44 protein-coding genes, 1 tRNA gene and 2 pseudogenes (1 of these 47 running past the window's edge) are annotated in these 57,671 nt (G+C 66.3%); 30 read left to right on the top strand and 17 right to left on the bottom strand.

Features of this window, described 5'->3' with window-relative positions:
* Together H4O11_RS11230 and H4O11_RS11225 are read left to right on the top strand one after the other, a co-directional pair.
* A protein-coding gene (locus tag H4O11_RS11230; RefSeq protein ID WP_182339523.1) for a LysR family transcriptional regulator crosses the window boundary here: on the top strand, window positions 1-130 show its final stretch. The gene continues 767 nt to the left of window position 1, outside the view; only the last 130 of its 897 coding nucleotides appear in the window; its start codon lies off the left edge, out of view; its stop codon occupies window positions 128-130.
* A gap of 61 nt (window positions 131-191) precedes the next feature.
* Window positions 192-278: transfer RNA gene (locus H4O11_RS11225), tRNA-Leu, on the top strand.
* Window positions 279-429: 151 nt separating this feature from the next.
* On the opposite strand, the gene emrB is transcribed toward H4O11_RS11225, so the two are convergent.
* From emrB to H4O11_RS11205, 4 genes and pseudogenes are all read right to left on the bottom strand, one after another.
* Entirely contained in the window at window positions 430-2,013 is a 1,584-nt protein-coding gene (gene emrB / locus H4O11_RS11220; RefSeq protein WP_182339522.1) for a multidrug efflux MFS transporter permease subunit EmrB, read from the bottom strand.
* Window positions 2,014-2,103: 90 nt separating this feature from the next.
* Window positions 2,104-3,273: pseudogene (emrA, locus tag H4O11_RS11215) on the bottom strand (multidrug efflux MFS transporter periplasmic adaptor subunit EmrA); the annotation flags it as partial.
* A gap of 11 nt (window positions 3,274-3,284) precedes the next feature.
* Window positions 3,285-4,778: an efflux transporter outer membrane subunit gene (locus H4O11_RS11210; RefSeq protein ID WP_182339521.1), complete on the bottom strand. Its 1,494-nt coding sequence runs from the start codon at window positions 4,776-4,778 to the stop codon at window positions 3,285-3,287.
* The gene (locus H4O11_RS11205; RefSeq protein WP_182339520.1) at window positions 4,775-5,218 is read right to left on the bottom strand and encodes a MarR family winged helix-turn-helix transcriptional regulator; all 444 of its coding nucleotides are present in this window, start codon (window positions 5,216-5,218) and stop codon (window positions 4,775-4,777) included. Before H4O11_RS11205 ends, H4O11_RS11210 begins: the two co-directional genes overlap by 4 nt.
* A 143-nt stretch (window positions 5,219-5,361) precedes the next feature.
* On the opposite strand from H4O11_RS11205, the gene H4O11_RS11200 reads away from it, so the two are divergent.
* Window positions 5,362-6,291 carry a helix-turn-helix transcriptional regulator gene (locus H4O11_RS11200; RefSeq protein ID WP_182339519.1) on the top strand — a complete coding sequence of 310 codons (930 nt, stop codon included), beginning with the start codon at window positions 5,362-5,364 and terminating at the stop codon, window positions 6,289-6,291.
* Window positions 6,292-6,349: 58 nt separating this feature from the next.
* A complete protein-coding gene (gene parC / locus H4O11_RS11195; RefSeq protein ID WP_182339518.1) occupies window positions 6,350-8,593 on the top strand; it encodes a DNA topoisomerase IV subunit A in 2,244 nt (747 codons plus the stop codon).
* Window positions 8,594-8,708: 115 nt separating this feature from the next.
* Here the strand turns inward: parC and bfr are convergent, their stop codons facing one another.
* Complete coding sequence (gene bfr, locus H4O11_RS11190; protein ID WP_182339517.1) at window positions 8,709-9,197, bottom strand: bacterioferritin; 489 nt, start codon at window positions 9,195-9,197, stop codon at window positions 8,709-8,711.
* 151 nt (window positions 9,198-9,348) lie between these two features.
* On the opposite strand from bfr, the gene H4O11_RS11185 reads away from it, so the two are divergent.
* Entirely contained in the window at window positions 9,349-11,658 is a 2,310-nt protein-coding gene (locus H4O11_RS11185) for a penicillin acylase family protein (RefSeq protein WP_182339516.1), read from the top strand.
* Between the two features lie 94 nt (window positions 11,659-11,752).
* Here the strand turns inward: H4O11_RS11185 and asnB are convergent, their stop codons facing one another.
* The 6 genes from asnB to map form a co-directional block, all read right to left on the bottom strand.
* Window positions 11,753-13,444 carry an asparagine synthase B gene (gene asnB / locus H4O11_RS11180; RefSeq protein ID WP_182339515.1) on the bottom strand — a complete coding sequence of 564 codons (1,692 nt, stop codon included), beginning with the start codon at window positions 13,442-13,444 and terminating at the stop codon, window positions 11,753-11,755.
* 769 nt (window positions 13,445-14,213) lie between these two features.
* Window positions 14,214-15,341 carry a succinyl-diaminopimelate desuccinylase gene (dapE, locus tag H4O11_RS11175; RefSeq protein ID WP_182339514.1) on the bottom strand — a complete coding sequence of 376 codons (1,128 nt, stop codon included), beginning with the start codon at window positions 15,339-15,341 and terminating at the stop codon, window positions 14,214-14,216.
* Window positions 15,338-15,715, bottom strand: coding sequence for a Spx/MgsR family RNA polymerase-binding regulatory protein (locus H4O11_RS11170; RefSeq protein WP_182339513.1), 378 nt, complete (start codon window positions 15,713-15,715; stop codon window positions 15,338-15,340). The genes dapE and H4O11_RS11170 overlap by 4 nt, the downstream gene beginning before the upstream one ends.
* A 5-nt stretch (window positions 15,716-15,720) precedes the next feature.
* A complete protein-coding gene (dapD, locus tag H4O11_RS11165; protein ID WP_182339512.1) occupies window positions 15,721-16,779 on the bottom strand; it encodes a 2,3,4,5-tetrahydropyridine-2,6-dicarboxylate N-succinyltransferase in 1,059 nt (352 codons plus the stop codon).
* Window positions 16,779-19,415 (bottom strand): [protein-PII] uridylyltransferase, encoded by a 2,637-nt coding sequence (locus tag H4O11_RS11160; RefSeq protein ID WP_182339511.1) that lies wholly within the window; start codon window positions 19,413-19,415, stop codon window positions 16,779-16,781. The genes dapD and H4O11_RS11160 overlap by 1 nt, the downstream gene beginning before the upstream one ends.
* Before the next feature lie 2 nt (window positions 19,416-19,417).
* Complete coding sequence (gene map / locus H4O11_RS11155; protein ID WP_182339510.1) at window positions 19,418-20,194, bottom strand: type I methionyl aminopeptidase; 777 nt, start codon at window positions 20,192-20,194, stop codon at window positions 19,418-19,420.
* 400 nt (window positions 20,195-20,594) lie between these two features.
* Between map and rpsB the strand changes: the two genes are divergently transcribed.
* The 17 genes from rpsB to H4O11_RS11070 all read left to right on the top strand — a co-directional run bounded on the left by rpsB (window position 20,595) and on the right by H4O11_RS11070 (window position 42,298).
* Window positions 20,595-21,410 (top strand): 30S ribosomal protein S2, encoded by an 816-nt coding sequence (gene rpsB, locus H4O11_RS11150; RefSeq protein ID WP_182339509.1) that lies wholly within the window; start codon window positions 20,595-20,597, stop codon window positions 21,408-21,410.
* A 125-nt stretch (window positions 21,411-21,535) separates the two neighbouring features.
* Window positions 21,536-22,414, top strand: coding sequence for a translation elongation factor Ts (gene tsf / locus H4O11_RS11145; protein ID WP_182339508.1), 879 nt, complete (start codon window positions 21,536-21,538; stop codon window positions 22,412-22,414).
* A 194-nt stretch (window positions 22,415-22,608) separates the two neighbouring features.
* Entirely contained in the window at window positions 22,609-24,144 is a 1,536-nt protein-coding gene (locus H4O11_RS11140; RefSeq protein ID WP_182339507.1) for a sensor domain-containing diguanylate cyclase, read from the top strand.
* A 108-nt stretch (window positions 24,145-24,252) separates the two neighbouring features.
* Window positions 24,253-24,987: a UMP kinase gene (pyrH, locus tag H4O11_RS11135; RefSeq protein WP_182339506.1), complete on the top strand. Its 735-nt coding sequence runs from the start codon at window positions 24,253-24,255 to the stop codon at window positions 24,985-24,987.
* A 90-nt stretch (window positions 24,988-25,077) separates the two neighbouring features.
* Window positions 25,078-25,635, top strand: a complete 558-nt coding sequence (gene frr / locus H4O11_RS11130; RefSeq protein ID WP_182339505.1) for a ribosome recycling factor — start codon at window positions 25,078-25,080, stop codon at window positions 25,633-25,635.
* Window positions 25,636-25,640: 5 nt separating this feature from the next.
* Entirely contained in the window at window positions 25,641-26,408 is a 768-nt protein-coding gene (uppS, locus tag H4O11_RS11125) for a polyprenyl diphosphate synthase (RefSeq protein WP_182339504.1), read from the top strand.
* 49 nt (window positions 26,409-26,457) lie between these two features.
* The gene (locus H4O11_RS11120; protein WP_182339503.1) at window positions 26,458-27,300 is read left to right on the top strand and encodes a phosphatidate cytidylyltransferase; all 843 of its coding nucleotides are present in this window, start codon (window positions 26,458-26,460) and stop codon (window positions 27,298-27,300) included.
* Between the two features lie 2 nt (window positions 27,301-27,302).
* The gene (locus H4O11_RS11115) at window positions 27,303-28,493 is read left to right on the top strand and encodes a 1-deoxy-D-xylulose-5-phosphate reductoisomerase (protein ID WP_182339502.1); all 1,191 of its coding nucleotides are present in this window, start codon (window positions 27,303-27,305) and stop codon (window positions 28,491-28,493) included.
* A gap of 49 nt (window positions 28,494-28,542) precedes the next feature.
* A complete protein-coding gene (gene rseP / locus H4O11_RS11110) occupies window positions 28,543-29,901 on the top strand; it encodes an RIP metalloprotease RseP (protein WP_182339501.1) in 1,359 nt (452 codons plus the stop codon).
* An 88-nt stretch (window positions 29,902-29,989) separates the two neighbouring features.
* Window positions 29,990-32,356: an outer membrane protein assembly factor BamA gene (gene bamA, locus H4O11_RS11105; protein ID WP_182339500.1), complete on the top strand. Its 2,367-nt coding sequence runs from the start codon at window positions 29,990-29,992 to the stop codon at window positions 32,354-32,356.
* Window positions 32,357-32,785: 429 nt separating this feature from the next.
* Window positions 32,786-33,808: a UDP-3-O-(3-hydroxymyristoyl)glucosamine N-acyltransferase gene (gene lpxD, locus H4O11_RS11100; RefSeq protein ID WP_182339499.1), complete on the top strand. Its 1,023-nt coding sequence runs from the start codon at window positions 32,786-32,788 to the stop codon at window positions 33,806-33,808.
* Window positions 33,805-34,260 carry a 3-hydroxyacyl-ACP dehydratase FabZ gene (gene fabZ / locus H4O11_RS11095; RefSeq protein ID WP_182339498.1) on the top strand — a complete coding sequence of 152 codons (456 nt, stop codon included), beginning with the start codon at window positions 33,805-33,807 and terminating at the stop codon, window positions 34,258-34,260. Before lpxD ends, fabZ begins: the two co-directional genes overlap by 4 nt.
* A gap of 19 nt (window positions 34,261-34,279) precedes the next feature.
* Window positions 34,280-35,071 carry an acyl-ACP--UDP-N-acetylglucosamine O-acyltransferase gene (gene lpxA, locus H4O11_RS11090; RefSeq protein ID WP_182339497.1) on the top strand — a complete coding sequence of 264 codons (792 nt, stop codon included), beginning with the start codon at window positions 34,280-34,282 and terminating at the stop codon, window positions 35,069-35,071.
* Entirely contained in the window at window positions 35,068-36,315 is a 1,248-nt protein-coding gene (lpxB, locus tag H4O11_RS11085) for a lipid-A-disaccharide synthase (protein WP_182339496.1), read from the top strand. Before lpxA ends, lpxB begins: the two co-directional genes overlap by 4 nt.
* Complete coding sequence (locus tag H4O11_RS11080; RefSeq protein WP_182339495.1) at window positions 36,315-36,992, top strand: ribonuclease HII; 678 nt, start codon at window positions 36,315-36,317, stop codon at window positions 36,990-36,992. Before lpxB ends, H4O11_RS11080 begins: the two co-directional genes overlap by 1 nt.
* A gap of 647 nt (window positions 36,993-37,639) precedes the next feature.
* Entirely contained in the window at window positions 37,640-41,218 is a 3,579-nt protein-coding gene (dnaE, locus tag H4O11_RS11075) for a DNA polymerase III subunit alpha (RefSeq protein WP_182339494.1), read from the top strand.
* 120 nt (window positions 41,219-41,338) lie between these two features.
* Entirely contained in the window at window positions 41,339-42,298 is a 960-nt protein-coding gene (locus H4O11_RS11070; protein WP_182339493.1) for an acetyl-CoA carboxylase carboxyltransferase subunit alpha, read from the top strand.
* 306 nt (window positions 42,299-42,604) lie between these two features.
* Here H4O11_RS11070 and H4O11_RS11065 read toward each other — a convergent pair whose 3' ends face one another.
* On the bottom strand, window positions 42,605-43,060 hold the full coding sequence (locus H4O11_RS11065) for a CopD family protein (protein ID WP_182339491.1): 456 nt from the start codon (window positions 43,058-43,060) through the stop codon (window positions 42,605-42,607).
* Between the two features lie 63 nt (window positions 43,061-43,123).
* Here H4O11_RS11065 and H4O11_RS11060 point away from each other — a divergent pair, with 63 nt between their 5' ends.
* Together H4O11_RS11060 and H4O11_RS11055 are read left to right on the top strand one after the other, a co-directional pair.
* Window positions 43,124-43,714 carry a class I SAM-dependent DNA methyltransferase gene (locus H4O11_RS11060; protein ID WP_182339490.1) on the top strand — a complete coding sequence of 197 codons (591 nt, stop codon included), beginning with the start codon at window positions 43,124-43,126 and terminating at the stop codon, window positions 43,712-43,714.
* Between the two features lie 115 nt (window positions 43,715-43,829).
* A complete protein-coding gene (locus H4O11_RS11055) occupies window positions 43,830-45,134 on the top strand; it encodes a polyhydroxyalkanoate depolymerase (protein ID WP_182339488.1) in 1,305 nt (434 codons plus the stop codon).
* 204 nt (window positions 45,135-45,338) lie between these two features.
* Here the strand turns inward: H4O11_RS11055 and H4O11_RS19570 are convergent.
* A pseudogene (locus H4O11_RS19570) lies at window positions 45,339-45,974 on the bottom strand (sensor domain-containing protein); the annotation flags it as partial.
* A 377-nt stretch (window positions 45,975-46,351) separates the two neighbouring features.
* The gene (locus H4O11_RS11045; RefSeq protein WP_182339486.1) at window positions 46,352-46,717 is read right to left on the bottom strand and encodes a PadR family transcriptional regulator; all 366 of its coding nucleotides are present in this window, start codon (window positions 46,715-46,717) and stop codon (window positions 46,352-46,354) included.
* Window positions 46,718-46,852: 135 nt separating this feature from the next.
* On the opposite strand from H4O11_RS11045, the gene H4O11_RS11040 reads away from it, so the two are divergent.
* The gene (locus H4O11_RS11040) at window positions 46,853-47,749 is read left to right on the top strand and encodes a peptidylprolyl isomerase (RefSeq protein ID WP_182339484.1); all 897 of its coding nucleotides are present in this window, start codon (window positions 46,853-46,855) and stop codon (window positions 47,747-47,749) included.
* 45 nt (window positions 47,750-47,794) lie between these two features.
* Here H4O11_RS11040 and H4O11_RS11035 read toward each other — a convergent pair whose 3' ends face one another.
* Complete coding sequence (locus tag H4O11_RS11035) at window positions 47,795-48,667, bottom strand: DMT family transporter (RefSeq protein ID WP_182339483.1); 873 nt, start codon at window positions 48,665-48,667, stop codon at window positions 47,795-47,797.
* 138 nt (window positions 48,668-48,805) lie between these two features.
* On the opposite strand from H4O11_RS11035, the gene H4O11_RS11030 reads away from it, so the two are divergent.
* The 3 genes from H4O11_RS11030 to H4O11_RS11020 all read left to right on the top strand — a co-directional run bounded on the left by H4O11_RS11030 (window position 48,806) and on the right by H4O11_RS11020 (window position 52,082).
* Window positions 48,806-49,738 carry a LysR substrate-binding domain-containing protein gene (locus H4O11_RS11030; protein ID WP_182339482.1) on the top strand — a complete coding sequence of 311 codons (933 nt, stop codon included), beginning with the start codon at window positions 48,806-48,808 and terminating at the stop codon, window positions 49,736-49,738.
* Between the two features lie 81 nt (window positions 49,739-49,819).
* Entirely contained in the window at window positions 49,820-50,113 is a 294-nt protein-coding gene (locus H4O11_RS11025) for a hypothetical protein (protein WP_182339481.1), read from the top strand.
* A 154-nt stretch (window positions 50,114-50,267) separates the two neighbouring features.
* Window positions 50,268-52,082: a DUF885 domain-containing protein gene (locus H4O11_RS11020; protein WP_182339480.1), complete on the top strand. Its 1,815-nt coding sequence runs from the start codon at window positions 50,268-50,270 to the stop codon at window positions 52,080-52,082.
* Between the two features lie 99 nt (window positions 52,083-52,181).
* Here H4O11_RS11020 and smrA read toward each other — a convergent pair whose 3' ends face one another.
* On the bottom strand, window positions 52,182-54,014 hold the full coding sequence (gene smrA / locus H4O11_RS11015) for a multidrug efflux ABC transporter SmrA (RefSeq protein ID WP_182339478.1): 1,833 nt from the start codon (window positions 54,012-54,014) through the stop codon (window positions 52,182-52,184).
* A gap of 163 nt (window positions 54,015-54,177) precedes the next feature.
* The gene (locus tag H4O11_RS11010; RefSeq protein WP_182339477.1) at window positions 54,178-55,737 is read right to left on the bottom strand and encodes a serine hydrolase; all 1,560 of its coding nucleotides are present in this window, start codon (window positions 55,735-55,737) and stop codon (window positions 54,178-54,180) included.
* 110 nt (window positions 55,738-55,847) lie between these two features.
* Here H4O11_RS11010 and H4O11_RS11005 point away from each other — a divergent pair, with 110 nt between their 5' ends.
* Window positions 55,848-56,660, top strand: coding sequence for a DUF72 domain-containing protein (locus H4O11_RS11005; protein WP_246333433.1), 813 nt, complete (start codon window positions 55,848-55,850; stop codon window positions 56,658-56,660).
* Between the two features lie 39 nt (window positions 56,661-56,699).
* On the top strand, window positions 56,700-57,611 hold the full coding sequence (locus tag H4O11_RS11000; protein ID WP_182339476.1) for a DMT family transporter: 912 nt from the start codon (window positions 56,700-56,702) through the stop codon (window positions 57,609-57,611).
* Window positions 57,612-57,671 lie beyond the last annotated feature (60 nt).

Raw genomic sequence — 57,671 nt, 5'->3', positions numbered from 1 at the left:
CCATGCCATCGTGCTGGACGAGGACTGGGCGCGCCGCCGGCTGAGCCTGTGTTTTGCCCGCTGGCCCGATCTATCGCGCTCGATGCAGAGCCTGCTGCTGCATCTGGGCGGCCATGCGCCGGACGACTGACCCCACCGCGAAATAGTGTTGACACAATCCATCTCGTCCCGCACAATTCTCCTCCTGAGTCGCCCAGGTGGCGGAATTGGTAGACGCACTAGCTTCAGGTGCTAGCGGGGGCAACTTCGTGGAGGTTCGAGTCCTCTCCTGGGCACCACGATTCAGAACTGATCAAACCCGCGAAAGCGGGTTTTTTCATTTCCGGCAACTGCGCCGGTCTCGCCGAGCATGGCTCGGCGCTACATCGAAGGCTCCGCGCTACCCGCTCGCGTGGCCCGGCGCTACCCGGATGTCGGGGCGCGTCCTTACTAGTGTCCGCCAGCGGAAGCGGCGCTGCCCGCACCGGCACCGAACGGTGGCTTGGCCAGCCACAGGAAGGTGATGATGGCCAGGAAGATCCAGCCCAGCAGGAAGAAGATGTCGTTGAAGCCCATCTGCGATGCCTGGTGGTTGATCATCGTGTTCAACGACGCCGCGCCCTGCTGCAGGTTGCCCTGCCCCATCGCGGCCACCTGTTCCTGCATGCCCGGCTGGTAGACCGAGATATGTTCGGTCAGGTCGGCATGGTGCACCTGCGTGCGGCGTGCCCACAACCACGTGGTCAACGATGCAGCGAAGCTGCCGCCGAGCGTACGCAGGAAAGTCGCCAGGCCCGAGCCCGCCGCGATCTCACGCCCATCCAGGTCCGACAACAGGATCTGCAGCACCGGCATGAAGAACAACGCCACGCCGATGCCCATGATCAGCTGCACCCCGGCCACGTGCTGGAAGTCCACCTGCAGGTTGAACCCGGAACGCAGGAAGCTGGTGAAGGACAGGAACACGAACGCGATGGTAGCCAGCATGCGCATGTCGAAGCGCGCTGCGTACTTGCCCACGAAGGGGGTCAGGATCACCGGCAGCACGCCGATCGGTGCGGTCGCCAGGCCCGCCCATATCGCGGTGTAGCCCATGTCACGCTGCAGCCACTGCGGGATCAGCAGGGCCACGCTGAAGAACGCCGCGTAGGCCACCACCATCGCCAGCGTACCGGCACGGAAGTTGCGGTGCCGGAACAACCGCAGGTCCACGATCGGATCCTTGTCGGTCAGTTCCCATATCAGGAACACCGTCAGCGCCACCACGGAAACGCAGGCCAGCACCACGATCTTCATCGATGAGAACCAGTCCTCGTCGTTGCCCAGGTCCAGCACCAGCTGCAACGCGCCCACGCCGATCACCAGGGTGACCAGGCCGACGTAGTCCATCTTCGGTTTTTCAACGTGTTCCGGCCGGCCCTTCAACTGGTTGCCGACCACCAGGGCGGCGAAGATGCCCAACGGGACGTTGATCAGGAAGATCCATTCCCAACTGTAGTTGTCGGTGATCCAGCCACCCAGAATGGGACCGCAGATCGGCGCGACCACGGTGATCATCGCCAGCAGCGCCAACGCCTGCCCGCGTTTCTCGCGCGGGTAGATCGACACCAGCAGCGACTGGGTGATCGGATACATCGGGCCGGCGACGAATCCCTGCAGCGCACGCGACAGCACCAGCATGCCCATGCTCTGGGCCAGGCCGCACAACAGCGAGGTGATCACGAAGGCCAGGGTGGCCCAGACGAACAGCTTCCGTTCGCCGAAGCGGCGGCTGAGCCAGCCGGTCAATGGCAGGGCGATGGCGGTGCTGACCGCGAACGAGGTGATGACCCACGTCGCCTGCTGCGAACTGGCACCGAGATTGCCGGCGATGGTAGGCAGGGACACGTTGGCAATGGTGGTGTCGAGCACCTGCATGAACGACGCCATCGCCAGGCCAGCGGTGCACAGGGCCACGCTGGGTGGCAGGAAACCGGCGGCAGGTGCCGCCGGTGCGCCCGGGATACCGGGTGCGGCAGGGGCTTGGGAAGACATGGGGCTTCAGCCTGCGTTGGACGCGCGGGGCGGCGTGGTCGGCTGCTGGCGGGCCGCGGCAGTAGCCACCGGGCCCGTTGCAGCCGATGCCGCGGCGCTCTGCGGCAGGTTGCCCTGGATGATCGTGTGGATCATGTCGTCGGCGTCGTGCAGCTGCTTGGCATAGACGTCGGTATCGAACACGTTGCCCTTGGCGGCTTCGACCGGCAGCACCGTCCCCTCCTGGTCACGCAGGCTTACTTCAGCCTTCATCGACAGGCCTATGCGCAGCGGATGCTCGGCCAGCTGCTTTGCATCGATGGCGATGCGCACCGGAACGCGCTGCACGATCTTGATCCAGTTGCCGCTGGCATTCTGCGCCGGCAGCAGCGAGAACGCCGAACCGGTGCCCATGCCCAGGCTGGTGACGCGCCCCTTGTAGCCAACGTCGCCACCGTACAGGTCGGCGCGCAGCTCCACTTCCTGGCCCAGGCGCATGTGGCGCAGCTGTGTTTCCTTGAAGTTGGCTTCCACCCACATCTGTTCGCCCGGCACCACCGCCATCAAGGCGTTGCCCGGCTGCACGCGCTGGCCAACCTGCACCGAGCGGCGCGCCACGTAGCCGGAGACCGGCGACACGATGCCGGCCCGGGCGTTGTTGAGCCAGGCCTGGCGCAGTTGCGCGGCGGCGGCCTGCACGTCCGGCTGGGTGGCGATCACGGTGTCGTCCACCAGCGCGCGGCTGCGCTCGACGGTTTCGCGCGAACCGGCCACGGCCGCTTCGGCGGAGGCCAGCTCGTCACGGGCGTGCGCCAGCTCTTCGCTGGAGATCGCGCCGGTGTCGGCCAGGTCCTTGCGCCGGGCGTAATCGGCGCGCATGCGCTTCAAGGTCACCTGGCGCGCATTGAGGTCGGCCTGCGCACCTTCCACGCTGCGGTACAGGCCGCGTACCTGGCGCACGGTTCCGGCCAGGTTCGCTTCGGCCTGCTGCAGCGCCACTTCGGTATCGGCCGGATCCAGCTGCACCAGCAGTTGGCCGCGCTCCACGCGCATGCCGTCGTCGGCGGCGATGGCCACCACGGTGCCGGAGACCAGCGGGGTGATCTGCACCTGGTTGCCCTGCACGTAGGCATCGTCGGTTTCTTCGAACCAACGGCCGAACATGAAGTACCACAGGACCAGTGCCGCGAGCAGCAGCACGACGATGGCGAACAGTCCGCGCAGCAGCTTGCCGCGACGGCTGGGGGCGGCCGGGGCCGCAGTGTTGGGGGTCTGGCTCATGTGAGGGTTCTTCAGGAATGCGAGGAATCGGAAAGGGAGGCAGCGCGGGCACTTTCGTCGGCGGCGGGCTCGAAACCTCCGCCCAGTGCCTGGCTCAGATGCACCGAGGCCAGCACCTGTTGCGACTGCAGGCCAGCCAGCTGCTGCTGGGACTGCAGCAGGGTGGACTGTGCGGTCAGCACGTCCAGGTAACTGCCGATGCCGGCGCGGTAGCGCTGCTCGGCCAGGTCGAAGGCCGCCCGCGCGATATCCACCGCCAGCTGCTGCGACTGCGACTGCTGCTGCAACGAACGCACTGCATTGACCTGGTCGGCGACCTCGCGCAGGGCATCGAGTACCGCCTGGTTGTAGCTGGCCACGGCGAGGTCGTAGTCGGCGTCCTTGCTGTCCAGGCCAGCGCGCAGGCGGCCGCCATCGAAGATCGGCAGGCTCAGTGCCGGGCCGATGTAGGCAAAGGTAGAGCTTTTCTGCAGCAGGTCACCCACGTCCGGAGCGACCACGCCAGCCAGCGCGGTGAGGTTGAGGCTGGGATAGAACTTCGCCTTGGCCGCATCGATCTGCTTGCCGGCTGCCTCCACGCGCCAGCGCGCGGCGACGATGTCGGGGCGGCGGCCAAGCAGTGCGCTGGGCAACACGCCCGGCAGTTGCAGCTGCATCGGATCCAGCACGCGCGGACGTTCGATCTGCAGGCCACGGTCAGGGCCCTGGCCGACCAGTGCCGCCAGCGCCGTGCGGCCTTCGTCGATCTGCTGCTGTGCCGCCTGTTGCTGCTGCTGCGCGGCCGGTACACGGCCCTCGGCCTGGCGCACCTGCAGGTCACTGTCGATGCCTGCGGCACGCCGCTGGCGGGTCAGCTGCAGGGCTTTCTGCGAACGCGCAAGCTCTTCGTCTGCAACATCATGCAACTGCCATGCGTAAGCCAGCCCGGCGTAGGCCTGGACGATGCCGGCGGAGAGGTCCAGCCGCGCGGCCTGTGCATCGACGGCCGCCGCATGCGTGCTGTCCACCGCCGCTTCCCAGGCGGCACGCTTGCCACCCCACAGGTCGACGCCATAGCTGAAATTGAAGGCCAGCTGGCTGCTGCCCGCGTAATGGCCGCCGTTTTCATCGCCGAGCATCGACTCGGGCAGCCGCAGGCCGGTGTAACCGCCGGATACCGACAGGCTGGGCAGGCGATCAGCGCGCGCGCCCCCCACCTGCGAACGTGCCTGGCGCAGGCGTGCATCGGCCGCCGCCAGGCTGGGGTGGCCAGCCAGACCCTCGGCGATCAGCGCGTCCAGCTGCGCATCGCCCAGCGCCGTCCACCAGTCCCGTGCAGGAAAACCGGCCGCGCCGAGATCGGCCCCTGCCAGCGTGTGCTCGCTGTGCAGCGTGTCGGCGTCCAGCAGTTGGCCCTGCGGATGCAGGCCACGGCTGCTGGCACAGGCAGCCAGGGCCAACGCCAGTGCTGCCAGCAGCAAGGGCCGGCCGTGCCGCCAGGAAGAAGAAGAGATATTGGGAGTCATGGGGTCGTCAGGGAATCGCGGATTCGGGTCAACAGGGAAAGCAGTTGGGCGCGCTCGTCGGCGCTCAGGTCACGCGAGGCGAAATCGATCACGTCTTCGCCCCGCTTCTGCAGGCGCGCCCACAGGACACGGCCCTGGTCGGTCAGCACGATCTGCAGTGCACGGCGGTCCTGCGCATGCTGTTCGCGCCGTATGCAGCCCAGCGCTTCCAGCCGGTCCAGCAGGCGGGTCACCGCACTGGGGACCTGGTCAATGGCCTTGGCCAGTTCGTTGGCGGTGCACGGCGCCCGGTGCGAGAGCACTTTCAACCCGATGTAATGGGTGAAGTTGAGGCCGAGGCCCTCTTCAGCCATGGAAGCATCCAGTTGCCGGACCAGGCCATCGCGCACCTGGCGCAGCAGCAGCCCAAAACTGGGCGGGGCGGTAGAGGAACAGATCATGGGTGTACATTCTCTTCCAAAAAATATATTTCTCAATGGAAATATTTGATCTGGCATCGAATGCTGTGTTGCAACAGCGGGCTGGATCGAAGGAAACCCACCTTAATAGCGTTCACGAATGGCCGGGTAGTACAATCAAGCCAATGGATGACATTTTCAAGCCAAGCCCGATCCTGCGCCCTGCGCTGCTGCCCCCGGAAAGCGTCCGCCAGGGGGCGGACCCGGAGGCAGCGCGCCCATTGCTCAAACAGCGTGCGCTGGAATGGCTGGAACGCGAGGATGGCCTGCCGGCGATAGGCTTCCGCATCGACAGTCCCATCGGGCTGGCGCACGAAGTCGACTGGCACATGCATCGACGTGCCCAGCTGATCTGCGTGGAAAGCGGCCTGCTGACCACCCGCACACGGCACGGAAGGTGGTCGCTGGCACCAGGTTCGGCCGGCTGGATGCCGCCCGCCGAACCCCATACGGTGACCATCGATGGTCCGCTGCGCGGCTGGGGCATGGTGCTGGTGCCGTCCGCATGCGCCGGCCTGCCGACCGAGCCGTGCGTATTGGGCATCTCAACCCTGCTGCAGGCCGTGACGTTGCGCATCTGCGACTGGATGCCGACCGACACTGCCAGCGACCGCCAGCAGCACCTGGTAGAGGTACTGCTGGACGAGATCCGCGCCGCACCGCGCCAGCGCATGCACCTGCCGATGCCGCGCGACCGGCGGCTGCTGAAGATCGCCTCGCAGTTGCTGGCCGACCCGGCCGATGATCGCAGCCTGGCGCAGTGGGCGCAGTTCGCCGGCCTGTCCACCCGTTCACTGACCCGGCACTTCCGCGAGGAAACCACGCTCAGCTTCGCCCACTGGCGACAGCAGGCACGGCTGGCCGAAGCCCTGCGGCAACTCAGCGAGGGCCACGCCGTGGCCGACATTGCCCACGGGTTGGGGTTCAGCAGTTCCAGTGCCTTCGTCACGGTGTTCCGGCGCCACTTCGGGGTGCCACCGGGACGCTATCTTGCCCGGTCCGGGCAAGGCCTGGATCCACCACGCGGCTTGGCTTCTCCGCCCGCATCCGGATAATCAGCAGATTGCGAGGGCGACGGCCGTCGCCGCCTCCGAACACAGGTAACAACCCCGCATGACCGATCTTGCCCGCCCCGTCTTCCACGGCTTCGAACAATTGCCGCTGCGCGAGTATGCCGAGCGCGCCTACCTCGACTACTCGATGTACGTGGTCCTGGACCGTGCGCTGCCGTTCCTCGGCGACGGTCTCAAGCCGGTGCAGCGCCGCATCATCTATGCGATGAGCGAGCTGGGACTGAACGCGGCATCCAAGCCGAAGAAGTCTGCGCGCACCGTCGGCGACGTCATCGGCAAGTACCACCCGCACGGCGACAGCGCATGCTACGAAGCGCTGGTGCTGATGGCGCAGCCGTTCTCCTACCGCTACCCGCTGATCGAGGGCCAGGGCAACTTCGGCTCCAGCGACGACCCGAAGTCGTTCGCGGCGATGCGTTACACCGAATCCAAGCTGACCCCGATCGCTGAAGTGCTGCTGGGCGAGCTGGCCCAGGGCACCACCGACTGGACCCCGAACTTCGACGGCACCCTGCAGGAACCGACCTGGATGCCGGCGCGCCTGCCGCACCTGCTGTTGAACGGCACCACCGGCATCGCCGTGGGCATGGCCACCGACGTGCCACCGCACAACCTCAACGAGATCGTCGGCGCGTTGCTGCACCTGCTGGAAGATCCCGATGCCAGCGTGCGCGAGTTGTGCGAGCACGTGAAGGGACCGGATTATCCGTCCAACGCGGAAATCATCACCCCGGCCGCCGACCTGCTGCACATGTACGAAACGGGCCATGGCAGCGTGCGTGCGCGCGCCACGTTCCTGAAAGAGAACGGCAACGTGGTGGTCAACGCCCTGCCCTTCCAGGTATCGCCGTCGAAGGTGATCGAGCAGATCGCCGCGCAGATGCGCGCCAAGAAGCTGCCCTGGATCGAGGACGTGCGCGATGAATCCGACCATGCGAACCCGGTGCGGGTAGTGCTGGTGCCGCGTTCCAACCGTGTCGACGCCGACCAGTTGATGGGCCACCTGTTCGCCACCACCGACATGGAACGCAGCTACCGGGTGAACCTCAATGTGATCGGGCTGGATGGCCGGCCACAGGTGAAGAACCTCAAGACGCTGCTCAGCGAATGGCTGGCGTTCCGCAGCAGCACCGTGACGCGCCGCCTGCAGCATCGCCTGCAGAAGGTCGAACGCCGCCTGCACCTGTTGGAAGGCCTGTTGGTTGCCTTCCTCAACCTGGACGAGGTGATCCACATCATCCGTACCGAGGACGAACCGAAGGCGGCGCTGATCGCGCGCTTCGGCCTGTCCGACGACCAGGCCGAATACATCCTGGAAACCAAGCTGAAGCAGCTGGCCCGCCTGGAGGAAATGAAGATCCGCGGCGAGCAGGACGAGCTGGCCAAGGAACGCGACAAGATCCTCGGCATCCTCGACAGCAAGGCCAAGCTGAAAAAGCTGATCCGTGACGAGCTGCAGGCTGATGCGAAGAAGTTCGGCGATGCGCGCCGTTCGCCGCTGGTGCAGCGCCAGGCGGCGCAGGCCATCGACGAGACCGAACTGGTGCCGAGCGAGCCGATGACCGTGGTGCTGTCGGCGAAAGGCTGGATCCGCGCGGCCAAGGGCCATGACGTGGATGCTTCGACGCTGAGCTATCGCGATGGCGACAGCCTGCTGGCCTCGGTGCGCGCGCGCAGCACCCAGCAGGTCGCCTTCCTGGACACCGAAGGACGCGCCTATTCCACGCTGGTGCATACGCTGCCCTCCGCACGTGGCAATGGCGAGCCGTTGACCGGCCGCTTTTCCCCGGCGGCGGGTACCAGCTTCGTCACCCTGGCCAGTGCAGAGCCCAGCGGCCGCTTCGTGCTGGCATCCACGCATGGCTATGGCTTCGTCACCCGCTTCGAAAACCTGATCGGCCGCAACAAGGCCGGCAAGGCCATGCTCAACCTGTCAGCCGGTTCGTCGGTGCTGCAGCCCGCGGTGGTGGCCAACCTGGACACCGACCGCATCGTGGCGGTGACCAGCTCGGGCAACCTGCTGGCGATCGCAGCCAGCGACCTGCCGGAACTGGACAAGGGCAAGGGCAACAAGATCATCGAGATCCCGAAGGCCAAGCTTTCCACCGAACGCGTGGTGGCCGTGGTGGCGGTCGGCCCGGGCCAGACCCTGCAGGTGCGCAGTGGCCAGCGCACGATGGGGCTGAAGTTCAATGAACTCGATAGCTACCTGGGCGCGCGCGCGACCCGCGGCCATCTGTTGCCGCGGGGCTGGCAGAAGGTGGAAGGACTGTCGGTGGAATGATCGGGTTCCGCCGGGCGCGGCCCGGCGCTGCAACGGCAGATGGCACACAGGAAAAAGCCGGGGAAATCCCCGGCTTTTTCGTTGCTGGCTGGCGCGAGGCTGGCTGGCTACGCGGTCAGTGCGCCGGGGCGCCGCTGCCGTCGATCTTGCTCAGCTGGTACAACTCCAGGCCGATGCGCTGGATCATGCCCAACTGCTGCTCCAGCCACCAGGCGTGGTCTTCCTCGGTGTCCTTCAGCTGCACCAGCAGCATGTCGCGGCTGACATAGTCACCGTTGGCTTCGCACAGCTTCATGCCGGCGGCCAGGTTGTCGCGCACCGCATACTCGGTGTCCAGGTCCTTGCGCAGCATCTCTTCCACGGTCTTGCCCGGTTCGAACGCATGCGCGCGCATGTCCGGGTCGCCGCCCAGGAACAGGATGCGACGCAGCAGTGCATCGGCGTGCTGGGTTTCTTCTTCCATCTCGTGGTTCAGGCGTTCGTACAGCGCGAACAGGCCCTGGTCCTCGTAACGGCGGGAATGGATGAAGTACTGGTCGCGGGCAGCAAGCTCGCCGCGCAGCAGTTCCTTCAGGCAGGCGATGACGTCCGGGTTGCCTTTCATGGGGGACTCTCCTGTGAACGATGGCGCACATCGTGCCCTATCCGGAAACGTCGTGATCTAATCGGAATCAATCGCAGTCGCGTCATGCCTGCGATCTGCAACGTGCGCTGGCTACAATCGGCCCCACCCTGGACCTGCAAGGAACCGCCCGATGCGTCGATGGTTGATGCGCCTGTTCTGGCTGCTGTTGCTTTCAACGTTGCTGCTGGTGGTGGTGGCATGGTGGCTGCTGCGCGGCAGCCTGGCGCCGCTGGACGGCGAACAGGCGCTGGCCGGGCTGCAGGCGCCGGCGACCGTCAGCCGTGATGCACGGGGGGTGGTCACCATCGAAGGCGCCAGCCAGGCCGACGTGATGCGTGTACTGGGCCAGGTGCATGCGCAGGAACGCGGCTTCGAGATGGACCTGATGCGGCGCAGCGCGGCTGGCGAGCTGTCTGCCCTGTTCGGCCCCGCGGCGCTGGACGTGGACAAGCGCATGCGCGTGCACCGCCTGCGCCATCGTGCCGGGCTGGAACCGGTCAGCGCAGAGCTGCGCGCCTACGTTGAAGGCGTGAACGAAGGCATTTCCGGCCTGCGCGTGCGGCCATGGCCTTACCTGCTGCTGCGCCAGCGACCGCTCCCCTGGCAGGCCAGCGACAGCCTGCTGACCGGCTATGCGATGTATGCCGACCTGCAGGATCCATCGAACCAGAACGAACTGGCCTTCAGCCGCCTGCGGGAGGTGATGCCACCTGCCCTGTACGCACTGCTCAGCCATGGCGGCAGCAGCTGGGACGCGCCCTTGATCGGCGACGCGCGTGGCGATGCCGTGCTGCCGGACGCCAGTGAACTGGACCTGCGCGGCATGCCCCCTGCTCCCTTGGCCGGCAAGGAAGAAGCCGACGTCAAGGGCAGCAACAATTTCGCGGTGGACGGCGCGTTGACCGCCGACGGGCGCGCCATCCTGGCCGACGACATGCACCTGGGACTGCGCGCACCGAACATCTGGTTCCGCGTGCGCCTGCGCTATCCGGACCCGCAGGCCCCCGGCGGCAGGGTCGATGTAAGTGGCTTCTCGCTGCCGGGGCTGCCGGCGATCATCGTCGGCAGCAACGGGCACGTGGCCTGGGGATTCACCAACAGCTACATCGACACCGCCGATTTCCAGCCCGTTGCGGCAGGCGCCAACCTGGCCGAACATCATGAGCGCATCGAGGTGGCCGGTGCCGAACCGGTGGATTTCATCGTGCGCGAGAATGCATGGGGCCCGGTCCTGCACCAGCGGCCCGATGGCAGCGGCGACGCGCTGCGCTGGGTCGCACACCAGCCCGGTGCGATCAGCCTGGCACTGGCCGACCTGGCCCGCGCAGGCAACCTGGAACAGGCATTGCAGGTCGCCGACCGCACGCGCATTCCTGCGCAGAACCTGCTGCTGGCCGACAGCAGCGGACGCATCGCGTGGCGGCTGCTGGGGGCACGTCCTGATCGCGCCAGCGACTGCCCACCCGTGGACATGCACGTCACGGCGGGCAGGGACTGCGCTGCATGGACCATCCGCAGCGATGTGGCGCCTTCATTGATCGCCCCACCGACCCACCGCCTGTGGACCGCCAATGGCCGCGTGCTGGATGGCCAGGCCCTTGCCGTTGCCGGTGATGGCGGCTACGACCTTGGCGCGCGCGGAGCCCAGATCCGCGACGCGCTGCAGGCACGGGAGCGCTTCGACGAAAAAGACCTGCTGGCGATCCAGTTGGATGACCGTGCGTTGTTCCTGCAGCGTTGGTGGCAGTTGCTGCGCGAGGTGGTGAAGGACTCGACGGATCCAGCCTTGCAGCGACTGGAGGCGGTGACACGCACCTGGGATGGCCATGCATCGGTGGATTCGGTGAGCTACCGGGTGGTGCGCGGGTTCCGCGGCATGCTGTTGGACGAAGTGTCCGGCGCGATGCTGGCACCGGCGAAGCAGGTGTTGGGCGAAGACTGGCTGGAACCCCGCCTTGCGCAGTTCGAAGGTGTCTTATGGCCGCTGGTCAGCCAGCGCCCACCCCACCTCCTGCCTCCCGGCCATGACAGCTGGGAGGCGCTGCTGGCCGATACCGCCAGGCGCCTGGAAGCGGACCTTTCAGCGCAGGGTCCACTGTCCGGGCGGACGTGGGGCGAACGCAACACAGCGGCGATCTGCCATCCACTCAGCCGCGCGCTGCCTGCCGTCGCCAGGCGTTGGTTGTGCATGCCGGCCGATCCCCTGCCCGGCGACAACAACATGCCGCGGGTGCAGGGCCCGGCGTTCGGGGCATCGCAACGGATGGTGGTGTCGCCGGGGCATGAGGCCGACGGCATCATCCACATGCCGGGTGGGCAGAGCGGCCATCCGATGTCGCCATTCTGGGCAGCAGGGCACGAGGACTACGTACACGGCCAGCCGACACCGTTCCTGCCCGGGCCGGCGCAGCACACCCTGGTGCTGCGACCTGCCCGGTGACGCCGGTGTCCGCCGCCGTAGCGCCGGGCCATCCCCGGCGGCTGTTGCCTTCCTGCCGCTGCGCTCGCCGAGCGTGGCTCGGCGCTACCGTGTGTCACGCCAACGCGGCTTCGTGCACGCCGGCAATCGCGCGACCGGACGGATCGGCAGCGTTGGCGAAGCTGGCATCCCATGCGATCGCCGCAGGCGAGGAGCAGGCGATCGACTTGCCACCGGGCACCGTCTCCGCTGCAGCATGGCTGGGGAAGAACTGCTCGAATACGTGGCGATAGTAGTACGCCTCCTTGGTCTGCGGCGGGTTGTGCGGGAAGCGCTTGTCCGCCGCCGCCAGCACGCGGTCGCTGACCTGCGATTCAGCGTGGGCCTTCAACCCATCGATCCATCCGTAGCCCACGCCATCACTGAACTGCTCCTTCTGGCGCCACAGGATGCTGTCCGGCAGGTAACCCTCGAAGGCCGCCCGCAGCACGCCCTTCTCCACCCGCCTCCCGCCTGAGGCCGCGCTGCCGACCATCTTGTGCGCGGCGTCGAAGCGCATGGCCACGTCGAGGAACTCGCGATCCAGGAACGGCACGCGCGGCTCCACGCCCCACGCCATCATCGACTTGTTGGCGCGCAGGCAATCGTAGTTGTGCAACGCATCCAGCTTGCGTACCAGCTCGTCATGGAACTCGCGTGCATCCGGCGCCTTGTGGAAGTAAAGGTAGCCACCGAAGATCTCGTCGCTGCCCTCGCCGGACAGGACCATCTTCACCCCCATCGCCTTGATCCGCCGCGCCAGCAGGAACATCGGCGTGGAGGCACGGATGGTGGTGACGTCGTAGGTCTCGATGTGGCGGATGACCTCCGGCAGCACGTCCAGGCCTTCCTCGAAGGTGTACTCAAAGCCATGGTGCACCGTGCCCAGTGCCTCGGCTGCAACGGCTGCAGCCGCCAGGTCCGGCGAGCCCTGCAGGCCGATGGCGAATGAGTGCAGCCGCGGCCACCATGCCTCGCTCTCGCCACCGTCTTCGATGCGCCGACGTGCATAGCGCGCGGCAACGGCAGCAACCAACGAGGAATCCAGCCCACCGGACAGCAGTACGCCGTAGGGCACGTCGCTCATCAGCTGGCGTTCCACGGCACGCTCGAACGCGTGGCGCAGTTCGGCCAGGTCCACGTCCCTGCCCTGCACGGCGTCATAGTGGCGCCAGGACTGCTGGTAGTAGCGGACCAGCTCGCCGCTGGCGCTGTCGTAGTAGTGGCCAGGCGGGAACTGCGCGGCATCGGCACAGGTATCCACCAGCGCCTTCAGTTCCGACGCCACGCGCAGGCGCCCCTGTGCATCATGGCCCCAGTACAGAGGCACCACGCCGATCGGATCGCGCGCCAGCAGCACGCGCCCAACCGCCTTGTCCCACAGTGCGAAGGCGAAGATGCCATTGAGTCGTTCCAGCCACTGCGCCGGCGTGCCTTCGCGGTACAGCGCGTTGATCACCTCGCAATCCGAGCCGGTCTGGAAGGCATAGCCCTGCGTCAGTTCGCCCTTCAGCTGCTGATGGTTGTAGATCTCGCCGTTCACTGCCAATGCCAGCTGCGCGTCTTCGGACAACAGCGGCTGCGAGCCGCCAGCCGGATCCACGATGGCCAGCCGCTCATGCACCAGCAGCGCGCCGTCGTCGAGGTACACGCCGCTCCAGTCCGGGCCACGATGGCGCTGGCGCTGCGATGATTCCAGTGCATGGCGTCGCAGTGCGGGGAGGTCGTCACCGGCCTGCAAGCCGAAGATTCCGAAGATCGAACACATGGGGTGGAGCTCCTGTCGGTGGGGTATGCATAGGGGGATGTCCGACCGGCCAACCTGGCCCGGAGATGCTTTCCGGGCACAAAAAAACCCGCATCGGCCGATGCGGGTTTCTGGTGTCCGGGTGTCGTGTTGCTCTATCTACCCTGGGCGCAGTCCCGCATCGGCCGCGCACGATTGTTCGCGCGCAGGTTATTGCGGTTGGTGTTATTGACGGCGGGGGCCAGGTGGCGGTGCATGGGATTGAACGTACCGCGCCAGCACGGCGCGCGCAACTGTTGCGTTGGCAACGGATCGGCGGCGGGCGGCATGTCAAGACGAAATGGGTAGAGCGGGGCCATGCCCCCGTTCCGCCGGGCATGGCCCGGCGCTACCCGACGCCGCATGGACCTGTCGAAGGTGGGGCGGATGGGTATGCGCAAGAACGAATCGGTAGAGCGGGGCCATGCCCCGCTGCCGTTGGCGCGATGCCGGAAACAAGGGCAGCGGGTCATGGACCCGCTCTACCCACCCCCATCATCCCGTTCCACCGGGCATGGCCCGGCGCTACCTGATGCCGCATGGACCTGTCGAAGGTGGGGCGGATGGGTATGCGCAAGAACGAATCGGTAGAGCGGGGCCATGCCCCGCTGCCGTTGGCGCGATGCCGAAAACAAGGGCAGCGGGTCATGGACCCGCTCTACCCATCCCCATCACCCCATTCCGCCGGGCATGGCCCGGCGCTACGCCGCATGCACCTGTCGAAGGTGCAGGGCCCAGCCCTGCCAAGCCGCTACCCCAGCAGTCGTTCGATCAAGCGCTGGTACAGGCCGGGCAGCGCCTCCAGTTCGTCTACGCGCACGTTCTCGTCCACCTGGTGGATGGAAGCGTTGACCGGCCCGATCTCGATGCACTGCGCCCCCAGCGGGGCGATGAAACGTGCGTCGGAGGTACCGCCACCGGTACTTTCCTCCGGGGCACGGCCAATGTGTGCCGCCAGCACGTCGCGCGCCGCCGCGCGCAGCACGCCTTCCGGGGTATGGAACGGCTCGCCGCTGCGGTGCCACTTCAACGTGTACTGCAGGCCATGGCGGTCCAGCAACGCCGTGATCTCCGCCTCAAGGCGCTCCGCGTTCCAGTGCGGGTTGTAGCGCAGGTTGAAATCCACCTGCAGCTGGCCGGGAATCACGTTGTTGGCCCCGGTGCCTGCATGGATGTTGGACACCTGCAGGCTGGTCGGCGGGAAGCTCTCGAAACCATCATCCCAATGGCGCGCGGTCAGTTCGGCAAGCGCCGGCGCCGCCTGGTGGATCGGATTGCGCGCCTTGTCCGGATAGGCCACGTGGCCCTGCACGCCCTGTACGGCCAGCCGCGCGGACAGGCTGCCGCGCCGGCCCACGCGCAACAGGTCGCCCAGCGTGGAGGTGGAAGAAGGCTCACCGGTGATGCACCAGTCGATGCGCTGGCCACGCTCGGCGAACAACCGGGCGACATGCCGCACACCATCGATCGCATCGCCTTCCTCGTCGCTGGTCAGCAACACCGCCAGCGTACCGGCATGATCGGGATGTGCGGCAACGAACTGCTCGGCAGCCAGCACGAACGCGGCCACGCTGCCTTTCATGTCCGCCGCACCACGCCCATACAGCACGCCGTCGCGCACCTCGGGCACGAACGGATCGCTCTGCCATCCTTCGCGGGGCCCCGGCGGCACTACATCGGTATGTCCCAGCAGCACCAGCACCGGCTCCCCGCTGCCATGCGTGGCCCACAGGTTGTCGACCTCGCCAAGCCGCAGGTGCTCGCAGGCGAATCCGGCGGCCAGCAGCCGCGCCGCCAGCAGTGGCTGGCAGCCGGCGTCGTCGGGCGTTACCGAAGGACGCGCGATCAGCGCGCAGGCCAGGTCAAGCACACCACTCACTCGGCGCCCCCGGCCAGTACCGTCGCGAAACGCGCCTTGAAGCCGTTGTCGCTGAAACCCTGGCTGATCTTGCCGTCGTCCGTGACCACCAATGGCCGTCGGATCAACTGCGGGTGCTCGCGCAGCAGCAGTTTCCACTCGGCATCGGTACCGGCCGCCTTGCGGTTTTCCGGAAGCTGGCGCCAGGTGGTGGACGACTTGTTGACCATCGCCTCCAGGCCGCCCAGCTGCGCGGCCCATGCCAGCAGGGTTTCCGGACCCGGCGTGTTGTCGCGGTAATCGACGAAGGTGTACGGCACCCCGAAGCGGTCCAGCCAGCGGGTCGCCTTCCGGCAGGTATCGCAGTTCTTCAAGCCATGAAGGGTGGTGGCCATGGCGGTCAGTCGGCCAGGCCGCGCAACAGGTCGTTGACGCTGGTCTTGCTGCGGGTCCGGGCGTCCACCTGCTTGACGATGACCGCGCAGTACAGCGAGTGGGTGCCATCTGCCGACGGCAGCGAGCCGGACACCACCACGCTGTACGGCGGGATGTAGCCGTAGCTGATCTCGCCAGTGGCGCGGTTGTAGATGCGCGTGCTCTGGCTGAGGAACACGCCCATGCCGATCACGCTGTGATGGCCCACCACCACGCCTTCCACCACTTCCGAGCGCGCGCCGATGAAGCAATGGTCTTCGATGATGGTCGGGCTGGCCTGCAGCGGCTCCAGCACGCCGCCGATGCCGGCACCACCGGACAGGTGGCAATGCTGGCCGATCTGCGCGCATGAACCCACCGTGGCCCAGGTATCGACCATGGTGCCTTCGCCGACGTAGGCGCCGATGTTGGTGAAGCTCGGCATCAGCACCACGTCCTTGCCGAAGAACGTGCCACGCCGGGCGATGGCACCGGGCACCACGCGTACGCCACCACGACGGAACTTCGCCTCATCGTAGCCGCTGAAGCGCGATTCCACCTTGTCCCAGAACGGCGCCGGACGCGCATCGACCACGGCCATGTCGTTGACGCGGAAATACAGCAGCACGGCCTTCTTCAACCATTCGTTGACCTTCCAGCCACCGTGGCCGTCCGGCTCGGCTACGCGGAACTCGCCGCTTTCCAGCCCATCGATGACCCGGTTCACCAACGGCCGGGTGGAACCGTCCAGCTCATGCAGGGTCAGCGTGGCGCGACGCTCGAATGCACTCTCGATGCCGAACTTCAGCTCTTCCACGCCCGGCCCGGCCGGCCTGCGCAGCGACTTGCGCGCGATGTTTTCCGCGCGCGCCTTGTCGGCGGGAATCTTCTTCGCGACCGGCGCCTTCTTCGCCGCCGCGACCTTCTTTGCAGCAGGTGCCGCCTTCGCCGCAGGCGTTTTCTTCGCAGCGGGCCTGCGCGCGGTCGGCGCCTTGGTGGCCACGGTCTTGGCGGCGGTGGTCTTCTTGCTCGGCTTGGTGGCCATCAGGGGGTATCTCCGGCGTTTCGGTCTGGGTCCAGGCAGCACAGCATCGCTTCGCGAAGCTGCTGCCTGGCGGTTTCATCAAGGGGGAGGTCGTGTTCGTCGCTGATCACGAAGGTATCTTCCGCGCGCTCGCCAAAGGTAGCGATACGCGCATCGTGCACGCGCAGCCCCTGGTTGCGCAGCACCGAGGCCACGTCGGCCAGCAGGCCAGGGCGGTCCGGCGCGACCAGGCTGAATCGGGTACCGACGCCCTCGCCCGCTTCGTCGCGGAACTCGATGCGTGGAGCAAAGCGGAAATGGCGCAGTTGCCGGGGGATGGCGCGACGCGACGGACGCAGGCGCGCCAGGTCGCCGGACAGCGCCTCGCGCAGCGCTGCCTCCAACCGCAACGGGTCGCCATCGGCAAAGCTGTCGGCCGGGTTGACCTCGAACGTATCGAAGATCGTATCCGATGGCCCATCCAGCACGCGCGCGCGGTGGATGCCATACCCCTTGCGGTCGAGGGTCATCACGATGGCAGCGAACAGGCCATCGCGGTCCGGGGAATGCACGAACACCTCCAGCGCCGGGTCATCGGCGCTGATCGGCCGTACCTTCACCAGGGTATGCCCCTGCCTGACCGGCACCAGCGCCCCGGCCTGCCACGCCAACTGCTCCGGGCGCAGGCGGATGAAGCTTTCATCGGGCATCACCGCGAACTGGCGATCGATCGTGGCATCGTCATAGCCCATCTCGCGCACCAGCTGGCGCACGTTCTCGCGCGCCTCGGCCACCCGCTCGGCCGCTGGCAGCGGCGGCTCCAGGCCTTCGCGCAGCGCACGGCGGGTAGCAAAATACAGATCCGCCAGCAGGCGGTCCTTCCAGGCATTCCACAGCTTTGGGCTGGTACCGGCGATATCGGCGCAGGTGAGCAGGTACAGATAGTCCAGCCGGTCGCGGCTGCCGACCAGCGTGGCAAAGCGATGGATCACCGCAGGATCGGAGATGTCCTGCTTCTGTGCGGTCACCGACATGCGCAGGTGCTGCTCGACCAGCCAGGCCACCAGTTCGGTGTCGGCAGCGCTCAGTTCCAGCGCCAGGCAGAACTGCCGCGCATCCACGGCCCCCAGTTCGGAATGATCGCCACCACGGCCCTTGGCGATGTCATGGAACAACCCCGCCAGCAGCAGCAACTCGGGCTTGCGCAGGCGCGGCCAGACCTCATGGGCGATCGAAAAGCGCTCGGCGGCCCGGCTGCTGGAAAACTCACCGATGTTCCGCAACACCATCATCGTATGCTGGTCCACGGTATAGACGTGGAACAGGTCGAACTGCATGCGTCCGCTGACCTGGGCGAATGCCGGTATCCATTGCCCCAGCACGCCAAGCCGGGCCATCCGCGTCAACGTATCGACCGGACGCTGGCTGCGCAGCAACGCAAGGAACTGCTGCCGCGCGTGCGGCGATGCACGCTCGAAATCGGGCAGCTGCGGCAGCGCTTCGGCCAACGCACGCGCGGTCAGCGAATGCAGGCCACGCACCTGTGGGTTGTTGGCCCAGCTGGCGAACAGGGCGAATACTTCGCCGATGTCTTCGCCGGGCCAGCGGGTGTCATTGGCGGCCAGGTAGCCGCGACGCAGCGAGAAGCCCACGGTCAATGGTTGTGGCACGGCCTCGCCGTCGAACTGTTCTTCGAATCGCTGCAGCAGGCGGTCGCTGATCCGCCGCACCACCGAGGCCGCGCGGTAGAACCCCTGCATCATCTTCTCGACGCCGAGGCTTTCTGCATCGTCCTCGAACCCCAGCCGGGCCGCCAGGGTCTTCTGGTAATCGAAACGCAGGCGCTCTTCCGGGCGTCCCGCCACCAGGTGCAGCCCGTATCGCAGGCCGGCCAACACGGCACGCTCGCGCTGCAGGGCGACGGCTTCGTCCGCACCCAGGTGGCCCAGCCCGACCAGCGCCTCCAGGTCGCGTACGCCGAACGCGCGCAGCGCCATCCAACCCAGCGTATTGAGGTCGCGCAGGCCGCCAGGGCCGTCCTTCAGGTCAGGCTCCAGGTTGTCGGCGGTGTCGCCGAAACGCTCGTGGCGCGCACGCAGCTCCTCCAGCTTGGCCAGGAAGAACGCACGCGGCGGCCACAGCGCGCCATCGTCCATCGCCTGGCGGAGCCCGCGCCGGATGTCGTCGGCAGCCACCAGTGCGCGCGCCTCGATCAATGCCGTCAGCACCGTCTGGTCAGCGGCCGCCTGGCGGCACTGCTCCATTGAACGCACCGCATGGCTGACTGGCAGCCCGCAGTCCCACAGCAAGGCGAACAAACGCGCCAGCACACCTTCGCCGGCGTGCTGCGCTTCCGGCTCGCCCAGCACCAGCACGTCGATATCCGAACAGGGAAACAGCTCGCCACGCCCATAGCCACCGACTGCGAACAGCGACAAGCCACTGCCAGGCGGCACGCAACGCTGCCAGGCAAGGCGGATCAGGTGGTCGGCAGCACGCGCACGCAGCGCCAGCAGGCGCTCGATGTTGTCGCCCTGGTCGAATCGCCGGTGCAGCCGCGCATCGGCCTGCTGCAGCGCCTGGCGTGCCGAGGCCGCCCATTCGACATCGGTGGCCGACGACGCCGGCGTGTCCAGCAACGAACCCGCCGGCAACATGCTCAGGCGACCTGCGATTCGCCCGGCGACAGCGTCAGCACGTCCACGCCGGTCTCGGTGACCGCGATCATGTGCTCCCACTGTGCCGACAGCTTGCGGTCCTTGGTGACCACGGTCCAGCCATCAGGCAGCACCTTGTTGTAACGGGTACCCTCGTTGATCATCGGTTCGATGGTGAAGGTCATGCCCGGCTGCAGCACCAGTCCCTGGCCAGGACGCCCGTAATGCACCACCTGCGGCTCGTCGTGGTAGACCTTGCCGATGCCGTGACCACAGTACTCACGCACCACGCTGAAGCGCTCGCTCTCGGCGAAGCTCTGGATGGCATGGCCGATGTCGCCCAGCGTCGCGCCCGGCTTCACCGCACGGATGCCGCGCCACATCGCCTCATAGGTCGCTTCGACCAGGCGCTTGGCCATCACCGACGGCGTGCCGACGTAATACATGCGGCTGGTATCGCCGTGCCAGCCATCCTTGATCACGGTGACATCGATGTTGACGATGTCGCCGTCCTTGAGGACCTTGGCTTCGCTGGGAATGCCATGGCAGATGACGTTGTTGACCGAGGTGCACACGCTCTTGGGGAAGCCGCGGTAACCCACGTTGGCCGGCACCGTCTTCTGCACGTTGACGATATGGTCATGGCAGATGCGGTCCAGCTCTTCGGTGGTCACACCGGGCTTGACGAAGGGGGTGACGATGTCCAGCACTTCGCTGGCCAGTCGCCCGGCCTCACGCATCATCTCGATTTCCTGGGGGGTTTTCAGATTCACGCTCATGCCACCTATTATCGCCGATCCGGCGGCATAGCTGAACGGGTCCAGTGCCCGGCCGACAGCCCCGGTTCGGCCGGGGGGCCCGCCCCGGCCCGGCCGAGGACGGGGCCCGGCATGCCCGGGATCCGGGGCGAATTGCAGCCGGGGCGCCCTGCGGTCTATAATCGCCGGATTCCCCGCCGCAACCCTGCGCAGGGAACCGCCCACACCGGGCGTCACCGGTGAATCCACACCCATCGTCCCGATCCGTGCCGGGGTGCCCCGCAAGGGGTTCGGCCACGGAGACGATGGGGAAGCCCAACCCCGGAACCATTGAAGCGCGCCCCGCGCAGTCCCGCACACTTTCCCGCGGGCGTCCCTGACGGACAACGGTGCACGCCGGTTCCACCACAGGAGTAGTGCAATGCCCCAGATCACCATGCGCCAGATGCTGGAAGCCGGCGTCCATTTCGGACACCAGACCCGCTATTGGAACCCCAAGATGGCTCCGTACATCTTCGGCGCCCGCGGCAAGATCCACATCATCAACCTGGAAAAGACCGTCCCGCTGTTCAACGATGCGATGAACTTCATCTCTTCGGTTGCCCAGAAGCGCGGCACCATCCTGTTCCTCGGCACCAAGCGCAGCGCCCGCGAGTCGATCCGCGAAGAAGCCGAGCGTTGCGGCATGCCGTTCATGAACCAGCGCTGGCTGGGCGGCACCCTGACCAACTTCCGTACCGTGAAGCAGTCGGTTGCCCGCCTGAAGGAACTGGAAGCCGGCGAAACCGACGGCACCTTCGAGAAGCTGGTGAAGCACGAAGTGCTGGGCCTGCGTCGTGAGCGCGACAAGCTGGAAGCCTCGCTGGGCGGCATCAAGGACATGAACCGCCTGCCGGACGCCATCTTCGTCATCGACATCGGCCACGAAGACATCGCCATCAAGGAAGCCAAGAAGCTCGGCATCCCGGTGATCGCCGTGGTCGACACCAACTACAACCCGGAGCTGGTGGATTACGCCATCCCGGGCAACGACGACGCCATCCGTGCCGTGCAGCTGTATGCCCGCGCCGCCGCCGACTCCGTGCTGGAAGGCAAGGCTGCCGCTCCGCACGCCGCCACCGTGCGTGAAGAAGAGTTTGCCGACGCCGTGGCTGAAGGCGAAGAGGCCAAGCCGGCCCGTCGCGCTCCGGCCAAGAAGGCCGCTGCGCCGAAGAAGTCCGACGAAGCCCAGGCCTGATCCAGGCCCCCAGGTGGGTGCACTGCACCCACCTGCCCTGCAGCCGCCACCGGCAGCTGACAGTGCCCTGTCATACGGGCCGGCCACCATGCCGGCCCAACCCCTTTCTTTTGTGAGGTAATCCCATGGAAATCACTGCTTCCCTGGTCAAGGAACTGCGCGAGCGCACCGGCGCCGGCATGATGGAATGCAAGAAGGCGCTCGTTGAAAACAACGGCGACATCGACGCATCCATCGAAGCCCTGCGCAAGTCCGGCCTGGCCAAGGCCGACAAGAAGGCCGACCGTGTTGCCGCCGAAGGCGTCATCGTGGCCGCCCAGGAAGCCGGCAAGGCCGTGCTGGTCGAAATCAACTCCGAAACCGACTTCGTCGCCAAGGATGAGAATTTCACCAACTTCGCTTCGTCCGTCGCCGCCGTTGCGCTGTCGTCCGGCGCCGCCGACATCGACGCCCTGAAGGCCGCCAAGCTGGCTTCGGGCGATACCGTCGAAGAAACCCGTGCCGCCGTCATCGCCAAGGTCGGCGAGAAGGTCGACGTGCGCCGCATCGCGCGCCTGGACACCACCAACAACGTGGCCGCCTACGTCCACGGCGGCCGCATCGGCGTGCTGGTGGAGCTGGCTGGCGGTAACGCCGAGCTGGCCCGTGGCCTTGCCATGCACGTGGCGGCGATGAACCCGCCGCACAACAAGGCCGCCGATGTGCCGGCCGAGTTCGTTGCCAAGGAAAAGGAAATCGAGCTGGCCAAGATGACCGACAAGGACAAGTCCAAGCCGGCCGACATCCTGGAAAAGATCATCAGCGGCAAGATCGCCAAGATCGTCAACGAAGTCACGCTGTACGGCCAGCCTTACGTGCTGGACACCAACCAGACGGTCGAGCAGGTACTGAAGGCCGCTGGTGCCGACGTGGTCGGCTTCAAGCGCCTGGCCGTTGGCGAAGGCATCGAGAAGGTGGTGGAAGACTACGCTGCCGAAGTGATGAAGCAGGCCGGCCTGGCCTGATCGCCACGCCATCCTGGTCCACGAAGAAAGCCGCGCCCTGCGCGGCTTTTTTCGTTGTCGGCGGCTCACTTTGCGTTATCCCGTGTTCAAGGCAATACTTGCCCGCCTGCGGAGAGGGATCTTCATGCAAGTGCCTGTGCCCAGATCTGTGACGCGTCCCGGTCTTCCCGTCCAAAACCAATGAACGACCCGATATGCCTCCTGAGCTGACTGCTGCCCTGGCACTCTGCCGCCACCTTCCCTCGCCCCCCGGCATCGCCCTGCGCATCATCGAGCTGGCCCAGGACCCCGAGGCGGAACTCAGCACCGTCGCGGACATCATCGGGATCGACATGGCGCTCAGCGCGCGCATGCTGCGGATCGCCAATTCGCCGCTGTACGCCAGTCGCCGGCGGATCGAAAACCTCGGCCAGGCACTGACCATGCTCGGCCTCAACGCCACCCTCTGCCTGGCCCTGGGCTTCACCGTCACCCAGGGCCTGGTGGCGTGCGGCGAAAGCGGCCACGACCTGCGCGAACGCGCCTGGCGACGCAGCATCCTCAGCGCACTCGCCGCCAGCCAGCTCGGCCAGGCACGCGGGCTGCGCCGGCTGGAAGAACTGATGCTGGCCGGCCTGATGCAGGACATCGGCATCCTGGCCCTGGCCCAGTCGCATCCCGATGCCTACCTGCCGCTGCTGCGCGAAGCAGCCGACAACCCGATGCTGCTGGCACGCGAACGTGAACACCTGCAGTGCAGCCACGCCGATGTCGGCGCCCTGGTCGCCAGCGGTTGGGACCTGCCGCGCTACCTGGTCGATGCCATCGCACGCAGCGAAGACGACACGCTGTCCGACGACGATTTCCAGGCCTGCGTGCAGCTGTCCGGCAGCGTGGCCGACATCTGGCTGGACGCTGATTCCGACGCTGCGCGCGGACGCGCCCTGGAACAGGTCCACGACCGCCTGCACCTGGACAGTGCGCAGTTCGACCGGATGCTGGCGAGGATCGGCAAGGCACTGCCCACCATCGCCAGCCTGTTCGATGCCCCGCTTGCCACGCCGGCCCGCGTACAGCTGCTGATCGACCATGCACAGGAGTTGGCGACGCTGCGCAGCCTGAGGCAGGCACAGGACGTCGAACAGGCGCACCGCCGTGCCGACGAGTTCGAAGCGCGTGCCAGGCGGCTCGCCGAGCAGGCACACCGGGACGCCCTGACCGGCGTCCTCAACCGGCGCCAGCTGGACACCGTGCTGGAACAGGAGTTCCTGCGCGCCACCCGCCATGGCCGGCCGTTGTCGGTGGTCTTCATCGACCTGGACGACTTCAAGAAGATCAACGATGCCCACGGCCACCTGACCGGCGACGAGGTGCTGCGCGCGTTTGCCAGCATGCTGCAGGAGCAGTTGCGGGCCAGCGACACCGTGGCCCGCTACGGTGGCGAAGAGTTCGTCGCCCTGCTGCCCAACACCAGCGAGACGGCCGCACTGGAGGTGATCCGCCGGATACTGGCAAACGTCGTGTCCACGCCGATGGTGATGCTGCAGGAAGGGCCGCTGTTCGTCACCTTCTCGGCAGGAGTGGCCACCCAGGGGGGCAATGAGCGCTTTGCCGATGTGCAGGACCTGCTGCGCGCCGCCGACGATGTGCTGTACCGCTCCAAGAACCTCGGCCGTAACCGGGTCATTGCCCGCGCACGCACCGATACCGCTGCCACGGCACCTCCCCTGGTGACCGGCAGCGCAGCCTGAACGTGCACGTCGGGCGGGAAACGTTTCGCCGCAACGCACAAAAAGACTACAGCCGCGCCCCGCTTTGGCAGTAGAATCCCCGGGGATTCCACGCACCCAGAGGTCCACATGTCCAAGCTCGCCTATCGCCGCATCCTGCTGAAACTGTCCGGGGAGGCGCTGATGGGAGACGAGGACTATGGCATCGACCCCAAGATCATCAACCGCCTTGCCCGTGAAGTCGTCGAAGCGCAGCAAGCCGGCGCCGAAGTCGCCCTGGTGATCGGGGGCGGCAATATCTTCCGCGGCGCAGGCCTTGCCGCAGGCGGCATGGACCGCGTCACCGGCGACCAGATGGGCATGCTGGCCACGGTGATCAACGCACTGGCCATGCAGGACGCGCTGGAAAAAGTCGGCGCCAAGGCGCGGGTGATGAGCGCGATCAAGATCAATGACGTGTGCGAGGACTACATCCGCCGCCGTGCGATCCGCCACCTTGAAAAAGGCCGCCTGGTCATCTTCGCCGCCGGTGTCGGCAGCCCGTTCTTCACCACCGATTCGGGCGCCGCGCTGCGTGCGATCGAGATCGGCGCGGACCTGCTGCTGAAGGCCACCAAGGTCGATGGCGTGTACGACAAGGATCCGAACAAGCACAGCGATGCGGTACGTTTCGACAGCCTGACCTATGACGACGTCATCACCCGCGGGCTGGAAGTGATGGATACCGCGGCATTTGCGCTGGCGCGCGACAGCGACCTGCCACTGCGCGTGTTCGACATGGGCCAGCCGGGCGAACTGCTGAAGATCCTGCATGGCGAGAACATCGGCACCCTGGTGCGTGGCCGCAACACCCCTGCCTCCTGAGCGCCGGATGCACGACCGGGGCCCTGCGGTCCCGGCAGAGGCCCTATTCGCCTATAATCGCCCGATTCCAGTACTACCCAGGATCGGGCGATGCTCAACGAAATCAAAGATAACGCGCAGACGCGCATGAACAAGAGCATCGACGCTCTGCGCCAGTCGCTGACCGCCATCCGCACCGGCCGCGCCTCGCCGGCCCTGCTGGATCGCATCACGGTCAAGGCCTACGGCGCCGACACTCCCTTGAACCAGGTGGCCTCGGTCAGCGTTTCCGAAGGTCATTCGCTGGTGATCAACCTGTTCGACAAGGGCATGATCAAGGACGTGGAAAAGGCCATCTATGCCTCCGACCTCGGCCTGACGCCGAATGTCGCCGGCACCGTCATCCGCCTGAACCTGCCGCCGCCGACCGAAGAACGTCGCAAGGAACTGGCCAAGCAGGTCCAGAAGGAAGGCGAAGGCGCCAAGATCGCCATCCGCAACATCCGCCAGGATGCCAACAAGGCCATCGCTGCCCTGCTCAAGGACAAGTCGATCAGCGAAGACGACAAAAAGCGTGGCGAAGACGACATCCAGAAGCAGACCGACAAGTCGATCAAGGACGTCGACAGTGTCGTGGCCGAGAAAGAAAAGGAACTGATGGCACTCTGAAGCCGATGCCTTCAGCTCCTCCACCATTGCCCAGCACACTGCCGCGCCACGTTGCCATCATCATGGATGGCAACGGGCGTTGGGCGCAGCAGCGCCGCCGCCCACGCATGATCGGCCACCGTGCCGGTGCACGTGCGGTCAACCGCACTGTCGACCGCTGCCTTGAACTGGGCATCCAGGCGCTGACCCTGTTCGCGTTCTCCAGCGAGAACTGGGGCCGGCCGGAAGACGAAGTGCAGGCCTTGATGAAGCTGTTCCTGCACGCGCTGGACCGCGAAGTCGACGAACTGCATCGCCGCGGCGTGCGCATACGCTTCATCGGCGAACGCGAGCGCTTCGGCGCATCGCTGGTCGGGCGCATGCAGCAGGCCGAACACCGCACTGCCGACAATACCGCGATGACCCTGTCCATCGCCGCCAGTTATGGTGGCCGCCAGGACATCGTGCGCGCCGCACGCACGCTGGCCCAGGAAGTAGCCGCCGGCAGGCTGCTGCCCGAACAGATCGACGAAAGCCTGCTCGGCAGCTACATGGCGCTGGCCGACATGCCGCCACCGGACCTGTTCATCCGTACTGGCGGCGATACGCGCGTGAGCAATTTCCTGCTCTGGCAGCTGGCCTACACCGAGCTGTGGTTCACCGACGTGCTGTGGCCGGATTTCGATGCCGACCAGATGCAGCGCGCGCTGGACACCTATGCGGGGCGCGAACGCCGCTTCGGCCTGACCAGCGCCCAGATCGCCACCCTGGCCAACGAGACGTCCGGCCCATGACCATGACCATGATCCGGGTTTTCGCAGCCGGGACGCCCAGGACCTTCCAATGACCAGAATCCGAGTCCTCGCCGCCCTGATCATGGCGCCGGCGGCCATTGCCGCCATCCTGCTGCTGCCCAGCCAATGGCTGGCCGCCGCCGCCGCCGCCGTGCTGCTGATAGGCCTGTGGGAATGGCTGAAGCTGGCCGGGGTGGAAGACACCCTCGCCCGCACCACCCTGCTGCTGCTCAACCTGGTCCTGATGGTGCTGGTGGTGTGGGACCGCGATGCCTCGCTATTCCTGTTCCGCGTGGCTGCGCTGGTCGGCGTCGGCTGGTGGCTGCTGGCATTGCTATGGCTGCGCTGGTTCGATTTCGGCGCACGACCGGACAGCCCGGCACGTACCTTCAAACTGCTGGCAGGCACGCTGGCGGTGCTGCCGGCATGGGCCTCGCTGGTTCTCATCCATGCCTCCAGCGAGCAGGGCCACCTGTGGCTGCTGACCGCGCTGGCCGTGGTGTGGGCCGCCGATTCGGGCGCCTATTTCGCCGGCCGTGCCTTCGGCCGCCACAAGCTGGCGCCGCGGGTCAGCCCCAACAAGACCTGGGAAGGCCTGTTCGGTGGCCTTGTCGCCGGGGTGCTGGTGGCCATTGCCTTCGGGCTGGGTTTTGGCGTGCCGGAGTGGCAACTGGTCAGCACCGCCCAATTGCCCTGGCTGCTGCTGGTCACCGTGGTAGCGGTGTTTGCTTCGGTACTGGGCGATCTGTTCGAAAGCCTGCTCAAGCGCCACGCCGGCGCCAAGGACTCCGGGCACATCATTCCGGGTCACGGCGGCGTGCTGGACCGCGTCGATGGCGTCCTTGCCGCGCTGCCGGTGTTTGCCATCGGCAAGGAAATCTTCGGGCTCTGACCATGAAAGCCGTCCCCGCCCTTCGCCGGGTCGCCGTTCTCGGCGCCACCGGCTCCATCGGCGCATCGGCGCTGGATGTCATCGCCCGCCACCCGCAGCGCTTCCAGCCCACGGTGCTGGCCGCGGGTTCACAGGTCGATGCGCTGTTGGCACTGTGCCGCGTGCACCAGCCGCTGCACGCGGTGATCGCCGACGCGTCGCTCTATACGCGCCTGCGCGATGGCCTGCGCGATGCCGGCCTGGCCACCACCGCCCACGCCGGCGATATCGCGCTGGACGCCCTCGCCGCTGGCGAGGCCTGCGATACGGTGGTCGCCGCCATCGTCGGTGCCGCCGGACTCTCCTCGACCCTGGCCGCGGCCTCCGCCGGCAAGCGCATCCTGCTGGCCAACAAGGAATCGCTGGTGCTGGCCGGCGAACTGCTGACCCGTACCGCCACCCTGGCCGGTGCGGAGATCATTCCGATCGACAGCGAGCACAGCGCCATCTTCCAGTGCCTGCGTTCGCGCGATGCCAGCCGGGAAGGGGCCGGTGTGCGCCGGATCCTGTTGACCGCCTCCGGCGGCCCGTTCCGCGGCCGTTCGCGCGCCGAGCTGGAACAGGTGACGCCCGCCCAAGCCGTCGCCCACCCGAAATGGTCGATGGGACCGAAGATTTCGGTCGATTCGGCCACGCTGATGAACAAGGGCCTTGAAGTCATCGAAGCCCACCACCTGTTTGGCCTGCCACCAGCCCACATCGAGGTGCTGGTGCACCCGCAGAGCCTGGTGCATTCATTGGTCGAATTCATGGACGGTTCCACGCTGGCGCAGATGGGGCTGCCGGACATGCGCACCACCCTGGCGGTCGGGCTGGGCTGGCCCGAGCGCATCGAATCGGGGGTCGAAGGGCTGGACCTGCTCCGCCAGGGACGGCTGGATTTCGAAGCCCCCGATACCGATGCCTTCCCCTGCCTGGCGCTGGCCTGGCAGGCAATGCGCGCCGGCGGCACCGCCCCGGCGATCCTCAATGCGGCCAACGAAGAAGCCGTTTCAGCGTTTCTTCAGGGGAAGATAGGCTTTCTGGCCATTCCCGCACTGGTGGATAACGCTCTGTCAACACTGCCATCCGGGCCTGCCGATACACTGGACGGCCTGCTGGCGGCCGACAAGCACGCCCGCCAGCTGACCCGGACCGCCATCGAGACCGCCTGAGACTTGCCTGCCTGCATGCCTTTCCCCTCCCCTGCCACCGTGAGTTGCCATGACTGAGTTCCTCGGATCGGTGTGGTGGATGATCGTCAGCCTGGGCCTGCTCGTGACCATCCACGAGTACGGGCACTACTGGGTGGCGCGCCGCTGCGGGGTGAAGGTGCTGCGCTTCTCGGTCGGCTTCGGCAAACCGCTGTGGTCACGCCGCGACCGCCATGGCACCGAGTTCGCCATCGCCGCGATCCCCCTTGGCGGTTACGTGAAGATGCTCGACGAACGTGAGGTCGAGGTCCACCCGCACGAGCGCGGCCAGGCCTTCAACCACAAGACCGTCTGGCAGCGCATTGCCGTAGTGGCCGCCGGCCCGTTGGCCAACCTGCTGCTGTGCATGCTGCTGCTGTGGGCGATGTTCGTGATCGGCAAACAGGACTATTCGGCCACCATCGGGCGCACCAGTGGCATGGCCCAGGCCGCCGGGCTGCAGGGCGGCGAACGTATCCTGGCAGTGGATGGACGCACCGTAGCCACCGTGGGCGAGGCCAGCATGGCGCTGACCGCCGCCGCCATGGACCGTCACGACGTGACCCTGCAGGTGCTGGACGTACAGGACCAGAAGCGCGAACGCAGGCTGCCGCTGTCGCAGTTGCCGGCCGGCTTCGACGAACGCCGCGTGCCGCTGCTGGCCGGGCTCAACTGGCAGTTCTGGCTGCAGCCGGCACTGGTGGACCGGCTGGTGGACGATTCAGCCGTACGCGGCGTGCTGCAGCCGGGCGACCTGATCGTGGCGGTTGACGGTGAACGCATCGACAGCGCCGAGCAGGTCTATCCGGCCATACAGACGCTGGGCAAGCGCGGCGGTGGTGGCATGGTCGACGTGCTGCGCGGCGGCGAGCGCCTGGCCCTGGAAGTCACGCCGCGCCAGGGCACTGACGGAACCGGCCAGCCGATATGGCAGCTGGGCATCGCCTTTTCCGAGTCCCACAGCCCTGCCTACGATACCGTGCTCAAGTATGGTCCACTGGCGGCGGTGCCGGTGGCGATCAGCGAAACCGGTCGCATGGCGACCGATTCGCTGGGCATGATGCGTCGGATCGTGACCGGAAACGCCTCGCTGCAGAATGTCTCCGGGCCTGTCACCATTGCCCGGGTCGCCAATATTTCCGCGCAGCGGGGGCTGGACTGGTTCCTGCAGTTCCTGGCCCTGCTGTCGCTGAGCCTGTGCATCATCAACCTGTTACCCATTCCTGTCTTGGACGGCGGGCACCTGCTGTATTACCTTATAGAGTTGGTCAAGGGCAGTCCGCTGAGCGAGCGTGCCATGGCTGCCGGCCAGTTCATCGGTCTGGCGCTGTTGGCCGGGCTGATGGGGCTGGCGTTCTATAACGACATCCTCGGCCTGGTCCCGCGGTGAACCTCGACCCATGATGAACTTTTTCCTGCTGTCGCCGTCTACAACGTCGGCATTCCGCAACAAGCAATCGACCTCAACCGGACGTGACATGACGCGACTCCCGAACCGCCGCCTGCTGGCCCTCGCCCTCGCTGTTGGCATCGGCGCCCCCGCACTGGCGCAGGCTGCCGCCCCCTTCACGGTCAGCGACATCCGCGTGGACGGCCTGCAGCGCATCAGCTCCGGCACCGTGTTCACCTACCTCCCGGTGGAACGCGGCCAGGCATTGACCGACGCAAAGGCCAGCGAAACCATCCGCGCCCTGTACAAGACCGGCTTCTTCGAGGACGTGCAGCTGGATCGCCAGGGCGACATCCTGGTGGTCACGGTCAAGGAGCGCCCGGCGATCAACAAGCTGACCGTCACCGGCAACAAGGACATCAAGTCCGACCAGCTGCTAAAGGGCCTGAGCGACATCGGCCTGAGCGAAGGCGGCACGTTTGATCGCCTCAGCCTGGACCGCGTGACCCAGGAACTGCGCCGCCAGTACAACGACCGCGGCAAGTACACCGTGGAGATCACCCCGACGGTGAGTCCGCTGGACCGCAACCGCGTTGACATCGCGATCACCATCAAGGAAGGCAAGGCAGCCAAGATCCGCCATGTCAACCTGATCGGCACCGAGAAGTTCCCGGCCGAGGACATCCTGGATACCTGGGAATCCAAGGAGCACAACTGGGCCTCGTGGTATCGCCGCGATGACCAGTACTCCAAGGAGAAAATGTCCGGTGACCTGGAGAAGCTCAACTCCTGGTACCTGGATCGCGGCTACGTGGACTTCAGCATCGACTCCACCCAGGTGTCGATCAGCCCCGACAAGCGCGACATGTTCATCAGCGCCGGCGTGACCGAAGGCGAGCAGTACACCATCTCCGATATCAGCGTCAGCGGCGATACCGTGCTGCCGCAGGAAGATGTCGAGCGCATGGTCATCCAGAAGTCGGGGGATACCTTCTCGCGCGCGTTGCTGGAGTTCAGTTCCAACTCCATCACCAACTCGTTGTCCAACATCGGCTATGCGTTCGCCAAGGTGAACCCGATCCCGACCACCAACCGTGCCGACCGCACGGTGGCGATCAACATGCAGGTCGTCCCCGGCCCGCGCGTATCGGTGCGCCAGATCGTGTTCCGCGGCAATACCCGTACTTCCGATGAAGTCATGCGCCGTGAAATGCGCCAGTTCGAGAACAGCTGGTACTCGCAGGCAGCGATCGACCGTTCCAAGATCCGCCTGCAGCGCCTGGGTTACTTCGAGGCGGTGGAAGTGGAGACCCCGGCGGTCACCGGCAGCAACGACCAGGTGGACGTTGTCTACAACGTCAAGGAAACCACTTCGGGCAGCTTCGTGTTCGGCCTGGGCTACTCGCAGTCCTACGGCATGACCACCTCGGTGCAGCTGTCGCAGAACAACTTCCTCGGCGGCGGCAACCGCGTGTCGGTGGAGGCCTCGCGCAGCAGCTACCTGCAGCGCTATGGCTTCTCCTACACCAACCCGTACTTCACCGACGACGGCGTATCGCTGGGCTACAACCTGTCCTGGCGCGAACTGGATTACTCCGACTTCAACACCGCGCAGTACAACAGCACCAACGGTGCCGCGCAGATGGTGTTCGGCGTGCCGATCACCGAGACCGACACCGTCTCGCTGATGCTGGGCATCGACAGCAACCAGATCACCACCTACCAGGGGTCGACGCCGGAAGCGATCATCGACTACATCCATGCCGTCGGTCGCCGCACCTTCCACGCGTGGCGCACTGAACTGGGCTGGGCACGCGACTCGCGCAACGATTACTTCATGCCTACCCGCGGTACCTACCAGCGTGTCGGCCTGGAAACCACGTTGCCGGGCTCGACCATCGAGTACTACAAGCTGAACTACCAGATCAGCAAGTACTGGCCAATCATCCCGTCGCTGGTGATCAACACCCGTGCCGAAGTCGGCTACGGCGACAGCTACGGCAGCGACACGAGCCGCGTGCTGACCGATGCAGAAGGCAACACCCGCGTGGTGACTGCCTCCGGCCTGCCGTTCTTCGAGAATTTCTACGCCGGCGGCACCAACTCGGTACGCGGCTTCGAAGACAACACCCTGGGTCCACGTTCGGAAGCCACCGCTTACTACAACCGCGGCCAGCCGCTGGGCGGTTCGCTGAAGACCGTCGGTTCGGTCGAAGCCTATTTCCCCCGCCTTTTCGACAGCCCGTCGGCACGCGTTTCGGCGTTCCTCGATTTCGGCAACGTCTACAACGGCGTCGACAACTTCAAGGCCAACGAACTGCGCGTGTCCACCGGCGTGGCCCTGTTGTGGCGTGCCCCGGTCGGTCCGATCTCGATCAGCTATGCGTTCCCGCTGAAGAAGGAAGACGGCGACGAAGTGGAACGGCTGCAATTTACCTTCGGCGGTCAGTTCTGACCGGCGAAGGTAAATACCCAAAGTCTGCTTCGCAGACTTTGGGTCCCAACACTGCCGCCTATCCCCGCGCCTGTCGGCGCGCCCCCTTAACAAAAGGGGGCTGTTCCACCAGACGTGTTACGAGACGCCAGGCATTGCCTGGCGTTTTGCTTTTGCGTTCCTGTAGCCACCGATGCCTGTCGGGGCGGGTCGGGGTGGGCTGGAGGGGGCGTGAGCCGCATGGATGCGGCGACCGAGCTTACATGGACGTACTTGCAGCGTCCCCCGGAACGCCCATCCCGACCCGCCAAGCCTCGGAACGCGTGAACGCCGGCTGTTCGCACGAATCCAACAGCAGCCGGGCAACGCCCGGCGTCACGGAAACCGGGGAAATTGCATTGACCTGGGGGGCAACATGACCGAAGTCACGGCACACGGTAAACTCCCCGCGTGAATACTCCTACCTATACCGCCCAGCAACTCGCCGACCAGTTCGGCCTGCAGGTCCACGGCGATGCCAGCACCTCCATCGGTGGCGTGGCAACGCTGGCCCATGCAGGGCCCGGCCAGCTCACCTTCCTGGCAAACCCACGCTACCGCACGCAACTGGCCGACAGCCAGGCCGGCATCGTGGTGCTGCGCGGGGACGATGCCGACGCCGCCCCCGGCACCGCGCTGGTGGCCAAGGATCCCTACAATACCTTTGCGCGCATCGCGGCCCTGTTCGACATCGCGCCGCTGCGCGCGCCCGGCATCCACCCCAGCGCGGTCATCCACCCCAGCGCACAGGTAGCCGCCAGCGCCCACGTCGGGCCGTTCGTCAGCATCGGCGAGCGCAGCGTCATCGGCGAGAACTGCATCATCGGCACCGGCAGCGTGATCGGCGAAGACTGCAGTCTGGATACCGGCTGCGAACTGATCGCCCGCGTCACCCTGGTTACCCGGGTGAAGCTGGGCAAGCGCGTGCGCATCCATCCCGGCGCCGTACTCGGCGCCGATGGCTTCGGCCTGGCAATGGACGCCGGCAAGTGGATCAAGGTCCCGCAGTTGGGGGGGGTACGCATTGGCGACGACTGCGAGATCGGCGCCAACACCTGCGTCGACCGCGGCGCGCTGGAAGATACCGTGCTGGCCGAAGACGTCCGCCTGGACAACCTGGTGCAGATCGCGCACAACGTGCAGATCGGCGCACACTCGGCCATCGCCGGTTGCACCGGTATCGCCGGCAGCGCGAAGATCGGCCGATACTGCCTGCTGGGCGGCGCCGTCGGCGTGGTCGGCCACCTGGAAATCTGCGACAAGGTGGTGATTACCGGCAAATCGGTGGTCCGCAACTCCATTACCGAGCCGGGCGAGTATTCGTCGGGTACCCCGTTGACCGACAACCGCACGTGGCGCAAGAATGCCGCGCGCTTCAAACAGCTCGATGCGCTGGCCCGTCGCATCCTGTCTGTGAGCAAGGAGAAGGAATGAGCCACGAACAGACCCTGCCGGACATCGCCCAGATCCGGGCGTTGATTCCGCACCGCTACCCTTTCCTGCTTGTGGACAAGGTGGTTTCGATCGACTTCGAATGCCGCAAGATCGTGGCGAACAAGAACGTCAGCATCAACGAGCCATTCTTCCAGGGCCATTTCCCCGGCCAGCCGATCATGCCCGGCGTGCTGATCATCGAAGCCATGGCGCAGGCCGGCGGCGTGCTGACCCAGCTGACCCTCGGCCGCGATGCCCAGTCCAAGCTGTTCTACATGGTGAAGGTGGACAACGTCCGCTTCAGCGACAAGGTCGTGCCCGGCGACGTGCTGGAGATGCACGTGGAGATCAGGCGCGTGATCCGCAACATGGCGGTGTACGACTGCAAGGCCTTCGTCGACGGCAAGCAGGTTGCCTGCGCCGAAGTCATGTGCGCCGGCACCCGCGAATAACCCAGAAGAAGGACCACCGATGAGCGCACACGCTCCGTTGATCCACCCCACTGCAGTGATCGATCCGTCGGCCATCCTGGCCGACGACGTCCGCGTGGGCGCGTTCACCCTGATCGGCGCCGATGTACAGATCGGCCCAGGCACCGAGATCGGGCCGCATTGCAGCATCCACGGTCCGACCCGGATCGGCCGCGACAACCGCTTCATCGGCCACGTGGCCGTCGGTGGCGAGCCCCAGGACAAGAAATACGCGGGCGAACGCACCGAACTGGTGATCGGCGACCGCAATGTCATCCGCGAGTTCGTCACCATCAACCGCGGCACCCAAGGCGGCGGCGGCGTCACCACCGTCGGCGACGACAACTGGATGCTGGCCTATACCCACGTGGCGCATGACTGCCATGTCGGCAGCCATTGCGTGTTCTCCAACAACACCACCCTCGCTGGCCACGTGACCGTGGGCGACCACGTGATCATCAGCGGCTTCGCCGGTGCGCACCAGTTCTGCCGCATCGGCGCCCATGCCTTCCTCGGCATGGGCGCGCTGACCAACGGCGACGTACCGCCGTTCACCATGGTCGGCAGTGATTCGCTGGGACGTCCGCGCGGCATCAACAGCGAAGGGCTCAAGCGCCGTGGCTTCGACGCCGAACGCATCGCCAGCATCAAGCGCGCCTACCGCACGCTGTACGTTGCCGGCCTGCCGTTGGCCGAGGCCAAGGTGCAGTTGGCCGAACAGGCGCGCGCCAGCACCGATGTCAAGGAACTGCTGGAGTTCATCGAACAGGCCGAGCGGCCGCTGCTGCGATGAACCAGACCCAGCGACCGCCGGTTGCCACTGTCATCCCACTGCCCGGCGCGCTGGGTGCCGGCGTCCCGGCCAGGGTGGATGGCCGCCCGGTGCGCATCGCGCTGGTGGCAGGCGAGGCCTCCGGCGATCAGTTGGGGGCAGGCCTGGTGTCCCAGCTCAAGGCGCGCTTCCCGAACGCCGAGTTCGCCGGCATCGGCGGCGATGGCATGCGCAATGCAGGCTGCCAGACCTGGTTCGATGCCAGCGAACTGGCGGTCATGGGGCTGACCGAAGTACTCCGCCACCTGCCGCGCCTGCTCAAGCTGCGCGCGGCCTTCCGTAAACGCGTGCTGGAATGGCAACCGGACGTGTTCATCGGAATCGATGCCCCCGATTTCAACCTGGGCGTGGAGCGCTGGCTGAAGCAGCGTGGCATCCGTACTGTCCACTACGTCAGTCCTTCGGTCTGGGCGTGGCGCGAGAAGCGCGCCGAGAAAATCGGTGCCAGCGCGGACCTGGTGTTGTGCCTGTTCCCGATGGAACCGCCGATCTACGCGCGCCATGGTATCGAGGCGCAGTTCGTCGGGCACCCGATGGCCGACGACATCCCCCTGCGCGTGGACCGTGCGCAGGCACGTGCGGCATTGGGCCTGCCGGCAAACGCCAAGGTGCTGGCCGTCCTGCCGGGCAGCCGGCTGGGCGAGATCAGCCGGCTGGGCGAGCCCTTCTTCGAGGCCGCATGGCAGGTCTCCGAGCGCATCCCCGGGCTGCATGTGGTGGTGCCGGCGGCCAATGCCGCGTGCCGCCAGTTGATCGACGCCCAGCTTTCACGCTCGGCCCTGCCGGTTGCGCATTCGCACGTGCTGGACGGACAGGCACGCACCGCGATGATCGCCGCCGACGTGGTGGTGCTCGCCTCGGGCACCGCGACGCTGGAGGCGATGCTGGTGAAGCGGCCGATGGTGGTCGCCTACCGCGTGGCCGAACTGACCTATCGCCTGGTCAAGGCACTGGGCCTGCTGAAGGTGGACCGTTACGCGCTGCCGAACATCCTTGCCGGCAAGGACCTCGCACCGGAGCTGATGCAGCATGACTGCACGCCGGAAAAGCTGGCCGCCGCGATCCAGCAATGGTTCGACCACCCGCAGAAGGTCATCGACCTGCAGGCCAGCTACGACCAGTTGCATGGCATCCTGCGCCGCGATGCCTCGGCGCGCGCGGCCGACGCCGTGGCCGCCTTGATCGTGCGCGAGGCGGTGGCCTGATGGGCCGCCGCTCCGCTGCGGCAGCGACCCTGGCACTGTTCGGGGCCACCGCTCCGGCGGCAGCCAGGACGCAGCGCATCGCCGGCGTGGATGAAGCCGGGCGGGGGCCGCTGGCCGGTCCGGTGGCAGTGGCTGCCGTGGTGTTCGATCCGGCGCGACCGCGCATCAATGGCCTGGATGATTCCAAGCAACTCACCGCCGCGCGGCGCGAGCAACTGCATGACCGTATCGTCGAACGCGCGCTGGCCTGGCATGTCGTGCTGGTGGATGCCCCCACCGTGGACCGGTTGAACATCTACCAGGCCACGCTGCAAGGCATGCGCGAGGTCGTGGCGGCGGTGGCGCATGCCGCCGACCTGGCACGCATCGACGGCAACGTGGTGCCCAAGGGCCTGGTGCTGCCGGGCGAAGCGCTGATCGGCGGCGATGCCATCGACCGCGCGATCATGGCCGCTTCCATCCTGGCCAAGGTCAGCCGCGACCGGTACATGCAGCAGGTGCATGAACAGTTCCCGCACTTCGGTTTCGACCAGCACAAGGGATATGGCACGCCGGCGCACCTGGCGGCGTTGCGCGCGCACGGCCCGTGCGTGGAGCATCGGCGCAGTTTCGCCCCGGTGCGGGAGTGTCTGACGGTGCCGGTTTCTGCTCCGGTGGAGATGGCGCTGGCGCTGTAAGGCAGGCGAACGGGTGAAACCCCCTCGCGGCTGGCTGCTTACAGCAGGTTACGGGTTTGGCGCCGGGCGGTGGGGCTGGGCGGGGGACGGCAAAAGCCGCATCCTGCGGGCCTCGTTTCGCGCCATCCATGGCGCTCAACGCCCCCGTCCAGCCCCACCGCCCGGCACCCTGACGGTTTCCCGTCCGCCAGCCGCGTTGAAAAAAGAAAGAAGAGCTGAAAAGCGGTAGAGCGTGACGACCAACGGTCGTCACCCACCAGATCACCTACCAGATCAACCCCAGACCATCCTCTATTTCCCTCAGTTCCCATTACCCCAATGCCCTGTCCATGGCCGCCGTGGACCTGTCGAAGGTGGGGCGGGGTGGGTTGGCGGGGGCGTCGAGCGCCATGGATGGCGCGAGACGAGGCACGCAGGATGCAGTCCTTGCCGTCCCCCGCAAACCCACCCCGCCCCGCCAACCCACAGCAATGCAGTTGTAGACGTTGACGTTGCTTCGGCTTCGAAGCCCACGCGCAGCGTGACAGTCAAGCCTTGTCCGCACCGCCCCCCGCCGCTACCCTGAGCGGGCATTCCTGCGCACCCGTGACCCCGGCGGCCGTTCCTACGTCCGCGCCCGGGGCCGACGCGCTCCAACCTGGTCCGGCATGTCCAACTCCCGCTTCGTCCATCTCCACGTCCACACCGAATTCTCGCTGGCGGATTCCACCATCCGTGTGCCGGCGAAGCCGGACCAGGCCGACCCGAAAAAAGCCAAACAGGCCAACCTGCTCTCGCGTTCGGTGGAACTGGGCCTGCCCGCGCTGGCCGTGACCGACCTCAACAACCTGTTCGCGCTGGTCAAGTTCTACAAGGCCGCCGAAGGCGTGGGGATCAAGCCGATCGCCGGCGCTGACGTGATGATCGCCGAGGAAGGCCAGGATCCCTGGCGGATGACCCTGTTGTGCCGCGACCGCGAAGGCTACCTCAGCCTGTCGCGACTGCTGACCCGGGCGTGGATGGAAGGCCATCGGCCCGAAGGCGGCGTGGCCGTGCATCCGGAATGGCTGAAGGCCAGTTGCCACAACCTGTTCGCACTGAGTGGGCGGGAAAGCCTGGCCGGACGGCTGGCCGCCGCAGGCAAGCACGACCTGGCCGAACAGCAATTGGCGGACTGGCAACGCGTGTTTGGCGATGGCCTGCACCTGGAGCTCACCCGTACCGGGCGCGACGGCGAGGAAGCCTTCAACCAGTTCGCCCTGATGGCTGCAGGCCAGCGCGGCCTGCCGGTGATCGCCAGCAACGACGTGCGGTTCCTGTCGCCGACCGATTTCAGCGCGCACGAGGCGCGCGTCTGCATTGCCTCCGGCCGCGTGCTGGACGACCCAAAGCGTCCGCGCGATTACAGCGACCAGCAATACCTGAAATCGGCCGAGGAGATGTGCGCGTTGTTCGCCGACATCCCCGACGCCATCGACAACACGCGGGCGCTGGCCGAACGCTGCAACATCGAGATGCGGCTGGGCACCTATTTCCTGCCCAACTATCCAGTACCCGACGACGAGACGCTGGACAGCTGGATCCGCAGCGAATCGCGCAAGGGCCTGGCTGCCCGCCTGGAAAAGAACCCGCTGGCCGCGGGCATGACCGCGCAGGACTACAGCGATCGGCTGGAATTCGAACTGGACACCATCATCAAGATGGGCTTCCCCGGTTACTTCCTGATCGTGGCCGACTTCATCCAGTGGGGCAAGAACCAGGGCATCCCGATCGGCCCCGGCCGCGGTTCCGGTGCCGGTTCGCTGGTGGCCTGGGCGTTGCAGATCACCGACCTCGATCCCCTGCCGTACAACCTGCTGTTCGAGCGCTTCCTCAACCCGGAACGCGTGTCGATGCCCGACTTCGACATCGACTTCTGCATGGACCGTCGCGACGAAGTCATCGACTACGTGGCGCGCAAGTACGGCCGCGAGCGGGTCAGCCAGATCATCACCTACGGCACCATGGCGGCCAAGGCAGTGGTGCGCGACTGTGGCCGCGTGCTCGGCTTCCCGTACGGACTGGTCGATGGCGTGGCCAAGCTGATCCCGAACATCCTCGGCATTTCGCTGAAGGACGCGATGGGCGAAGGCAAGGACAGCGAGATGGCCTCGCCCGAGCTGATCCAGCGCTACCAGAGCGAGGACGATGTCCGCGACCTGATCGACCTGGCGCGGCAGCTGGAAGACCTGACCCGCAACGCCGGCAAGCACGCCGGTGGCGTGGTCATCGCCCCCGAGCCTTTGGCGGAGTTCTGCCCGCTGTTCGCCGAACACGATGAAAACGGCATCGGCCGCAACCCGGTCACCCAGTTCGACAAGAACGACGTGGAAGAAGTCGGCCTGGTGAAGTTCGACTTCCTCGGCCTGCGCACGCTGACCATCATCGACTGGGCGGTGAAGGCGATCAACCAGCGCCACGAGCGTGCCGGCATCCCACCGGTGGATATCGCGGCGCTGCCGCTGGATGATGCGCCAACCTACAAGGACATCTTCGCTTCGGGCAACACCGGCGCGGTGTTCCAGTTCGAATCCTCCGGCATGCGCCGGTTGCTGAAGGACGCCAAGCCCGATCGCTTCGAAGACCTCATCGCGCTGGTATCGCTGTACCGTCCCGGCCCGATGGACCTGATCCCCTCCTTCGTCGACCGCAAGCACGGGCGCGAGGACGTGGAGTATCCCGATCCGCGTACCGAACGCATCCTGCGCGACACCTACGGCATCATGGTGTACCAGGAGCAGGTCATGCAGATGGCGCAGATCGTCGGCGGTTACTCGCTGGGCGGCGCCGACCTGCTGCGCCGTGCGATGGGCAAGAAAGTGCCGGCCGAAATGGCCAAGCATCGTGAAATATTCCGCGAAGGCGCCGCCAAGGACGGCGTCGGGGAAGCGAAGGCCGATGCGATCTTCGACCTGATGGAGAAGTTCGCCGGCTACGGCTTCAACAAATCGCACGCCGCCGCCTACGCGCTGGTCAGTTACCAGACCGCCTGGCTCAAGCGCCATTATCCGGCCGAGTTCATGGCGGCCACGCTGTCCTCGGACATGGACAACACCGAAAAGGTGGTCGGCTTCCTCGACGAAGTACGCAACCTTGGCCTGACCGTGCTGCCGCCGAAGGTGAACCAGTCGGCGTACATGTTCGAAGCCGCCAGCCCGGACACCATCCAGTATGGCCTTGGCGCGATCAAGGGCGTTGGCCAAGGCGCATGCGAAGCGGTGGTCGACGAGCGCCTGCAGAAGGGGCATTACACCGACCTGCTGGATTTCTGCACCCGCATCGGCTCGGCCAAGCTCAACCGGCGCACGCTGGAGGCGATGATCAACTGCGGCGCACTGGATGAACTGGGACGCAACCGTGCTTCGCTGATGCTGCAACTGCCGGAAGTGGTCAAGGCCACCGAGCAGATGGCGCGCGAACGGGCATCCGGACAGAACTCGCTGTTCGGCGGCCCGGACCCGGACGCACCGGCCATCCACCTGGAACTGCAGGAAACCGATGAGTGGCCATTGCTGCAACGGCTCACCGGCGAGCGTGACACGCTGGGCTTCTACCTCAGCGGGCATCCCTTCGATCCGCATCGCGAAGACGTGCATGACCTGGTCGGCAACGACCTGGGCGCGGTGGAGCGCATCTGGGCGGCCAACAGCAACGGCGGCGGCGGCGAGAAGCGTTGGCGTCCCGAGGTACAGGCCGTGCTGGCCGGGCAGGTGGTCGGCGTGCGCCGCAAGGGCGAGAGCCAGATCTTCATCCAGCTGGAAGACGGGCGTGGACGCGTCGAGTGCAGTGCGTTCTCCGACACCATGGCCGAGTTCGGCCACCTGATGACCAAGGACCGCATCCTCGTGGTCAAGGGCGGGCTGCGCGAAGACGAGTTCAACGGCGGCTTCGCGCTGCGCATCCGCCAATGCTGGGACTTCGACGAAGTCTGCGCGAACTACGCTACGCGGCTGTCGCTGCGCCTGGACCTGCGGCGTGACCGTCCGGTGTGGGAGCGCGTCAATGCCCTGCTCGATCGCCACCGACCCGGCCGCACGCCGCTGCGCCTGGACCTGTTGCTGAAGGGCGAGGACGGTGCCGTGGCCGGCATGCTCGACGTCGCTGGCGAGAGCGCGGTGCGCATCGATTCCAAGCTGATTGAAGCCCTGCGCGCCGACCCCGCCATCCGCACCTTGAAGGTGCGCTACAGCCCCCCCTGGGCCAGCTGAGCCGAAAAGCGTTGGCAGCCCACGGGCCCGGCGCTACCGTAACCAGTACCAGACCCGGGCGTACGGGGCATCCATGCGCCTTGGGATAAACTTCCCCTCTTCTTTACACGACGGTTTCCGATGAATCCGAACTACCTCGACTTCGAGCAACCCATCGCCGACCTGGAAGCCAAGATCCAGGAATTGCGCAGCGCCAGTGCCGGACCGGCGGTCAACGTCGAAGCCGAAGTTCACGCCCTGCAGGACAAGCTGCGCCTGCGCACCGCGCAGATCTTCCGCAACCTGACGTCGTGGCAGGTGCTGCAGCTGGCGCGCCACCCCTCGCGTCCCTACACCCAGGATTACCTGCGGCTGATCTGCGACGAATTCCAGGAACTGGCCGGCGACCGCGCGTTCGCCGACGACAAGGCGATCATCGGCGGCCTGGCCCGTATCGACGGTCGCCCGATGATGGTGATCGGCCATCAGAAGGGCCGGGATACCAAGGAAAAGATCAAGCGCAACTTCGGCATGCCCAAGCCCGAGGGCTACCGCAAGGCGCTGCGCCTGATGAAGATGGCCGAGCGCTTCGGCCTGCCCGTGCTGACCCTGATCGATACCGCCGGCGCATGGCCGGGCATCGATGCCGAATCACGCGGCCAGTCCGAGGCCATCGCACGCAACCTGATGGAGATGGCCGAGCTGAAGGTGCCGGTGATCTGCACGGTGATCGGCGAAGGCGGCTCCGGCGGCGCGCTGGCGCTGGGCGTGGGTGATCGCACCATCATGCTGGAATACAGCGTGTATTCGACCATCAGCCCGGAAGGCTGCGCCTCCATCCTGTGGAAGGATGCCGGCAAGGCAAAGGATGCCGCCGAGCAGTTGGGCCTCACCGCCCCACGCCTGAAGGGCCTGGGACTGGTGGACAAGGTGGTGCGCGAGCCGACCGGTGGCGCGCACCGCAATCCCACGCAGATGGCCAAGCGCCTGAAGGCGGTGCTGCTGAATGAACTGGATGCGCTGCAGGCGCTGCCCAGCAACGAACTGCTGGACCGGCGTTACGCGCGCCTACGCAGCTACGGCACCTACGAGGCCGCGTAACGCGCGGCCCCGGTAGCGCCGAAGGGTGCTGGTCATGACGACCGGCATAGCCATGCTCGGCGGCTGTTCCATCAGGCACCGCGATGCGCCTTGGTAGCGCCGAGCCATGTTCGGCGGCACTTCGATCCGGCGCCGTTACACCCGACGCAGGCCGCGCTGCGCGCTCGCCGGGCATGGCCCGGCGCTACCTGTCGAACGGATCCCTGCCCTGATTGCCGTGTTGACGGGCATGGCCCGTCACTACCGGTAGAGCGGGTCCATGACCCGCTGCCTTGACGTGCTGACGGGCACGGCCCGTCACTACCTTCAGAACGGCTTGGCCAGCACCAGCCAGACGATCGGGATGAAAGCCAGCAGCGGAATCTCGTTGATCCAGCGCAGCGCACGCGAAGAAGGCAGCGCGCGGCCCTTGGCCACGCCCTTCAACATCCGTCCGATCCAGATGAAATACGCCAGCAGCACCACAACCAGGCCCAGCTTGGCGTGCAGCCACCCGGCCGCGCCCGGAGCGACCATGGTGGGGAAATCAGGGATCACCTTGTAACCCAGCCACAGCACCAGCCCGAGCGCGAACGCCAGGCCGAACATCGAGTGGCCGAAGCGGTACAGGCGCAGCCCCATCAGCTGCAGGCGTTCACTGACCGCCGGCTGCCCCGCCGTCTCGGCGATGTTGACCAGGATGCGCGGCAGGTAGAAAACCGTCGCCATCCAGGCCACCACGAACACCAGGTGGAAGGTCTTGACCCAGAAGTAAGACTGCATGTGCTCGCTCCAGCGGCTGGCGTAGGATGGGCACCATTTTCACCGATGCACAGAGCCACGTACATGGACAAGACCTACGACGCCGCTTATTTCCAGCACTGGTACCGCCGAGCCGATATCGGCGGCAGCGCACGCCTGGCGCGGAAGGTCGCCCTGGCCGTGGCCACCGCCGAGCATTATCTGGAACGACCGATCCGCAGCGTGCTGGACATCGGTTGCGGCGAGGGCGCCTGGCGTGCACCACTGCTCAAGCTGCGTCCGAAAGTCCAATACCTTGGCTTCGACAGCAGCGAGTACGCTGTGCGCCGTTACGGACGCACGCGCAACCTGCATCCGGCCTCCTTCGGCGATTTCGCATGGCTGCGCCCCTGCGCGCCGGTCGACCTGCTGGTGTGTTCGGACGTGATGCATTACGTACCGGACCGTGAGCTGCGCGCAGGACTGGCCGGCGTCGCCGAGCTCACCGGCGGCACGGCGTTCCTGGAGACCTTCACCGCCGAAGATGCCTTCGACGGCGACCACGAAGGTTTCCAGGCACGGCCGGCGCGCTGGTACCGGCGCGAGCTGGGCAAGCACGGCCTGCTGCCGATAGGGTCGCACTGCTGGCTTGGCGGCGAGTTGGCAGGCGAGGCTTCGGCACTGGAGAAGAGCTGAACCGGGCCCGAGTCTTTCTCGAAGCTGAACAGGGCAATTGTGACAAATTGGAACCTGCCGGGTTCCGAATGGGTTATGCTGCGCGGCAACATATGACCATACATATTGGTTCGTCATGCTCTATCAACTGCACGAACTGACCCGCAACCTGCTCGCCCCCTGGGTGCATCAGGCGCAGGCCAACGCTCACTTCTTCACCAATTCCAGCCACTGGTGGTCGCAGATGCCCGGCGCTGATCGCCTTGCAGCGGTCAACGAGCTGTTCCACCGCCTCGGCAAGGACTACGAGAAACCCGAGTGGGGCATCAACGAAATCGACGTGGACGGCGAGCGCGTGCCGATCGTGGTGCACGAAGAGGTCAGCAAGCCATTCTGCAAGCTGCTGCGCTTCAAGCGCCACAGCAATGAAGCGGACCAGTTGCATACCATGCTCAACCAGCCGTTCGTGCTGGTGGTGGCGCCGTTGTCCGGGCACCACGCCACCCTGCTGCGTGACACGGTGCGTACGCTGCTGCGCGACCACCGGGTGTATGTCACCGACTGGGTGGACGCGCGCATGGTCCCGGCCAGCGAAGGCGATTTCGGGCTGGATGATTACGTCCAGTACATCCAGGAGTTCATCCGCCACCTCGGCGTAGAGCGGCTGCACGTGGTGAGCGTGTGCCAGCCTACGGTGCCGGTGCTGGCCGCCGTCTCGCTGATGGCCAGCCGCGGCGAGCCGACGCCGCGCTCGCTGGTGATGATGGGTGGACCGATCGATGCCCGCTGCAGCCCGACCGCAGTGAACAACCTGGCCACCCAGAACCCGTTGTCATGGTTCGAGAACAATGTCATCCACACGGTGCCGCCGGGCTACCCGGGCGCCGGGCGCCGGGTCTATCCGGGCTTCCTGCAGCACGCGGGTTTCCTGTCGATGAATCCCAGCCGGCACTTCAGTTCGCACTGGGATTTCTACGCCGACCTGGTCAAGGGCGACCTGGAAGACGCCGATGCGCATCGTCGCTTCTACGACGAGTACAACGCCGTACTGGACATGCCCGCCAGGTACTACCTGGATACCATCGGCGTGGTGTTCCAGGATTTCCTGCTGCCCCGCGGTGAGTGGTCGATCAACGGCGAGAAGGTCGATCCGTCGGCCATCCGCGATACCGCGCTGCTGAGCATCGAAGGCGAACTGGACGATATCGCCGGCCTCGGCCAGACCGAAGCGGCGCAATCGCTGTGCAGTGGCATCCCGGCCGCGCGCCGCGAGCACTTCATCGTGGAAGGCGCCGGCCATTACGGCATCTTCAGTGGTCGCCGCTGGCGCGAAGTGGTGTACCCGAAAGTGCGCGATTTCTTCGCCGCCAACGCCGAGGCACCGGCGGCGAAGACCAGGAAGAAGAGCAACGTCACGCCGCTGCGGCGCAAGGCCGGCTGACAACCGGCCCCGGTAGCGCCGAAGGCCGCGGCAGGAGCCGCTGCCAACGTCGCTTGCGGCGGCCCGAAGGATGCTGCTCAGGAGGTCCGGCATAGCCATGCTCGGCGGCTTGTCGATCCGGCGTCATCGCGGCTGACACAGGCCGCGCTGCGCGCTCGCCGAGCATGGCTCGGCGCTACCGCGCTACCGGCACTGCCGTGGAGCCTACAGCCGCACCAGCAGGTGCTTGGCCATCCTGCCGTGCAGGCGACCGATGCCACGCGCCAGGTGCAACGTGCCGAACAGCAGCAGCACGCCCAGCACCGCCAGCAGCGGGGTGACCCAGGCTCCCAGGTCCATCCCCGGGAACTGGATGGTCAACCCCGGGTTGATGCCGGAAAACAGCGCGGCTACCGGCGACCAGATGAATCCCAGCGACAACATCAACAGTGTCGTGGCGATGGTGAAATACACGATCCCCAGCGGCAGCATCAGCACGAAATACAGCAGGGTCAGCCAGGTACGGCCATCGGTGAACATGTCACCGATGCGCTGCAGCCAACTGCGGCTGCGATCGGCATAGCGGGGACGGCGCGGCATGCGTTCGCCCAGCAATGCTTCCACCAGCCGCCCTTCCAGCAACGACAGCCCACGTACCGAACCGAAGAACAGCACCGCCAGCGGAATGCCGATGATCAGGATCATCAGGCTCAGCGACAGCGACAGGCCGGTGACCACCCAGGTAAAGAAGAACGTGCCGGTGGCCAGCGACAGCAGCATGTAGAACAACGCACCATAGGTATGCGGATCCACCGCCACGCCGAAGAAGCGCGATGCCAACGAACGCGGTGCGACGGGCGGCACGGTCGGTGGCGGCGCGGTGGCGCTGCTGCTGGCCGGATCGACGGCTGCAGCGGCCGCCACGGTGCCGGCAGGAACCTGCGCCCGTGGTCCCACCGATGTGGTCGGCGTGCGCAGCGCGCGGCTGACCGTCACCTCGGTTTCGCGGTAGATATCGGCCACTTCTTCCGGCGCGCCGTAGCTGCCGGCCACGTCGGCGATCACCGCGGCTTCGCTGCGGCCCGGCTGTGCGGCCAGCTCCGAACGCAGGTATTCCTCGGCGTCATACAGGGCATCCTGCACCATGGCCGGATCAGCGTCGTGCAACGCGCTGCGCAGCTGTGCCAGATACTGCGCGATGGTGGTCGGCAGGCCGGCGCCTGCCGTGTGCTCGGTATTCATTGCAGTACCCCTTCCAGGACGGAATCGACGGAATCGCGGGTGGCGCGCCAGGCCTGGGTCCATTGCCCCAGCACGACACGCCCGTGGTCATTGATGCGGTAATAGCGTCGTGGTGGGCCGCTGGTCGAAGGCTCCACATGGCTTTCCAGCAGGCCGGCAGCTTCCAGGTTGCGCAGCACCGGATACAGCGCGCTCTGCTTGCCACTCAGCACCCCCTCGCCTACCCGCTCCAGTTCCTTGGCGATCAGGTAGCCATACAGCGGGTCGGCGGCCCGCGCCAGCACCGCCAGCAGGGCCAGCGAAACCGTGCCGGCGCTGAGCTCCTTCTGGAACTTCTTCAGCTGGATCGATTCGTCGGCCATGGCGGCATCTCCACTACGTTGAAGTGAACACTAGTACGAACCTCACCCTAGTGGATGTGTCATTGGTCACTGTGCCCGCTGGCGGCCTCGCGCCTGTTCGCACAGAATCGGATTCCACTCATACGAAGGCTTTCCATGGACCGTCGCCTCGCCCTGCCCGCCCTCGCCCTGGCCTGCCTGCTGCCCGGCCTTGCCCTGGCGGCCACGCCTTACCGCAGCCCCCAGCAGATCCTCGACGCGGCGCCGGACAACGACTGGCGCACGCCGGATCCAGCCAACCTGCTGTACATGGACCTGCCGGCGGGCCGGGTGATCATCGAACTGGCCCCCCGCTTCGCGCCGCGCCATGTCGCCAACATCCAGACCTTCGCGCACGAACATTTCTGGGATGGCACCAGCATCTACCGGGCGCAGGACAACTTCGTGGTGCAGTTCGGCGACGCGGACGCCGATGATGCCGCCAAGGCCAGGCCACTGGGTTCTGCCGATCGCAGGCTGCCGGCAGAATTCGAGCGTGCCAGCAGCGGCCTGCCAGTGAGCCTGCTGCCCGATCCGGATGGCTGGGCAGCGCGCACCGGATTCAGCGATGGCTTCGCCGTCGGCCAGGATGACAAGGCAGGCCGGACCTGGCTGGCACATTGCTACGGCGCCGTGGGCGCGGGGCGCAACAACGAGGAAGACAGCAGCGTGGGTGCCGAGCTGTACGTGGTGACCGGGCAGTCGCCACGCCAGCTGGATCGCAACATCACCCTGGTGGGACGCGTGCTGAAGGGCATGGAACTGCTCAGTGCACTGCCGCGTGGCCCGGCACCGATGGGCTTCTATGCAGACCCGGGCCAGCGTACGCCGATCACCGCCATCCGCCGTGCCAGCGACGTGGCCGAAACCGAACGCACGCCGATCCAGGTGCTGCGCACCGATTCGAAGACCTTCGCGGCGACGGTGGAAGCGCGACGCAACCGCGTCGATGACTTCTACAAGCGACCAGCCGGGCACATCGACCTGTGCAACATCCCGGTGCCGGTGCGATGAGCCCGGCATGACGGGGGTGCCGGCCAGTGGCTGGCACCCTGCCGCTCAACTGCGCTGGCTGACCGCCACGCTGCCCAGGATCAGCGCCCCGGCCAGCAGCATCTGCAGCGTCACCGGCTCACCGATGAACAACCACGCGAACGCCGCACCGAACAAGGGCACCAGATAGGTCACCGTGGATGCCCGCGATGGCCCGATGCGTCCGATCAGCCGGTAGAACATCAGGAACGCCAGGCCGGTACAGACCACGCCCAGTGCCACCGCGCAGGCCCATGCGGCACCAGGCACCGATGCCTGTGGCCAATGCGTCAGCGCCATCGGCAACATCCACAATGATGCGCAGCCCAGCGTCGCGGCGGCGGCCGCCGCTGGCGGCAGGCCGGTCATGTGGCGCTTGACCAGGTTCACGCCAAGCCCATACAACAGCGACGCCAGCGCGCCGGCAACCACCGCCGCGCCGATGCTCAGTCCCGCCACCTTGGCCGTCGCCAGCACCACCACGCCGCTGAATCCGACCAGCAGGGCCAGCGCGCGCCGTACGCCGATCTTTTCGCCGAAGAACAGGAACGCGATGAGCGCGGCGAACAGTACCGTCATGGCATTGCAGATCGCCCCGATCGCCGCGGGGGCACGCTCGGCCGCCCAAGCGAACAATACGAACGGCAGCGCCGAGTTGATCAGGCCGATCGGCGCCAGCCACAGCCACCGGCGCGCCGGGAACTGACTGCGCGACTGCCACAGGAACGGCAGCAGCACCAACGCTCCCAGCACCAGCCGCACCTCCACCAGCGCATACGGGCCGAACGAAGGCACCGCCACGCGCATGAACAGGAACGAACAGCCCCAGATCGCCCCCAGCAGGGTCAGTTCCAGCGGCGTGCGCCAATCACGCGCGACCGCCTGTGGTACCGCGCTCATGCCACTGTCCTTGCTTGCTGCCAGGCCACCATCATCACCACGCTCCTGCTGTTTCCGGGCACCCAGCATCTTCCCGCCACGCGGGACGCACAAGCGCGTAGTATCGCTGCCAGCCACAAATCTGCTTTGAGGCTTACCATGCTGCTCCGCCCTTCCCTGCTGCCGGCACTGGGTGTCTTCGCGGTGGCCGCACGCCACCAGAATTTCACCGCTGCCGCACAGGAACTTCACGTGACCGCCAGCGCGGTCAGCCACCATGTCCGTCGCCTGGAAGAACAACTGGGGACGCAGTTGTTCCTGCGCCACGCCCGCGGCGTGCGACTCACCGCCGAAGGCCGCCAACTGGCCGACGCGGCCAGCGCCGCACTGGCGGACGTGGCAACGGTGGCCGCCCACCTGCAGCCTCGCGCCGACAGCGTACAGTTGCGGGTCACCACCCTGCGTTCGCTGTCGTACTGCTGGCTGGTGCCACGCCTGCCGCGCTTCACCCGTGCGCATCCGCATGTGCATATCCAGCTGCACACAGGCCATGGCCTGGACCGCTTCGATGACAACGGTCCGGAGCTGGGCATCCGTTATGGCCTGGGCCAGTGGCCGGGCCTGCACGCGCGGCACCTGATGGACGACGACCTGTTCCCGGTCGCATCGCCCGCGTTGCCTGGCGTGCACGGACTGGCCGACGCGGCCGGCATCGTCGATCTGCCACTGCTCAGCGATCTTTCGCCACAAGGCTGGCGCGACTGGTTCCGGCATGCAGGGGTCCGCGTGCCTGCCGCGCTGCCACCCATGCATACCTTCGCCGACAGTACCGATGCCATGCGCGCGGCGGTGTATGGCATGGGAGCGGTGCTTGCGCGCACCCATATCGCCCAGCCATACCTGCAGCGTCACGAAGTCGTGCGCCTGCCGGGGCCACGGTTGAAGGCACGCTATGCCTACTACGTGGTCTACAGCGAGTCGCAGGCACCCGGGCATGCCGCACATGCGTTCATGGACTGGCTGCTGCACGAGGCGCGGGACGAAGCCACGCCGATACCGGCGCTGCCGGGCAATCCGCCGGGCACCGGCTGATCGTACCGCCCCGTGCTGCCGTCACCCGCCCTTTGCCCGCCGCTGGCTAGGCTGCAGTCCTGCCCCTACCTGGATGCCGCCATGCCCATGCTGCGACTGCGAATCACCGGAACCGAGGACGACGCCCGTGCGATCAGCGACCTGCTGCAAGGCGTGGAAGGCATCGAGCACATCGAGGAAACAGACGATCTGATGCCGCATATGGACGATGAAGATTCCAGTTCCGCGGGGCTGTCCGATGACATCGGCCCGGGCATCCATGAGCTGGAAGTGGAAGTCGGCAATGAAAACACTGCGCAGAAGATCCGCGACGCGGTGCAGGAACTCGCATTGGAGCTGGACGTATTCGTCGAATTCGAGACCGACGAAGGCTGATGCTGCCGTGGTAGCGCGGCCATGCCGCGCTGCCTTGCCTTGATGGCGGAACGGGCCAGGCTGCAGCACCCGCTTCCCGGGTAATCCTTTGGCACGCAGACAGGGTATCGGCTGCGCCCTATGCTTGGGGATCGTTCCTCTGACAGGATTGCCGATGCGCCAGCATCTTCTCGCCCTCGCCCTGATCGCCGCCCTGGGTGGCTGCCAACAGGCCGACACCCCCTCCGCCAATGGGACCGCAGGGACCCCAGCCAGCACCCAGGCCGGTGATGCAACTGCAGATGCGGCCTTCGCCGATCTTTCCAGGCGCGCGCTGGACACCTGGATGCAACTGTCCCCGGTCGGCGCCACCCAGATCGGCGACCACCGTTTCGACAGCGACATCGACGACCTCAGCGCAGCGGGACAGCAGAAGACGTTGGCCGCCTACAAGGGCCTGCTCGCCGACCTGGACAAGGTCGAGGTCGCCAGCCTTGGCCGCGAGAACCAGGTGGATGCGGCGATCCTGCGTAACCAGTTGCAGTCGGACATCTGGAACGCCGAGGTCCTGCAGTCGGCGAAGTGGGATCCGCAGTTGTACAACGGCCTGGCCGGCAGTGCGCTCTATGGCCTGATGGCCCGCGAGTTCGCCCCGCTGCCCGACCGCCTGAAGTCGGCTACCGCGCGCATGGAGAAGATCCCCACGATCTTCGCCCAGGCCCGCGAAAACCTGGACCCGGCACGCGTGCCGAAGATCCATGCAGAGACGGTGGCCAAGCAGAACCGCGGCATCCTGAGCATCGTCGATACGTTCATCACCCCGCATGTTGGCGAGCTTCCGCAGGCCGACCAGCAACGCCTGCAGGCTGCCATCGACGGCCTGCGCAAGGCCGTGGACGACCAGCAGCAGTGGCTGGACAAGACCCTGGTGCCGAACGCCAAGGGCGAGTTCCGCATCGGCGCGGACCTGTACGACCAGAAGCTGAAGTTCGCGCTGAACTCCTCGCTGTCGCGGCAGGAGATCGGCGAGCGCGCCCGGGCTGAACTCAAGCGCGTGCGCCAGGACATGTACGGCATCGCGCAGGTCGTGCTGAAGGACAAGCCAGGCGCGCCCGCGATGCCGGCCAGCCCCAGCGACGAACAGCAGCAGAAGGCGATCGAGGCGGCACTTGAACTGGCCTATGCAGAGAAGCCGGCGCGCGACAAAGTGGTGGACGATGCCAAGGCAGCGTTGGACCAGTCCACCGCGTTCGTGCGCGAGCACGACCTGATGACCCTGCCGGACGCCCCGGTGGACATCATCCTGATGCCGGAGTTCCAGCGCGGCGTGGCCGTGGCCTACTGCGACTCTCCCGGCCCCTTGGACAAGAACCTGAAGACCTTCTACGCCGTCTCGCCGATCCCGGAAGACTGGAGCGACAAGCAGGTCGACTCGTTCCTGCGCGAATACAACTCGCGCATGATCCACCTGCTGAGCATCCATGAAGGCACTCCTGGCCACTACCTGGAAGGCTGGCACTCGGGCAAGTTCCCCTCCACCCTGCGCGCCGTGCTGCGTTCGGGACTGTTCGCCGAAGGCTGGGCGGTCTATACCGAGCGGATGATGCAGGAGCAGGGTTACCTGGACAACGATCCACTGTTCCACCTCGTGCAGCTGAAGTTCTACCTGCGCACCATTTCCAATGCGATCCTGGACCAGGGCGTGCACGTGGACAACTGGACGCGTGAGCAGGCCATGCAGCTGATGACCCACGATGCGTTCCAGCAGGAAAGCGAAGCATCGGGCAAGTGGGTGCGTGCGCAGCTGACGTCCGCCCAGCTGCCCACCTACTTCGTCGGGGCGCAGGAACACTTCGACACCCGCAAGGCGGCCGAGGAAAAGCTGGGCGACACCTTCAACCTGAAGACCTACCACGACCAGATGCTGTCCTACGGCGCGCCACCGGTGCGCTTCGCACGCCAGCTGATGCTGGACCAGCCGATCGAATAACGGGCCGCCGGCTGCTGTAGCGCCGGGCCACGCCCGGCGGCTACTGCACCGACCCGCGCGGGATGCGGGACGCCGGGCGTGGCCCGGCGCTACAGGACCTCACCCCTCCGCGGCGACGAACCCACCTGTCTGCCGCGCCCACAGCCGCGCATACAGGCCCCCGGCAGCGACCAGCTCGGCGTGCGTACCCGTTTCCACGATGCGTCCCTGGTCCATCACCACCAGCCTGTCCATGCGCGCGATGGTCGACAACCGGTGCGCGATGGCAATCACCGTCTTGCCGCCCATCAGTTCGTCCAGGTTGTCCTGGATGGCAGCTTCCACTTCGGAATCCAGCGCCGAGGTCGCTTCGTCCAGCACCAGGATCGGCGCATCCTTCAACAGCACCCGCGCGATGGCGATGCGCTGGCGTTGTCCACCTGACAGCTTCACCCCGCGTTCGCCGACCAGCGCGTCGTAGCCCTGCCGCCCCTGGGCGTCCACCAGGCTGCCGATGAAGCCATCGGCCCGCGCCTTGGCCACTGCCGCGCGTACTTCTTCTTCGCTGGCCCCGGGGCGCCCGTACAGCAGGTTGTCGCGGATCGAACGATGCAGCAGCGAGGTGTCCTGGGTCACCACGCCGATCTGGCCGCGCAGGCTCTCCTGGGTGACCGCTGCGATGTCCTGCCCGTCGACGAGGATGCGCCCGCTTTCCAGGTCGTACAGGCGCAGCAGCACGTTGACCAAGGTCGACTTGCCCGCGCCGGACGGCCCGACCAGGCCGATCTTCTCGCCCGGCCGCACCTGCAGGTCCAACCCGGAAATCACGCCACCGCGCTTGCCGTAGTGGAAATGGATGTCCTGGAAGTGCACGCCGCCGGCGGTCACGCGCAACGGCACGGCATCGTCGCGATCCTGCACGGTCAACGGCTGGGAGATGGTCGTCATGCCATCCTGCACCGTGCCGATGTCCTCGAAGATGCCGTTGATGGTCCACATGATCCAACCGGACATGTTGTGGATGCGGATCACCAGGCCGGTGGCCAACGTGATGGCGCCGACGGTGATATGTCCACCGTTCCACAGCCACAGCGCCAGCCCGCAGGTTCCGGCGATCAGGAAACCGTTGACGATGGCGATGGTCAGGTCCATGCCGCTGGTGACCCGGGTCTGCCGCCGATGCTTGACCGCCAGTTCCTCGATCGCCTCGGCCACGTAGGCCTGTTCGTGCCCGCCATGGGCGAACAGCTTCAGCGTCGGGATGTTGGTGTAGCCGTCGACGATGCGCCCCATGGCCTTGGACCGGGCTTCGGAAGCGATCCACGCCCGCTGCTTCGCGCGCGGCACGAAATACACCATGATCACCGCATAGGCCAGCAGCCACAGCACCAGCGGCACCATCAGCCGCCAATCGGCCTGCGCGAACAGGAACAGCGCGGTTCCGGTGTAGACCACGATGTACCAGAGCGAATCCACCATCTGCACCGCGGATTCACGCAGCGAGGTGCCGGTCTGCATGACCCGGTTGGCGACGCTGCCAGCGAAATCGTTCTGGAAGAAGGTCAGGCTCTGCCGAACCACGTAGTTGTGCATCAGCCAGCGCGAGCGGTTGCTCAGGCCCGGCACGATGGCCTGGTTGACCAACAGGTTGTGCAGGCCGACCAGCACCGGCCTTGCCACCACGCAGATGACCAGCATCCATGCCAGGTCACGGGCATGGCGCTGGAAGAAGCCCGCGCCGGGCTGCTCGGCGACCATGTCCACGATGCGGCCGAGGAAGTCGAACATCGCTACTTCCACCAGCGCCAGAAGCAACCCGGCGACCAGCGTGGCCAGCAGTACCGGCCATACCGGCCGCAGGTAGAACAGATAGAACGCCGCCACGCTGCGGGGCGGCGTGCGCTTGTCCACCGGCGGGAACACCGGGATAAGGGCTTCGAACCAGCGGAACATTGCAGTCGCTCACAGCGGGATAACCGGGGGATTATCCCACTGCGCGCGTGCACGCGTGGACATGCTGTCCACGCCTCGCGTGCACCGGCATGGCCCAGCCCTGCGGCAGCAACAGCACGAAGTGCCGGCCCCGGTAGCGCCGAGCCATGCTCGGCGGAAGCGATCAGCCTTGCGGCACGAACAGCAGGTCCTGGAAGTCGAAGCTGAAGTCGGTGAGATCCGAAATCGGCTGCATGCGTACGTCGCGTACCTTGCCATCAGGATCCAGGCTGAAGTTCACGAAGGCATCCGCATTGAGCGAACGATCATCCCAGCGCACGATGAAGGTGTCGTGCTGCCAATGCTCCAGCGTGCCCACCAGTTGCGCGGTCCTGTCGAACTGCAGGCGCAGGGCCTTGCCGCTACCTGTGATGCGCATGTCGCCATACCAGCGATCGCGATAGCTTCCAGCGTAACCCTGCAACGGCAACGACGGTGTCGAACGCGCGGCCCGCGCCTGCTGGTGCTTCGCCCATGCGGCATCGGCCTTGCTGCGCCCCTTGTCCATGGCCTTGCCATAGGCGTCCACCCAATCATGTGCGTCGCCTCCCAGGTAGGCATCCAGCACGCTCATGGTGATCGCATTGAAGGCTCCGCCTGCCTCCTGGTTGGTCAACACCACCACACCCAGGTTCTCGCCCGGCACCAGCGTCACCCGGGACACCATGCCGGGCCAGCCGCCGGTGTGCCAGACCAGCCGATGCCCACGGTAATCGCTCAGGCTCCAGCCTTCGCCATAGCCGGCAAAGTTGGGACGCGCCGGCGCCAGTTCCGGCACCGAGGGTTCGGGCACCACCTGCGGCGTGAGCATCTGCCACATCTGCTGCTGGCTCTTCGCGCTGAACAACGTACCGCCATCGGCCAGCTTGCCCTGCTCCAGCTGCACCTGCATCCAGCGCGCCATGTCATGCACGCTGGAGTAGATTCCGCCGGCACCGGCATTGTTCGACCAGGTCAATGGTGCCACCGTGCGCAGGTCCTTGAAATCGAACTTCGCATGGCCGACCGCCGCATGGTCGCCAGCGCGAAGGTGGTCGGCGTTGTAGCGCGTGCCGCCCATGCCCACTTTGTCGAAGATGCGCTGCTGCAGGAATTCCTGGTAGGAGAGCCCGGAGACGTTCTCGATCACCTGCTGGGCGACGGCATACAGGATGTTGTCGTAGGCATAACGTTCGCGGAAGCCCCCCTTCAATGGCACCCTGCCCAGCCGCTGCACGACCTCGGCATTGCTGTAGCTGGTGGTGGGCCAGAACAGCAGGTCGCCGGCTCCCAGGCTGAGGCCACTGCGATGCGACAGCAGGTCGCGCAGGGTCATCTGTCCGGTTACGAACGGATCGGACATGCGGAACGACGGCAGGTGGTTGACCACCTTGTCGTCCATGTCCAGCTTGCCATCCTCGGCGAGCAGGTTCAGTGCCGTGGCGGTGAAGGCCTTGGTATTGGACGCGATCGCAAACAGCGTGTCAGCCTGTACAGGGTCGGCCCGACCCAGCTCGCGCACGCCCCAGCCGCGTTCCAGCACGACTTCGCCATCCTTGACGATGGCCACGGCAATGCCCGGCACGTCGAAGCGCTCACGCACCCGCTCCACTGTTGCATCCATATCCTGCAATGGCGGCGGCGACGCCGCGCTCGCCATCGTTGCGCTGGCCAACAGCATGGCGCCCCCAATCCAGTTCTTCATCGATATATGCTCCGGGCTAACGTGGCGGAACCCTGCAGACGGCCGCCGGGATTTCTCATGATGGTAACGGCGCTGGCGGCAGCCTGACCCGTGCCATAGGAGAGGGTGCGATGGGAAACAAGACCATGCCCGGGCCGATCCGCTGTGGAATCGGCGGCTGGGTGTTCCCGCAGTGGCGTGGCGGCGCGTTCTATCCCCAGGGAATGCCGCAGCGCGAAGAGCTGGCATATGCCAGCAGCAGGCTGCGCTGCATCGAGATCAACGGAACCTTCTACCGCACGCCCACGGCCGTCCAGTGCGCACGTTGGGCGGCGCAGACGCCGGACGGCTTCGTCTTCTCGATGAAGGCGCCGCGCTACCTGGTGCAGCGCCGCGACCTGTCCGGCATGGCGAAGGAAGCACGGACGTTCCTGCAGGCCGCACTCGGGCTGGGCAACCGGCTGGGCCCGCTGTTGTGGCAGTTCGATCCCCGCCACCCCGCCGATGCCATCGCGTTCTCGGCCTTCCTCGAAGAGCTTCCGACGACGCTGGAGGGCATCCCATTGCAGCACGCGCTGGAGGTGCGCAACCCTGCCGCCTGGAGCGAAGCAATGGTCGAGGTCGCGCGCAGGCACAATGTCGCGCTGGTCATCGAAGACAGCAGCGAGGCGCTGCTGCATGGCGATGTCACCGCTGATTTCGTCTACGCGCGGATCAAGCGCAGCCAGGCTCATCTGGCCGCTGGCCTGCCCGTCCCCCTCCAACAGCGCTGGGCGGCGCGCGCGCGGGCATGGTCGCAAGGGAAACCGGTCGACGACCTGCCATTGCTTGCGCCGCCAGCACCCGCCTGCCCACGTGCGGTGTACCTGCTGTGCATTGGCGCAGCGAAGGTGCGCAATCCCGAGGCGGCGATGGCCCTGCAGCAACGCTGCGACCCGGCCTGACCCATCGCCGTCGGTGCACGCTTGCCTCACAATAGGTCGATGAGCCGCCCCGAAACCCGCACCGCACTCTTCCAGATCCACTTCTGCGTGCTGCTATGGGGCATCACCGCCATCCTCGGCAAACTGATCACCCTGCCTGCGCTGCCACTGGTGTGGTGGCGCATGCTGCTGGTGGTGGTGATGCTGGCGCTGCTGCCACGGGTGTGGCGCGGCCTTCGCACCTTGCCACTGCGCCGCGTCGTCGGCTATTCCGGCATCGGCGCACTGGTAGCCCTGCACTGGCTGACATTCTACGGGGCAGTCAAGCTGGCCAACGCATCGGTGGCGGCGACCTGCATCGCGCTGGCACCGGTATTCACTTCGATCATCGAACCGTGGGTGGCCAAGCGTCCCTTCCAGCTGCGCGAGCTGCTGTTCGGCATCGCCGTGCTGCCCGGCGTTGCGCTGGTGGTCGGCGGGGTTCCCGAAGGCATGCGGCTGGGCGTGCTGATCGGCGCGTTGTCGGCCTTGCTGGTGGCCCTGTTCGGCTCGCTCAACAAGCGCATGGTCAGCCACGCCGACCCGCTGACGGTGACCGCGCTGGAACTCGGTGCCGGCACGATGACCCTGACCCTGCTGGCGCCCGTGATGCCCTACGTGCTGCCTGCCCTGGCCAGCCCGTTGTGGGTCGTCCCGGACCTGCATGACGGCGTGCTGCTGCTGGTCCTGGCCGGTGCGTGCACGTTGCTGCCGTTCGCCCTGGCACTGGTCGCGCTGCGCCACCTCAGCGCCTACACCGTACAGTTGGTGACCAACCTGGAACCGGTTTACGCGGTGGTGCTGGCGGTGGTACTGCTGCGCGAGCAGCACGAAGTGGCCGGATGGTTCTATCTGGGCGTTGCACTGATCGTCGGTGCCGTATTCCTGCACCCCCTGCTCCAGCAACGCAGAAAAGGGGACGGAGGGGATTAAGTCGTTTTTGGCCGCTGGTGGCCAAAAACGACTTAATCCCCTCCGTCCCCTTTTTTACCA

Origin of the sequence: Stenotrophomonas tumulicola, assembly GCF_014117215.1 — a bacterium.
GTDB lineage: Bacteria > Pseudomonadota > Gammaproteobacteria > Xanthomonadales > Xanthomonadaceae > Stenotrophomonas > Stenotrophomonas tumulicola.
Note: the sequence above shows the minus strand (reverse complement) of the source record. Positions and strands in the feature narration are given on the sequence as shown.

Excerpts from the sequence above, each read along its gene's own strand:
- emrB (WP_182339522.1), bottom strand. The coding sequence starts at position 2,013 with ATGTCTTCCCAAGCCCCTGCCGCACCCGGTATCCCGGGCGCACCGGCG.
- H4O11_RS11210 (WP_182339521.1), bottom strand. The coding sequence starts at position 4,778 with ATGACTCCCAATATCTCTTCTTCTTCCTGGCGGCACGGCCGGCCCTTG.
- H4O11_RS11205 (WP_182339520.1), bottom strand. The coding sequence starts at position 5,218 with ATGATCTGTTCCTCTACCGCCCCGCCCAGTTTTGGGCTGCTGCTGCGC.
- H4O11_RS11200 (WP_182339519.1), top strand. The coding sequence starts at position 5,362 with ATGGATGACATTTTCAAGCCAAGCCCGATCCTGCGCCCTGCGCTGCTG.
- parC (WP_182339518.1), top strand. The coding sequence starts at position 6,350 with ATGACCGATCTTGCCCGCCCCGTCTTCCACGGCTTCGAACAATTGCCG.
- bfr (WP_182339517.1), bottom strand. The coding sequence starts at position 9,197 with ATGAAAGGCAACCCGGACGTCATCGCCTGCCTGAAGGAACTGCTGCGC.
- H4O11_RS11185 (WP_182339516.1), top strand. The coding sequence starts at position 9,349 with ATGCGTCGATGGTTGATGCGCCTGTTCTGGCTGCTGTTGCTTTCAACG.
- asnB (WP_182339515.1), bottom strand. The coding sequence starts at position 13,444 with ATGTGTTCGATCTTCGGAATCTTCGGCTTGCAGGCCGGTGACGACCTC.
- H4O11_RS11170 (WP_182339513.1), bottom strand. The coding sequence starts at position 15,715 with ATGGCCACCACCCTTCATGGCTTGAAGAACTGCGATACCTGCCGGAAG.
- dapD (WP_182339512.1), bottom strand. The coding sequence starts at position 16,779 with ATGGCCACCAAGCCGAGCAAGAAGACCACCGCCGCCAAGACCGTGGCC.
- H4O11_RS11160 (WP_182339511.1), bottom strand. The coding sequence starts at position 19,415 with ATGTTGCCGGCGGGTTCGTTGCTGGACACGCCGGCGTCGTCGGCCACC.
- map (WP_182339510.1), bottom strand. The coding sequence starts at position 20,194 with ATGAGCGTGAATCTGAAAACCCCCCAGGAAATCGAGATGATGCGTGAG.
- rpsB (WP_182339509.1), top strand. The coding sequence starts at position 20,595 with ATGCCCCAGATCACCATGCGCCAGATGCTGGAAGCCGGCGTCCATTTC.
- tsf (WP_182339508.1), top strand. The coding sequence starts at position 21,536 with ATGGAAATCACTGCTTCCCTGGTCAAGGAACTGCGCGAGCGCACCGGC.
- H4O11_RS11140 (WP_182339507.1), top strand. The coding sequence starts at position 22,609 with ATGCCTCCTGAGCTGACTGCTGCCCTGGCACTCTGCCGCCACCTTCCC.
- pyrH (WP_182339506.1), top strand. The coding sequence starts at position 24,253 with ATGTCCAAGCTCGCCTATCGCCGCATCCTGCTGAAACTGTCCGGGGAG.
- frr (WP_182339505.1), top strand. The coding sequence starts at position 25,078 with ATGCTCAACGAAATCAAAGATAACGCGCAGACGCGCATGAACAAGAGC.
- uppS (WP_182339504.1), top strand. The coding sequence starts at position 25,641 with ATGCCTTCAGCTCCTCCACCATTGCCCAGCACACTGCCGCGCCACGTT.
- H4O11_RS11120 (WP_182339503.1), top strand. The coding sequence starts at position 26,458 with ATGACCAGAATCCGAGTCCTCGCCGCCCTGATCATGGCGCCGGCGGCC.
- H4O11_RS11115 (WP_182339502.1), top strand. The coding sequence starts at position 27,303 with ATGAAAGCCGTCCCCGCCCTTCGCCGGGTCGCCGTTCTCGGCGCCACC.
- rseP (WP_182339501.1), top strand. The coding sequence starts at position 28,543 with ATGACTGAGTTCCTCGGATCGGTGTGGTGGATGATCGTCAGCCTGGGC.
- bamA (WP_182339500.1), top strand. The coding sequence starts at position 29,990 with ATGACGCGACTCCCGAACCGCCGCCTGCTGGCCCTCGCCCTCGCTGTT.
- fabZ (WP_182339498.1), top strand. The coding sequence starts at position 33,805 with ATGAGCCACGAACAGACCCTGCCGGACATCGCCCAGATCCGGGCGTTG.
- lpxA (WP_182339497.1), top strand. The coding sequence starts at position 34,280 with ATGAGCGCACACGCTCCGTTGATCCACCCCACTGCAGTGATCGATCCG.
- lpxB (WP_182339496.1), top strand. The coding sequence starts at position 35,068 with ATGAACCAGACCCAGCGACCGCCGGTTGCCACTGTCATCCCACTGCCC.
- H4O11_RS11080 (WP_182339495.1), top strand. The coding sequence starts at position 36,315 with ATGGGCCGCCGCTCCGCTGCGGCAGCGACCCTGGCACTGTTCGGGGCC.
- dnaE (WP_182339494.1), top strand. The coding sequence starts at position 37,640 with ATGTCCAACTCCCGCTTCGTCCATCTCCACGTCCACACCGAATTCTCG.
- H4O11_RS11070 (WP_182339493.1), top strand. The coding sequence starts at position 41,339 with ATGAATCCGAACTACCTCGACTTCGAGCAACCCATCGCCGACCTGGAA.
- H4O11_RS11065 (WP_182339491.1), bottom strand. The coding sequence starts at position 43,060 with ATGCAGTCTTACTTCTGGGTCAAGACCTTCCACCTGGTGTTCGTGGTG.
- H4O11_RS11060 (WP_182339490.1), top strand. The coding sequence starts at position 43,124 with ATGGACAAGACCTACGACGCCGCTTATTTCCAGCACTGGTACCGCCGA.
- H4O11_RS11055 (WP_182339488.1), top strand. The coding sequence starts at position 43,830 with ATGCTCTATCAACTGCACGAACTGACCCGCAACCTGCTCGCCCCCTGG.
- H4O11_RS11045 (WP_182339486.1), bottom strand. The coding sequence starts at position 46,717 with ATGGCCGACGAATCGATCCAGCTGAAGAAGTTCCAGAAGGAGCTCAGC.
- H4O11_RS11040 (WP_182339484.1), top strand. The coding sequence starts at position 46,853 with ATGGACCGTCGCCTCGCCCTGCCCGCCCTCGCCCTGGCCTGCCTGCTG.
- H4O11_RS11035 (WP_182339483.1), bottom strand. The coding sequence starts at position 48,667 with ATGAGCGCGGTACCACAGGCGGTCGCGCGTGATTGGCGCACGCCGCTG.
- H4O11_RS11030 (WP_182339482.1), top strand. The coding sequence starts at position 48,806 with ATGCTGCTCCGCCCTTCCCTGCTGCCGGCACTGGGTGTCTTCGCGGTG.
- H4O11_RS11025 (WP_182339481.1), top strand. The coding sequence starts at position 49,820 with ATGCCCATGCTGCGACTGCGAATCACCGGAACCGAGGACGACGCCCGT.
- H4O11_RS11020 (WP_182339480.1), top strand. The coding sequence starts at position 50,268 with ATGCGCCAGCATCTTCTCGCCCTCGCCCTGATCGCCGCCCTGGGTGGC.
- smrA (WP_182339478.1), bottom strand. The coding sequence starts at position 54,014 with ATGTTCCGCTGGTTCGAAGCCCTTATCCCGGTGTTCCCGCCGGTGGAC.
- H4O11_RS11010 (WP_182339477.1), bottom strand. The coding sequence starts at position 55,737 with ATGAAGAACTGGATTGGGGGCGCCATGCTGTTGGCCAGCGCAACGATG.
- H4O11_RS11005 (WP_246333433.1), top strand. The coding sequence starts at position 55,848 with ATGGGAAACAAGACCATGCCCGGGCCGATCCGCTGTGGAATCGGCGGC.
- H4O11_RS11000 (WP_182339476.1), top strand. The coding sequence starts at position 56,700 with ATGAGCCGCCCCGAAACCCGCACCGCACTCTTCCAGATCCACTTCTGC.